This window comes from Desulfallas sp. Bu1-1 (assembly GCF_015594625.1).
GTDB lineage: Bacteria > Bacillota > Desulfotomaculia > Desulfotomaculales > Desulfallaceae > JADNRQ01.
The window spans coordinates 1-57,671 of record NZ_JADNRQ010000016.1 but is presented as its reverse complement, the minus strand read 5'-3'; the positions used below and the strand labels follow the sequence as shown (position 1 = coordinate 57,671).

Here is a 57,671-nt window from a genome sequence, read left to right as displayed (position 1 = left end):
AAATTCGATGAACTGGCTGAATTAATCGCCCGGGAAAGGAAAATTATGCGGTACCTGTACAGGCTGTTATACAGCACGGAAGGAATTATGCGCTGGCGGGCCATCGAGGGCATGGGCGTGGTGGCCCGCAGGCTTGCTCAAGAGGACCCGGATGCGGTCCGGAATATAATTCGCTCCTTGTTTTGGTCGATTAACGATGAGTCCGGAGGAATTGGCTGGAGCGCCCCTGAAAGCATCGGCGAAATTATATATCACCTTCCGGCAATGTTTGGTGAATTTGCTTCAATCATTCTATCATATTCCGATGAACAGATGTTAAGGCGGGGAGTGGTGTGGGCCGCAGGTAGAATCGCCCAGGCCGCGCCCGATCTGGTACGACAATTTATTCCTGAATTTACCGCTTTTTTGGATGACCCGGACCCGGTGGTGCGTGGGTATATACTCAGATTTTTATATTTTGCCGGAAACGGGATCGATTTAGGCTGTCACCGCAATTTGCTGCAAGACTTTAGCCCCGTTCCCGTGTACGAAAATGGAGAATTGAAGGAAACTACCGTCGCCGGTTTGGCGGCATGCCTGGTTAACGTTAATAAAGAGCAAATGGAAATATTCCAGTAATAGCAATATGTTGACCGGGAAGTTGGGGTTGCCGTTGTCTTGGCGGTACAATGGAGCAAAAAAACTTTGATCTCAGGATTAATTTTGAATAATTGTTTATAATTATTGTAGTTCAACGGTAAGTTTGGTTAAAATATGGAAGGAATAAAGAATTTTATTTCGGGAGGTATGCAAGTGAAGGAGTGTCCGGTATGTCATCTTCCCATGGACGAAGTTGCCAAATCAGGGATTTTAATTGACGTTTGCCCCAGGTGTAAAGGGGTTTGGCTAGACCGGGGGGAATTAAGCAAACTGTTGGAAACCGCCAGGGGATACCACGAATATGATGATTATGAAGAAAACCGTTATCACAGTCCGCACCACGATCACTATTTCGACAAACAATATCACAAGTACAAGGGACACCATAAAAAACACGGGTTGGCAAAATTATTAAAAGAAATATTTGATTAAAAACATTAGATTGATATCCAATATGCAAAAGTATAAAGAAGATAATTATAGAACTTAAAGTAGTAACCGGGTTACCGACCATACCCGGTTTTTATTTTATTTGAATTCTTGACAGAATTTAAATTCATTTACGGGCACATTATTTGGTAAATACTTTTAAAATAAAAACTTTAATTCTGCAAAAAATATTAATGTATTAATTATAAAACCTGAAGAAAGGGGAATTGCAAATGAACCAGCACATTCACTGTCTTATTGACTCCTGCCATTATTGGACTCGGGGAAACAAGTGTCAAGCCAACGAGATTATCGTTACGAACGACAAGTTTGGTAATTCCCATCCCGACAGAATAGATGCGAAAATGGCTATGCAACTTTCTCCCACTCCGGCGAGCACATGCATGGAAACCTGCTGCAAAACATTTGTTCCCAAGGGTTCGGATAGAACAATGGCAGATGGTATAAAAAGGATGTCATAATTAGCAACATCAGATTGAACAAAAAAAGTGGTTGGAACAATAAGCTTTCCAACCACTTTAATTTATTGAAAAATCCTTATACGGTAACATTCAGTCTTTTTTTCAATACCCTCTGCACATAACTTTTAGTTTCGGGGTAATCGGGCATTCCACCGGCACGGTCCACAGTACCCGGGCCGCTGTTGTAAGCGGCCAGCGCGAGGTGAACATTACCTTTGTAGCGGTTGAGCATTTGTTTCAGATAGCGAACGCCTCCTTCAATATTCTGAACGGGATTAAAAGGGTCCCTAATCCCCAACGAGGCTGCTGTTGCCGGCATAAGCTGCATTAATCCCATGGCCCCCGCCGGGGAAACGGCGCTGGGATTAAAGCCGGATTCCACCTGGATTACTGATTTAACCAGTGCCGGATCTACGCCGTGCTTGGATGAAATCTCTTCGACCAGTTTTTCCAATTCCCTTTTGTCTAATAATTTATTTGTTTCTGGTAATACTTGGCTGGTTGTAACCGGTTTTTGAAAATCCGTAGACTGCGGCCGGCCAGGCATGACTTTGGCTACTTGATGTGTCGTCAAGATATTATTTTCTTGTTTTGATAAAGAACTTAGAAGTATCTCGGCAAAACCCTGCCCTAAGCCATTATAATAATTCGTTCTTTGGCCGTAAACCAGAGACTGATAATTATCTAGAAATAACCTAACCAATGTGTTAATTATTGTAATCATATTATTTCCCCCAAATTATACTTTAAATATTACCACATTCGCCATAATTAAACAAGTTATTGTAAACCATGGATGAGGTGTAAGACATCAATGCTGAAGTAATTTACCATAAAGTAAAAATCCCTACCTATGCAAGGGGTAGGGATTTTTTCAATATTAGCAGAGATATTTTCTAACCATTCTAAAGCTCTTCAAGTTTACATCCTCATGCTCATGGGCAGTGTGAAAAGGTATATATTAAACACGGCTAAAATTACTAGTAATACGGCATATGGAGCAAGGGAGGCAAAATTTTTATTATTCTTACCAAAGTTATTTTTGCTGATTTTGTAAGCTGTAAATATCGACGCTATGAGCCCTAGCCCTATTAAGGCAAACTGCAATATTTGAATTGTTCCGTCAGATACCAGGGCGGCAGAGCCGCCTTCGTAACCGGGTATGAACATGACAATGCCGGTATACAGCACCGATTTTCCCTCCGCCAGCAGGTGGAAAAGGTTGTGGGCCAGGTGACCGGCCAGATCCAGGGGGATAAGGGCATAGCCGAACTTGGTGAAGTTAAATATTGCTGTTTTCTTGTTATTAACCCCAGCTAACCAACTGGTTAGATACAAGGCCAGCACCGGAACCGCCATGGCAATTAAAAATGTTATGGTAAAGGTTACGCTATAGTTTGAAGTCCCGGTTATCCCCTCGATAAATCTCTGGGCGTCTTTCCATATTTCCAGCATGGTAATGTTTTGCACAAAAACGATACCCATGATGATAATGGCCAGGAAAGATTCCTCTATTTTGGGTTTGCTAATAAACCACAGTTCTTTCGAGGGTATTCGGGCTTTTAAGGTGACAGAATCGTTGGGGCAGGTTTTCACACAGTTACCGCAGAGGTTGCATTTGGCGCTGGAGTCCATTACCCCGGGCATTTCAAACATGGGGCAGCCTGCAATGTCTCCTTTGCCTTTATAACAAAACTTATCCTTGCATTTTTTACATTTCTCACTGTCGGCCCTGAGTTCTAAAACACCCGCCCGGCTGTAGTTGCCCGAAAGCCCTCCCAAAAAGCAAAGGTAACGGCACCAGGTCCGGCGCTCAAAAAAGGCTCCGGAAATTACCACTCCGGTAATAATTATTAACAACAGAACTCCCGAACCCAGTGGGGATTCCACTATGCCAAAAATATGGTCCGCCCAGGTAATTAGTATGAACATGGCGTCTATGATCCAGATGCCGTATTTCTTTAAAAATACCGGCACAGGCCTGTGGTTGCCCACCCATTTCTGTACAATATCACTTAGTGTAGCAAAGGGACAGATGGCGCACCAGAACCTTCCCAGCAGCAAAAATACCAAGGGGATGATGGGCCACCACAGCACCCAGGTCATGGCAGTGCCGAAATTATCGTGGGCCGATGAGGGACCGTAAAAGAGCTGGTAAATGACCACGGCAAAAACGAAAGCAGTGGGCCACTGGAATATGCCGGGAAACAGTCTGCTTTTTATAAATGACTTAACCGGAGTCATTCCTAATAAGTTACGACCATCCATATTACCTACACCCCTTGGCGAAATCTCATCTTCATTATTGCTGCAGCTATTATGATCAGGGCGTTAAGACCTGCAAACCCGCCCACTATGTTATTTTTGACCGGTTCCAAATTGCTCTTTTCCGAACCGCCATTATGTCCTGATGATTCATGCCCGCCTCCCGTAGAGGGCTCATTTCCTGTGCTTGCACCGTGCTTGTCGTGACCCCCACTGCCACTGGATTCTTTGTATTCAGTTTCCGGTGCTGTCATCTGATTATGGCTTTCCGGACTATTTCCGGCCATGTTCATATCGTGATTATCACCGGTCATATTCATATTGGGGCTTGAAGTATTATCAATACTGTCGCCGTGTCCTGAATGATCCGTGGCGGCGTAAACGCCCGCCGGGAGAAGTAGCAGTAAAAGAATAAGTGCCAGTACAAGTATCTTTGGATATCTCATTTCTCTTCACTCCCCAAAAGCGCATATGTTTGTCCAGGAGCCCTGAGGCCCCTGGACAATTGTTATTACTGAATGTTGCCGTTACCGGAGTTCCAGCCCCAGCCCATCATTCCGCCGCCCATCATGCCCGGTCCCGGGCAAATGTAACCGTTTTCCTGGTGGAACTGTCTCATATAGTCAAAGTGCTGCTCCCATGCCTTGCCCTGCTCAGGTGTTATTTGTTTGTTTTCCATTGCCTGTTTTACCCACTGCTTATGAGCGTCGAACATTGAGTCAAAGTAGTTCTGGTTGTTATTTATTGCTGCAAAGGCACCTGGTGCGACCAGAGCTATGAGAAATACCGAGATAATAACCACCATTAGCTTTTTTTTCATTTTTTTCCCTCCTTTCGATTTAGCGTATGGACTTATTCTAACGGGCAAATATCACAAACTCGTCTCAAAAGTGTCACATTTTTGTCACAAATTAACTTGCCACCGGCTATAAGCCGGTAAGTTGAGGGGACAAGATATTTGTTGGCATGCGCCAGGCCGCATTTGCACAGTATCAACAACGGTTGGCATGTGTCAGCCCACAGTTTACACACTATTAACAATGGTTGGCATATGCATGAAATGGTTGGCGTTATATTTGTTACGCCAATTTCGGTGGGTTTTATGCCGTCAAGTTATGTGAGCGGTTACTGTTCGCTGAAAAGGTGTACTCGATTGACCCACCCCCGCGTCACGTACCAAGATTTACGGGCACATACACCTTGAGCAAAAAACGACCTAAAAGAAAAAACAAAAGGCTTTTAGCAAAATCGCTAAAAGCCTTGTAAAATAGACGTTTTTTGGTGTCGAAGGCGGGACTTGGCCTAAAAACCTCACGTCTGAAATAAACGTTAACTTATAGTTTTTTTGATAAAATACTGGAGCTAATCCAGTATTATTATTTGGCTACTGTAGGCCACAGTTTTCATTAATGATGTAAAAATGGGAATCAAACCCAAATACATCCAGTATGTCCATGGTCTCCAGGATCACAAAACTGGCGGCGTCGGTGTAAGATATATCCTGGTCAGGATAGTTTTTAAGAACAGCATGTGTTTTATTTTTTAAATCTTCAGTTGGAAGTATTATTTTTAGAAATCCGGTTTTTTCTGCTTTTTCAATTCTTGGGCGCGGTCATTCAGAGGCCCCGGCACCGTCCGGGTCACCAAACTAGCCCGATAGAATATCGGGGTGCTTTTAAGCAACATTTTCAAACATAATAATTCCGTTATGACGTTAGCTCTGCCAAATTTTTCACAAAATAACTAATTAGCTATCTATGCACCTAACCTAAAAACGTCTAAAATATATACAAGCGAGAAGGTGTATTCCTGTTGAGCAAATTTGAAAAACTATTAAAAAGGTTTTATAGTCACCCTGTGCCGGTGGATATATCTTACCAAGATGCGGCCCGGCTACTTCTTGCGATAGGTTGCACCATGCGAAAGAGATCGGGTAGCCACAGAGTATTTACATATCCGGGATATTCTCAATCAATTGTTCTTATGGAAAATGAGAACTTACGCCAGTACCAAGTGCAAGATATTAAAAATTTGTTCAAATACATAGGCATTAAAATTAAATAGGGGGGTGTATCAAGTGTCTGCGGTAATGAATTCAGTTAAAATAAACACTGATGCATTGGAAGGAGAATTAGACCGTTTTCTTGATATTCCTGCCAATCATTCCGAACTAATTCGTCGAAGTGAAGCATATAGGGATGTAAAATACCCGGTTGTGTTAACCAGGTTGGCCGACGGGGAATGGCTGGCCGAGCATAAGGATTTACCGGGATGTAAAATTCACGGGTCTACTCCCGAAGAAGCCATGATCAGGTTGGAAGAGGTAAAGCTGTCTTGGATTTATGCGGCCCTGGCCGAGGGGAGAAAAATACCTAAACCGACACCGGGCGTTCCGGTTGTGAAGATTATATAACTGAATATCGCTGAAAAAAGCCTCCGGGGTACCGGGGGTTTTGTATTTTCGTGTAAAATTACGTGAGGTGGCATAAAAAATGAAAAAAAGCAACAGAAACATTACAATTAAAAAACGGAAAAGTTTACTTTGACATGAAATATGATGTATATGGCCCTCCATTGGCGAAGGTGGGAAACATTATAAGCGTACTTTTGGTGCGTTATCACCTGGCCAGGCACAATCATTTTTCTTTCGGGGTTACCGATCGCTAATTTGTTATATCTCTGATGTGCGGCATAATTTATTATAATATCGGCTTTATGATTAACAGTATAAAGTTTATTATCAAAGCTTAGATTTTACTCCTATTTTTTGAGCCAGGTTCAAAGTCACCTTTAATCCATCTAACAAAATTTTGTGAATGGGTCAAATATGTTACAACAGTTTGTTTCTGCAAGAATCCTTGTTCGCCCAGACTTTCCACTTCTTTTACATATTCATCAAATAATCTTTCAATTTCTTTGTAGGTTTGGGGGTCTGTTTTCACTTTATCACTCCTTATTATAGAACAATAGTATTTTAGAACTAACCACCCGTGATTTTATATTCACAAACCGTGGATGAAAATGATGACAGGCTTTCCAAGTTAGATTGTATTTTCGTACTTAATTACGTGATTAATATTAAAATTAACGTCCAATAAAGGGATCGTACTTTAAAATCCGGTTGCCATACCATACAAAAAAGCAGCGACACATTTCTGTCAATGGTACGCTGCTGTGCTAAAAATACTACATTTATCAAGATAATTCCTTTTTTTGTGAATATGGGTTTTGGATTATTTGAGTATAAAAAACCTAATCCCACACCCGCTACAGCACCCAGCCTTTTTCGCCCCGGGTCAGCTCAAATACGCCGCCGCCCCTGGCGATTACCTGCCACCGCTCGGGCTCCCAGGGTTTAAACAGACTGGGCCTGACCCGTGCCACAGACTCCACTTTATACCACCACTTGCGCCAGCGAAAGGCAACCGGGCGGCCGCCGGTATCCTCCCGGACCTGCACCGGTTCCCGGTATAGCTTAGACACGGCGCACCACCCGCAGGGTGCGCGGGCAGCTGGGCTCCCAGTCCACCTGCCCGGACCGGCGGAGCCTCTCTAAACGGTTGTATAAGGTGGCGGTGGAGCGCAGGCCGACCTTTTGCATCAATTCCCTGAAAGTGGGAGGATACTCCTTGCGGCTCAGCTCAACAATGGCGCCGATAATTTGATCATCCGTAACCATAACCATGCTTACCACCAAACAAATGTTTTATGCCATCATACCAAACAATTGTTCTAAATAAGTATCTATAACGGTTTTGCTGCAAAGGACATCTATAACGTGATGCAGGCGCTGGCTCTGCTGCAGATGTATCCCCTGATCAGTGTACTGCGGGAACAGGTCAACCGGCTGGAGGAATCCGTATAATCTTTAATATTTATCCCTAAAGGGGAGGTGACAATATGGCTGAAACCACGAAAACCCTGCAGATGACTTTTCTTAACCAGGCCGGCGGGCGGGTGACCATATCGTTGGCCGACCCGCGGGACACCCTTACTGGAGACGAGGTCACTTCGGTGATGGATCTGATCATTGCCAGCAACATTTTTAACACAAGCGGCGACGACCTGGTGTCGAAAGAAGAGGCCCGGATCATCGACAGGACTGTAAGTGTCATCTACGAGCAGCAGTAGTAACGGCCCGGGGATTGGGTGGGGAGGTAGACCCCACCTTATTTTGTTTTTGGCGGAGGTGAGCATTAATGGCGGTAAGTGCCATTAAATATGACAGCGATCTTGAATTGAAGGTACAGACCGGTACCGACCCCGACACGGGTGAACCGGTGATCAAGCTGCGGCGTTACTCGCGAGTTAAGCCCGGCGCCGGGCACGAGGCGGTGTATACCGTGGGCCGGGTCATAGCCGGGCTGCAGGTGTACCAGCTGGTGGAGATTACCCGCCAGGATGACCAACATTTTCACCAGCCTGGGCGGGGACCTGGTGGAGAAGGTGGAGGCCCGCGTGGTGCAGCGGGATTATATCTGGTATAACATAACGTAAGTTGAAAAGGACCTGTTTGTATGTCTGGGCAACTAAAGCCCGGCATGAGAGTAATGATGAAGTACAGCGCGGGTTTTTGCCGCTATTTGATTTTCCGCCCCAGGGGCTGAAGGAATATAAGGCAGAATCAGACAACCAGAATTGCGTTTCAGCTTTCCGGTCAAAGGTACTTGTCAATGTTTCTTTAAAAAGCAGCAAGGGATCGACAGTTACGGGAACTTTAGGAACTTATCAAATAGAATCAAGAATGGTTGGTATAGAACCGCAAAAGACCCGCTACCGGTGCAATGTTTGCCAGCGTATTCATACCCGATATTAAACATAAGGAACGGCAGGGAAGTGCGCCCAATATAAATGCTTGAATATCGGGTCGGTCGCACCTCCCGGCCTCATCCACCAGGCCGCCGGCTCCGCCCGCGGCCCTGCCCCGCGCGATTGTGGTACCGTTCCGCATGCCCGCCCCATGTACAAGCCGGTTTACGCGCATGGTTATAACGCCGCCGACGGAGCGGCATTGCCGCCCCGGGGATAGGGGCCACGGCTGCGGCCCCACGCGCTACCGCGCGCCTTCCGCCAGGCTGCGGAAGGCTAACTTTCATTACAATAATATCCCCAGTTAAACCGTTTGTTCTTTACATTTATTGGCTACAATTTATTGCCAATGAATAAGGTATAAGATAAAATACAAAAAAGAATTTAAAAATAAAAATGTCCATGAAAGTTAAATTGGGCAAAGGTATTTTCCCAAGTCAACAACGCATAAAACGCAGGGTTCGGCCTGAAAGGTGATTGAATATGAATAACGATAATGCAATACTTGCGAAAATCGAAACTAATATGATAAAAATTAAAGGTTTTGGTGTAAAAAAATAGGGCTTTTCGGGTCATTTGCCCGGGGAGAGCAAACCGATACGAGTGACATAGATATTCTGGTGGAATTCTATCAAAACTAAAAAACGTCCGATAACTACATGGATTTAAAATTTTATCTTGAAGATTTACTTGGCCGTAAAGTGGATTTGGTTATAGCTGAAGCAATTAAGACGGATTTAAAGCCCAACATTACAAGGAGTGTACGATATGCCCAGGGAGTGTCCTGATAACGTTGCAGATAGCTTTCGATGTACCGCCTGATCTTTTCATAAGGCTGATAAATCCCAAAATGCCCCTCGCAGAGGATATCAGGCTTAAGAGCCAAAAGCTTTCGCATTGATTGTTCCCAGGCGGTCAGATCCGACCCCCAAGCGGGATTAAACGGACCGTGGATGTCCTGTCCGAAAAGAATCCTTTTCCCTCCGAGTTCAACGTAAGGGGAAATTCCTTCGGGAGTGTGGCCGGGAGTATGGAGAAAGACAAGTTTGAGACCCCCTAGGTCCAAGGTTTCTTCTTCGCCTCGGAGTACAACGTCCACCGTCACCGGCCTGTAATTCACGCCGTAATAACTTGCTGCAGTGAGTACGGTATTTTCCCCCTCCACTGCCGGGAGTTCACGCTCATGGGCCACCACTTTGGCCTGTAATTTTTCTTTTAGGTAAGCCAGTCCTCCTGTATGGTCGATGTGGCCGTGCGTCGTCACCAGATATTTCACGCAAGCGGGGTCAAGGTCAAGCTTCTTCAGGTTGCCGATCATGTCGGGGGCACTGCGGCCCAATCCGGTATCGATTATGGCCAGTTCACCGCCGCCGTCGAGAAGGTAAACGCAGCAGTCTTCCGGGGTGGTGATTTCCGGGCCGCCTATCTGGTAAAGGCTGTCGCAAATTTTAAACGGTTTCACTATTAATCCCTCCCACCGTAAACATGAGGGTTTTCTGTCACTGTTAATGGATTTCCGATGAGCAATTTTTTCCTGGATACTTTTTCTTTTCCAGGGAATCGAAATCTTGCAGTAAACATGAGGAATTAATTTTATAATCTGCCCGTTCTTTTCGCACGGAAATACTCTACAACCAACTTATCCACTTTCTGACTGGCTGCCAAGAGCTTCTCTTTGTTTCCGGGATCGACGGACAACAGTTCCCTCCTGGCCTTCTCCAGTCGTAGAATTACCCTGCCAAGTACCACTAAAATGTTCCTCCTTACGCTATTTTGCACCAAGTTCAATTGAACCACTTTTAGGAAAGTGCGTCAAGAAAAAACCATGTCAAATCGTGTCGGTAAAATTCAATCATCAAGCGGCAGAACTGGTACCTGGTGGCCTACTGCCTTGAGCGCCGGGCCATCCGGGTATTCCGGGTGGACCAGATCACGGATGCCTACCCGTATACAACGGAAAAGTTTACATACCCGGAGGATTTTATCATAAAAGAACACATGGCCACAAACTGTGGTGTGATTAACGACGGGGAAGTGTGCACGGTCAGGCTTAAGTTCGAACCCGGTGTGGCCTTTAGAATCAAAAACCTTACCACACCTCGCAGGTACTGGAAAAAGAACTGGACGACGGGTCCATTATTGTTTCCTTCCAAGTGTGCGGCATTAATGAAATGAAGATCTGGATAGTGCAGTGGGGAGATGCCGTGGAAGTTCTTGAACCGGGCTGGCTCAGGGAAGACATGTGCCAAATGGCCGAAAGCATATTAAGGGTTTACCGCAATGGAAAATAGGGAACAAGGAATGGCACCGTGGTAAAGCAAAATGGATCGCGGTGCTTTTTTAAAAGGGTGGTTTATAAGTGCAATTAGGGAACGTGTTGGCGACGAGTGGCGGTTGTTACCATAACCTCTTACCAAGGGCTTGAGAGCTACGCAATTTTTGTTAAAAGAATTAAAACAAGAGGTTGGTATGATGAAGATTTACCATAAAAACAATCAAACTCAGAGTTATTGGAGAAAGTATAAGCAGCAAAGAATTGTATTTAATAAAATATGTTGTGAAAAACCAACTATCTTAATTCCTACCGAAAATGGCTATGTAAAGCTTTGGTGCTTAATATGCCAAAAACAATTCAACTTTTCAATGAGGGACTTTATTAATTTTAAATGTCAGGTATCTTGCCCCCAATGTCAAGCAAGACTTAAGCCCCAACGGCTCTATATGGAAGATATGGTTGGTATTGTCGCAGCTGCGGAATTGCTGTTCAATTGTCTGATATATTAAAAAGCACCAGCGAACTTAAAAATAAAATGTTACCCACCCATGACGGGAGGAAAACAGAAAAAAGAAACACGGTGATAATATCAAAATGTATCAATTGTAGCAAATTTAATACTGACCTCTGTCCTGGTCCGCAGGTTGCAAAAGACTGCCGTGACCTACCTCAGTATTTTTGTGGAAGTTTTAGCCGTAAACAATATTCTGCTCGTGAACGATACTAAATATTAGAAAAATTTTTTCTTGGTTTAGTTCACTTATTTTATCGCTTTGACAACAAACTAACCAGGAGGAAGCCAGGGTTGAACAATTTTTTCATTAAGGTGGAAGAAATATGACGGTTGAAACGGTATGTTTTATTCCTTGCTGCTCCAGTAAAAACGCCGGTGGGGGCGTGGAAAGCCCTCCTTATACCTGGCCCGACAGTGGGTTGGAGAACACCTGGGCAAAACTTGAGGCAGCGCGCCGGGGAATGGAGCACTGCGTTAAAGGCGATTCAAGTCCTACCCCGGCAATGTATCTTTATACCGGTGGTTTTTATTCCGCCTTTGATACCGGTGCGGCAAAACAGCTGATTTTTGCGGGAAAACTGCGGTTATTTATCATATCAGCCGGCTACGGCGTGCTGGATGCCTTTGAACCAACCCGCAATTACGATGCCGAAATGAAGGGCGGGGTGGCCAGGTACTGGCGCGATGCCGGTTTGGCCGGTATTATCGGGGATATCTGTTTAAACCTTAACCCGAAGCAAGTTTACGGCTTTTTTGCCGGTCAACCTGGCTGGTCCGGCGCCGGGGCTAAATACCGGTATTTTTTCATTGCAGGAGTTAAAGAAGCTCTTCGTATGGGTTACGAACCCGCCCGGGCGGGCTGTTTCTACAGGCAAAGCGGCAGGGGGGTAACCGCTATTCTGGGAGCTCTGGGCAAAACCTTTTCCGACTGTCTTTCCGGTGGACTAGACTGCGATAAAATATTTGCGATAGCAAAAACAAGCGGCTTGAAAAAAGGTGGAATTGTAATCGGATATGAGGACCTAATAATCGGGCCACATAACAGCTAATAATTTGATTACCTGATTAGGAAGCTGGTGTTTATGGTTATAAAGTATTCTTCCGGAATTGAACGGGACCTGGAACGGTTTTATAGGATATTAAATACAATCAGAGAACGTGTCGGCGGCGAGCGGCGGCTGTCAACGTGCAATGGCCGGATGAACTGGCCGAGGCGGGGAGTATATTTTTTCTTCGAACCCGGTGAAAACAGGAGCTCGGGCGCGGGGCTGAGGGTGGTTCGCGTAGGAACCCATGCCGTTTCCAGGGGTTCCGGCACCACTCTCTGGACCCGTTTGCGTACTCACCGCGGTGTCCTCAGTGGAGGCGGCAACCACAGGGGTTCAATCTTCCGGCTTCATGTGGGGACAGCCCTGCTGGCACGGGGAGATTACCCCGATGCGGTCAGGCGAAGCTGGGGCAGGGGCAGCTCTGCACCCAAGGAAGTAAGGCGTGCCGAACACAGCCTGGAGTGTGCGGTAAGCGAGTACATAGGAAAGATGCCTTTTTTGTGGCTCGGGGTCGATGACGAGCCCGGGCCGGAGAGCATGCGCAAGTACATAGAGCGTAATGCGGTGGCGCTGCTGAGCGCAGCTTCCAGGTTACGCATTGACCCGCCATCGGAGGGCTGGCTGGGCCACAGCTGCCGGCACGAAGCAGTCAGAATATTGGGCCTGTGGAACGTGGACCATGTTTTCGATGATTACGACCCGGGTTTTCTCGAATTATTTGAGCAGCTGGCCGGACAAAAATAATTTAGCGCCTATGCCGGGCTAATACGGGGGTGAACAATGTTAAATAAAGGTAAGATTTTAAAATGGTTAGCTGCTTATGACCTGCAAAAGTACCCGGTTACCGTTTACCACGAACTGGTGGTTGAACAACGCCCTTGTGCAGGTAGAATTGAAATACTTGGTGCCTGGAAGACGGGGTGCTTAAAAGCCGGTGGTCAAGGGCGAGGGTATGTTGATCAAAATGGAACCACCTATTCATTCACCGCACGGTGGAATCCCAATAGTCCCGTAGGCTATTCAACCTGGCAAGAGATATCTAAAAATGAAAACGATATTAAAGAAAAAATCCCAAAGAATTACCCTCAAACAAAGCCTGCCATACTGGCCGAACTGGAATCCAGGAAAGGGTTTGGTTTCATATGGGCTTTATTTGTTTTGCATTGCTTTTTCCCCGAAACATATCCTCTTTTTGATCAACATGTATACAGGGCATATAGATATATTGTTTCCAAGGGAAGCGAATGCCCGCTGGCGCCACCGTTGGACTGGGGCATGTACTCAGGGTATCGGGATTTCTTCCTTGCCCAGGTTCAAGCGGCAGCCCTGCCTTACTGGGAGGTGGACCGCGCGTTATGGGCCTGCGGCAAGCATATAAAGCAATTAGTAAAAGCAAGAGGGCGCGGCGGGCAGCATTTGGGGGATTATGCATCGGAAAACACCGTTTTAAAGCTCCCCAAAACTCCGGTGCAGGATCTGCAGCACGAATGGGTGCATTCGATAACATTTGGCGGGAAGGCCAAAAGTTTCTGGTGGAAAATTGATGACGGCTATAATATTCACATTACGAGAGCTTTTAACGGTGCAAACAAAATCGTTAATACCAAGCTTATTAGCCCGGCAGAAACAGAACGATTAAATAATTACATGGCCCAGAACGGGTGGGTGCCTTTAGCCAATAACGTTGAAAAATTAAGGAGCGGGGAAGAGAAACACGGCATTGGGCTGTTTCTCTACGAACATTTGGGTTGGAGCATAACCGATAGCCAGCTGGCCGGCCATTTGGGCGTCATCTTTTCCTTATCCGGTGTCTGGGAGTACAACGGGAAGAAAAAGGGGATCGAGTTCAGGCAATTGAGTAAAGAATGGCGAAATTTGGTTAAAATCGTTGATCTTCATAGCCTGGTAATAAGGTTTAAAGAAAAGACAGGAATAGAGGTCATCATCATACCCGAGGTTTTACATAAAGTCAGCTCTATGGATGCCGCCGATGCAGTCGTGGCCTGCATTACGATGGGACAGGCTGTTAATTTCCAACGGGAAAACTACAGATTGGTATTTTTGTACAGGGATCTATTAGGTGCTTATTTCTGAGTAACAAATCTGAATTTTAGTTGCAAGTCCTGGAAAAGCTAATTTAATAACGGACATCGGAGGAATTCCAATGAGAATATTTGACCTTAAAGATAGGTTTATAAGAAGCTTGGTTGCAGGATTTTTTGCTTCAATAATTTTATTTGCGCTGAACTTGTTTTCCTATTATGTACTCCACTTCTCTAATCGCCGTTATATAAATTATTCAGCTTTAATGATCTTTGGTAGAAAATTCAATAACCTTGGTGAAGCAATTTTAAGCTCCATCAGTCAAATCTTTTTTGCAACAGGTTTAGTTGTTATTTTTAGTTATTTTATCCTGAAGGAAAATGGTAAAAATTTTATTTGGAGAGGAGCTTTTATAGGTTTTGGAAGTTGGTTTGCAATTACATCATTGAGTTACATCATAGGAATTCATAATAAATTGCCTATAAATATAGAGTCAGCCATTTCTTTTATGATCACTTCTATGATTTGGGGTATTCTTGGAGCTTGGTTTTTGCATATATTGGATGATCGATATGGTATCTAGAAAGAAACTTAATTCAGAAGGTAGTAAATAAAGCATTAAATGGCATTGTTATACGAATCCTATGGATGGTTTTTAGCTGTAGACTGCCCTAAAGATGCTGCACAATATGGACAAAATGCATCACAACCTTTGAATCACCACCTCCGCCCGCTCGTCCAGACGATTAAAGGAAGAAAGGGAAAAAAGGGGCTGGACCCAGGAATATATGGCCAATTTGCTCCAAATTAAAATAGGGACATTGTCCGGTTACGAGCGCGGCTACCGAACCCCTGATCTGGAAATGACCAAAAATTTCGCTGGGCAATAAAAAATTTATCATCATCGACAGCGGCCTATCGGATGCAGAAAAGCAATTTGTCTGTGGTCACGAACTGGGCCATTTTTATTGCACCCTTCGACAAATTTCTTATTTATTTTGCAGAAAACACATTTTTTACTCCAAACAGGAATACCAGGCTAACCGTTTTTCCTGCGAGTTGTTGTTGGGCGAACAAGTGGAATAGTACAAACACATAATTACGGAAGCTGCCGCAGCCGGTAAGCTCGAGCAGCTGGTTCAGCTGGTTTGGGAACTTTCTGAAAAGGAGGACGATTTACCATGAGAGCTGTTATCTACGCCCGGTTTTCCAGCGATAACCAGCGCCAGGAAAGCATCACCGCCCAGGTGCGGGCCTGCACGGAATACGCCCAGCGCAACGGCTATACTGTAGTCAAGGTTTATGCCGACGAGGCCAAAAGCGCCACCACCGACGACCGGCCGGGGTTCTTGGAGATGATTGAGGATACAAAAACCGGGCGGGTTAAAGTGAAACGTGGTGCTGGTGCACAAGCTGGACCGGTTTGCCCGCAGCCGTTACGACAGCGCGGTTTATAGAAAAATTCTGGCCGGCAGGGACGTTCGGCTTATCGCCGCTGACCAGCCGCTTGACGACAGCCCGAATCAACGAGCGGGAAGCGTCAGTAGTAAGACTTATTTTCTCCATGTTTCTGGAAGGGTATCGTTACAAAGCAATCCAGGACGCACTCAAAAAGAAAGGTTTTGTGACCAAGCGCGGTCGCCCCTTTGGAAAAAACTCTATTTATGAAATTTTGCGCAATCCGAAATGCGCCGGTTATTTACTGGGCGGAAGGCTAAAAACTTTAAAATCCCGGCGGGAAGAATTGCAATGCCGCCTGGATACGTTAAGATCACCTATGGAAGGGCTGACCGAGGAGATGGTGGTGCAGTATTTATTAACCACAAAGAAAACGCTGGTTAACCGGGAAAACCTTGTGGAATGCAAAAAAATAATGGACTTGTACGTCCATCAGATTAAGGTCTTTAATGATGATTGTATTGACATTTTATTTAAGATTCCGCTTGGTGCGGATAAAGGTGGTGTCGGAGGCGGGACTTGAACCCGCACGGTCTCCCATACGCCCCTCAAACGTACGCGTCTGCCGATTCCGCCACTCCGACTTAACGTTTACGCAAATAACATTATATGATTACTATTATGGTTTGTCAAGGGTGTAAGTTTATCCCTTCCCGCCGTAGATTTCGTCATTGTACAGCCATTTATATATTTCGTAATCCCTCAGCACTTTTTTGATAAAATTCCTGGTTTCCGGGAACGGGATCATTGCTATGTCCTTGATATTTCCGGAAATTTTTTCTTCCTCCAACCATTTACGTACATTCCCCCGCCCGCCGTTGTAGGCGGCGAGCACCATGACCCTGTTTCCCTCAAATTCATTTTCCAGGTTTGCAATGTACCAGGCGCCCAGCCGGATGTTGGTTTCCGGGTCAAACAGCAAATCCGGGTGATAGGGCCTGAGGCTGATTTGTTGGGCGATCCATCTGCCGGTTTCGGGCATTATCTGCATTAATCCCCGAGCCCCCCTGGCAGAAACGGCCTCGGGGTTGAAGTGACTTTCCGTTTTCATGATCGCGGCCAAAAAAATCGGGTCTACCCCAGCCCTGGCGGAATACTTGATGATTGCGTCACGGTAGGGTAGGGGATAAAAAATCTTTATTAAGTCAGTAAAGTTGAATATAACGGCAACGAGCAAAATTAAAAACAAAAACCTGAAAATATTCAACTTGCGCCTTCTGCGGGCTCCCAATCATATCACTCCAGATGGTGTTGGATTGACGACATCGTTCCATACTTGTCGCACCTGTCGCAATGTTTCTTCCAGATCACCGCTATTATCGATGACCCTGTGGGCGCAGGGAATCTTGTCCGCTTGAGGCATCTGGGCCGCTATGCGCCGGCGGGCCTGTTCTTCGGTGGTGGCGTCGCGCTGGATGACCCTGGCGATCTGAGTTTCGGGATTGACTGTTACCAGCCATACTTCATCGACCATTTGATGCATGCCTGTTTCGATGAGTAAAGGGGCTTCAATTATAAGTAAAGGTGAATCACTATTTTTTCTGTAGTCGGCTATGGCTTTCGACACCACGGATCCGATTTCGGGGTGTACAATGGCATTCAGGCGGGCCCGGGCATGGGGGTCGGAAAAAACAATTTGTGCCATTTTGGGCCGGTTCAGCGTTCCATCGGGGTTGAGCACTCCCGGCCCGAATTGGGCGACGATTTCCTGCAGCCCCCGGGTTCCCGGCGCCACCACGTCCCGGGCAATCTGGTCGGTATCGATTACCCTGGCGCCCAGGTTTTTCAAAAACCGGGATACAGTGCTTTTGCCGCTGCCAATGTTGCCCGTAAGGCCCACTACCAGCATAATTATTCCCTCCATTCGGCAACTATTAATACTTCTCTCGTTTATCAATCTGTCCTGCCGGGATTGGATAAAAAATTTCAGTCCGGCCGGGGCCGGACATCTTGCATTTTATGTTGTCGGATATTAGTGAATTTTAAATAATCCCAGGGCGATGAGAATGAATCCGGGTAAGGTGCTTAGTTTTTGACTCAGCCCGGTAGCTCCTATGCCCATGCCCGCAAGCAGCCCGGAATAGCTCAGGATAAAGTGCCCCAGCCCCACCAGCAGGGCGGTAAACACTATATTAAATCCGAGCATGGAAACCGCAAAACCGGCCGCAAACGCGTCCATGGCCAGCGCCAGGCCCAGTAAAACGGCCTCGCGGGACGATATTATACCGGAACGGTCCAGGTCGGCGCGGGATGGTTCCCGAAGAATCTGGATTACCAATCCCAGTGAGCGAAGGTGAATTTGGATCAGGGGGTTGGTTATATCTTCTTCATCGCCGGTTTGTTTGCGTTTTTTTCGCCTGTTTTCCTGTAGTGATTGAATTAATACCCAAATGCCGATGAAAAGTAAAATCATTCCTCCCAGCCTGTGGGCAAAAGTTGGGGAAAAATAACCCGCTACAGCGTGGCCAAGCATCATTGAAACCGTTATTGCCGCCATGGACATCAGGCTGATAATGGCCAGTGATGAGACGGGCAGCTTGATATTGCGTACTCCGTACGATACGCCCACCGCAAAAGAATCAATATTCAGGGCGATAGCGAATAGTGCCAGGGCGAAGAATTCCACCGACTTTCCCTCCTGTAGCTCGAACTTTGATTCTTTAAATACTATGGTCGGGAAAGTCGAAGTGTGCTTAATTACGCTTTCGGGCATGGCTTAGTTTATTACTGTTTTTGGCAGGCCGGGCAGTAATATGAGCTCCGCCCGCCTACTTTGATCCGCTCAATGGTGGAACCGCAACGGCGGCATTTTTCTCCTTCGCGGTTATATACTTGTAGAAGTTCCTGATAACTGCCCGCCCTGCCGTCGCCGTCCACGTAATCGCGCATGGAAGTACCCCGGTTTTCTATTCCTTCCTGCAGCACTTCAACGATGGCATGATAAAGATTGGCGATTTCCCTGGGCGAAAGGGTGCAGGCCAGGCGTTCCGGGTGCAGGCGGGCCCGGTGCAGCGCTTCGTCGACATAGATGTTCCCCAAACCGGCAACGAAGGTTTGGTCCAGGAGCAAGGGCTTGATCCGGGTACGCTTTCGTTTAAGCTCCCGGCGCAGAAAATCCCTGCTGAATTCCCGTTCCAGGGGTTCCGGGCCCAGGTCCTTGAGTCCCTTGACTTTATTCAGGTCCTTGGTGGATGAAAGCTGGATGGTTCCGAACTGGCGCATGTCTGTAAATCGCAGCTCGTTACCGTTACTTAGTCTGAATATTACATGGGTATGCCGGGGCGGCGGTTCCTTGGCGTCCGTGTAGACTAGCCTGCCCGTCATGCGGAGGTGGACTACCAGTAGTTTATCCCCGGATAAAAATATCAGCAGATATTTGCCACGGCGTCGTAAACGTATTATTTTTTTACCGGTAACCTCCGTGATGAATTCATCCGGTGACGGACTCCGGATTACCTTGGGCAGGTTTACATCCACGCCGCTTATAGTCAGCCCGGCAATTTTTTTTTCAAGCGTTTTTTTAATTGTTTCCACTTCGGGTAATTCCGGCATTGATCAATTACACCTTTCTAACGTCATACCAGTTGGGTCCCACCTTGAGGTCCACCACCAGGGGGACCTCAAGGTGCAACGCGTTTTCCATGTATTCCTTGACCAGTATTTTCACTTCAGCCAGTTCTTCCTGGGGCACGTCAAAAATGAGCTCGTCATGTACCTGTAAAATCATTTTCGTATCCAGGTTCCTTCGTTTCAACTCTTTATTTATTCTTACCATGGCCAGTTTAATTATGTCCGCGGCGCTGCCTTGAATGGGAGTGTTGATGGCGGTTCGTTCACCGAATGCCCTGGTTACCCGGTTGGAACTAAACAGGTCCGGCAGGTAACGGCGGCGGTTAAGCAGGGTTGTGGCATATCCTTTTTCCCTGGCTTCGGCAATTTTATCATCAATAAATTTTTTTACCCCGGAGTAACGTTCGAAATAGCTTTTAATGTACCTGGCTGCTTCTGCCCGGCTGACCTTGATATCCCTGGACAGGCCGAAGTCGCTGATGCCGTAGACGATACCGAAGTTTACCGCTTTGGCCCGGTTGCGAAGCTCCGGCGTTACTTTATCCATGGGCACGCCGAACACTTCAGCTGCGGTTCGGGTGTGGATATCCTGTCCTTCCCGGAATGCTTCCACCAGGTTGGGGTCACCGGACATATGGGCCAGGATGCGCAGTTCGATTTGAGAGTAGTCCGCCGCCAGGATCAAGTTGCCTTCCCGGCGGGGGACAAACACTTTTCTAATCTTGCGTCCCTGTTCCAGCCGGATGGGGATGTTCTGCAGGTTGGGATCGGAGCTGGACAGCCGGCCCGTGGCAGTGACATCCTGGTGGAACGTGGTGTGAATTCTGCCGGTTGTGGGGTTGATCAAACCAAATAAACTATCGATGTAAGTGGATTTTAGTTTGGCCAGCTGGCGGTATTCCAGTATTTTTTCCACCACGGGGTGGTAGCGGGCCAGTTCCTCCAGCACCGACGCGTCGGTGGAGTAGCCGGTTTTGGTGCGCTTGATTACCGGCAATCCCAGTTTTTCAAATAGGATGTAGCCCAGCTGTTTCGGTGAGTTGATGTTGAATTCTTCGCCGGCCAGGGTATAAATTTCTTGCATCAGTATTTCAATTTGCTGTTCTATTTCCCCGGACATGTCGCGGAGTATACCGGGGTTTACGGCAACCCCCTCAATTTCCATTTCCGCAAGTATTGATACCAGCGGCAGCTCAACTTCATAGTAAAGCCTGTCCATGTCCAGCTCAACCAGTTTACGGTGTAATATTTCGCCCAGGCGCATGATTGCGTCGGTTCCAGCAATTTGAGCATGTTCACCTTCGGTGGGCAGCACGATGTTTAAGTACTGCAGGGCCAGATCCGGTAATGCGTTTGAAACATAACCCGGGTTGAGCAAGTAAGCCGCGAGTGCGATATCAAAATGGAGGCCTTCCAGCGCCTGGTTGTGACGGTGTAATAGCCAAATGGCCTCCTTACCGCTGTAACAGGTTTTTTTTACCTGCGGGTTGGCGCAAATATCACAGATAACATTGAGCGCCTCAATCTGATCCCGCACCGGCAGCAGGTAAACGGGCTTGCCCGCAATGGTCACCACCGCCTCGTTAATCCCGGCGTCTCTGGAGCCGTAGAGTTGCAGCGCTATATTACCGGATAAAAGAATTTCCCGCTTCAGGTTATTCAGTTCTTCTATGGTTGCCGGGATGTGGTATTCCACCTGGTAAGTTTCCAGTTCGGCCTGCTTTGTGTCAGTTTGTGGATATACTTTGACGTCTTGTTTGTCGTTATTTATTTTTTCAATAATGCCGCGGGTGAGAGTTTTAAATTCGAGCTTGTTGAAGATGGCAAGCAACGCCGGGTAATCCGGCCCTTGCCAGAGAAAAATCTCAAGGTCTACATCCAGGGGGACCTGGCGATCTATGGTGGCAAGTTTTTTGGATACCAGCGCCTGGTCTTTGTATTCTTTAATTTTATTGCGCCAGCGCGAGGGCAGTTTCTCGGCGCCGGCTATTACGTCTTCCAGAGTGCCATGTTCCTGGATTAGTTTAAGCGCGGTTTTTTCGCCAATGCCGGGAATGCCGGGAATGTTGTCGGAGGGGTCGCCCATCAGCCCCTTGACATCAATTATTTGCGGCGGGCTTACGCCGTACCGGTCCCAAACCTTTCCTTCATCAAATTCCTCCATTTCGGAAATACCCTTTTGAGTCAGCAATACTTTTACCCGGGGGGAGACCAGTTGAAGGACATCCCGGTCACCGGTGAGCACAATTACTTCCAGGTCTTTTTTTTCGGCCAGGCCGGCGAGCGTACCGATAATATCGTCGGCTTCGTAGTTTTCCAGTTCTAAAAAATTGATACGCAGGCATTTGAGCACATCTTTGAGGATTGGAAATTGTGATCTCAGTTCGGCCGGGGTCGATTTGCGATTAGCCTTGTATTCCGCGTAACTGGCATGCCTGAATGTAATTTTTCCCTTGTCGAAGGCAACCGCGATGTAATCGGGTTCAATCAATTCCAGTGCTTTAAAAAGCATTTTGGTAAAGCCGTAAACTGCATTGGTCACGATGCCCTGACTGGTTGATAAAGGGGGTAGGGCATGAAACGCGCGGTGGGTCAGGCTGTTGCCGTCGATAATGAGAAATTTTTTGGGGGACATTATTACACCTGCCTTATATTGGTCGTTGATGGTCAGTCGTCTGTGGTCGGTCAATTGTTCTTGAATGACTTAATAATATTATCAAGATTTGCCGTATTAAAAAATACTGTGGTCATATTTTCAACTATGGGTAATGAAATACCTTCTGTTGAATCGTACTCCCCTTAATTAGTTGGCAAATGTCAGCAGGACTTTATCATATGCCCATCGAAATATATTATTAAAATTTAATGGGGGTAGTTCATATGTCCAGGCGACTGGTGTTCCTGGCTTTAACTTTTTTAGCCTTGTTTTTGTGGGCGCAGCCGGTGGGAGCCGCTCAAGACACAAAAGATAATGATGCTCAACTAATTATGGAAATCAAGGAGCTGATTCAGCAACACCATCTATCCAATCCCGATCCCGCAGTTTTAACAGGCGGTGCCATTCAGGGCATGCTGGATAGTCTTGACGATCCATATACCGAGTATTTTACCCCGGAAGACATCCAGAATTTTACCGATTCGCTGAATGGTGACCTGGTTGGTGTTGGTATTGAATTGAGCGCCGGTGATCAATACCCGTTTGTTGTAAGGGTAATACCCGGCACACCTGCGGATAGGGGCGGAATCAAGGCAGGAGACCTGATTGTGTCCGTGAACGGAAAAAGCACCGCGGGCCGGTCGTTAAGCGAAGTGGTGGACGAAATTCGCGGTGTTCGCGACACCACGGTGGTCTTAACTATACGGCGGGGGGAAAAGGATTTTGATTTGGCATTACGCCGGGCGGATATTCACGTGCCTTCGGTGGAATATGAGATGCTGGCGGGTGGGACCGGTTATATCAGCATTAATTCTTTCGGGTCCCAAACCGCCGAAGAATTTGAGTCCGCCATCAAACAATTAATGTCATCCCGGGCAAAGAGCCTGATTATCGATTTGCGTGATAACGGGGGCGGCTACCTGCAGGAAGCAGTGGAAATACTTGACGATTTTTTGGCTGAGGGATCCATTGTCGTCAGTATCGTGGACGGGCGGGGTAACAAGGAGGAGATCAGGACCGGGCAAAAACCTTTTGTCAGCGGGTTGCCCGTGGTGATTTTGGTCAACGGGTGGACGGCCAGCGCTTCGGAAATAATGGCGGCGGCGCTGCGGGATTACGGAATGGCCACTCTGGTAGGCAGTCCAACCTTTGGAAAAGGCGTGGTTCAAAGCATTATCCCGTTAAGTTCGGGTGGTGCGCTTAAACTGACAATTTCCAAGTACCTGACACCGGCGGGGCATGACATAAACAACATTGGATTGGAGCCCGATTATTCAGTTTTAACCGGCAATCTGCAAAAAGAAGTGGCCTGGCAAATATTGCATCCCGAAGACGACCCGGATTTGGTGGTTGATACCAAAACAGGCAAAGTGCTGGTTAATGGTAGAAGTATTGATTTAAAAATAAACACTATTAAAAGGGGAAACCGGGTTTATCTTCCACTGCGCCCCGTTTTGGAGTCCATGTTATATCAGGTTTTTTGGCAGGATGGTAAAATTAATATTTTTTCAGGCCAACAGGAAAAATTAACAATAAACACTGGAAACAGCGGCCCCGGGGGCGATACCGGTATTATTCTGGAAAAAGGGATCAGCTACGCGCCTGTGGATTTATTGCAACGATTGAATATTGATATTAATATAAATGGAAATAGTTATATCCTGAGTAGAAATCTTTAAGAACTATGTTCTTACTCTAATTGCTGTCGGTTCCCGATAAAGGAGGTGCTTGTGGTGCCGGATAAGCAGTGCCCGTGTGGGAGCGGAAAGAAAATCAGCGCATGCTGCGGACAAAAAGGTAAAGTAATAGATTTAAATCAGTATCGTTGGCGGCGTGCCGGGCGGCATCTCCGCAGAAAACTGGCCGAATTTGCCGATCATGAAATGTTTGTAGAAGAGGCCGAAATTGCCAGGGAATATTTTTTTAGCGTAATGGACCAGGACCTTGTGGATGATGAAGACGATTTATTATTGGAGCGTTTTTTTGAGTGGTTTATTTTTGATTACCGCATTCGTGAACAAACATTGATCGAATATTTTAGCCTTGCCGGAAGGCTGACTTCGGAGGAAAAGGAACTGCTGGAGAAATGGAAGGTGGCCAGAAGTTCTTTTTACCAGGTGCTGCAAGTGGATAGCCAGTCAAGGATTGTTCTTGAGGATTTGGTGCGCGGTGACCAGGTGGAGGTAAACGACGGCAATGCCGTCCAAGAACTTGAACAAGGCCATATCTTACTGATGCGTATATTATCTGTGGGCGAAGATAATGAATTCTCCACCGGCGGTCTGGTGCTGCCCCCGGAAAGCAAGAATTATATCATCAGCAGGGTAAAACTGGATGCAGAGTTGTATTGGAAAGAGCACGGTAACCGGGGGAACTGGGATAATTACTTGCGTGATAAAGCTCATGTGCTTAACGCGCTGGTGGTTGAAGTGGGATCCATCTGGGGTGTTTCGCTGAGCAATGACGGGGCGGACGGCCAGTTTATCACTCCCGGTGAAGGGCATTTTGCCGGGATGGCTCAGCAGGTTACCAATATATTTTTAGACTATTTTTATGACCGCTGGATTAATGAACCCATGGACGTTTTGCAGGGCAAAACGCCGATGGAAGCGTCCCGGACCAAGCAGGGCAGGGAAAAACTGCAGACATTATTACAAGAACTGGGCAAAATTGAAAAAGCCAGAGCCCAAAAGGGAGAGCCTTTTTACGATCTTTCCAGGCTCAGGAAGAAACTAAGGTTGCCTGAAAGCCCTCTTCAGCAGAAGACCGAGGGGATTAACAACAATAAATGGGCATGCGCCGACTATGACGGGGTGGCCGCTCTGATCAAGGATGGCCTTGAAAAGATGGGCTATCGTTCCCAGATTAAAAAGGCAGTGGAACTATGGGAAAAATACAGCAGCATGGCCCGCCCGACGTTCAGGAAACCGGGAGCATGGGCGGCGGCGGTTATCTATGCCGTGGCCAGACTGTTGGGGGACGAAAACATCAGGCAGAACGAATTGGCCGATATGTACAATGTTTCTGCTTCCACAATTTCCTCCAATTACAGGAGCATATGCCGTACTCTGCAGTTAAACGGTTAAGGGCGGTTGAATAAAATCAAGTATTATAATGATTTAAAACCCGGAGGTGCCCATTGTTAGAAGAAATTAATGTTATTTTGGAGTTTTTGGTGCGTGAGGTTACCGCGTTTATTTCCGCCCTGGGTTACTGGGGCATTGCCCTGGGCATGGCCATTGAAAGTGCCAATGTACCATTGCCCAGCGAGGTTATTTTACCGTTTGGCGGGTATCTCGTTCATACCGGCCAGCTCAATTTTTTTGGGGCCGCCATGGCTGGGACGCTCGGCGGTCTGGCCGGGTCCATAGTTTCTTACTATATTGGTTACCGGGGCGGCAGGCCGTTTTTACAAAAATACGGGCGGTATATTGGATTTTCCCACAAGCATTTCAGGCAGGCCGAGGAATGGTTCGAGCGTTACGGTGAAGCCACCGTATTTTTTACCAGGCTCATGCCCGTGGTACGAACCTTTATTTCCCTGCCGGCCGGCATTTCGGGCATGAATTTCTTTAAATTTGTGTTTTACTCATTTCTTGGCTCACTGCCGTGGTGTTTTTTTCTTACCTACCTGGGGGTTAAGCTGGGTGAGAACTGGACGGCTTTGAAACCGTGGTTTCACCGTTTTGATATTTTAATTGTGGCGGCAATTATTGTTGTTCTACTGTGGTGGTATTTAACCAAAAAACGTGGCACCAGGTAATTTTTAACAAATTGGTTGGCTGGATAAAAAAATGCGAAGGAAAACCTGCTATTTTCCTTCGTATTTTTTTTTGCCGTTTACCCCATAATAAATTTAATCGATTACCCCGGGGCCGTAATTAAGCAATTCGGAAACTGTGACCAAGCGATAACCTTTTTTGCGCAGGCCATCAATAACGGCGGGCAGCGCAGCCGGTGTACGGTCGCAGGTATCGCTGGCGTGCATGAGTATTATGGCGCCCGGGTGGGCTTTTTCCAAAACGCGGTTAATGATTTGGTCCACCGAACGTTCCTTTTTCCAATCCAGGGAATCGTCGCTCCACTGGATTACCTTGTAGCCAAGTTCTTCGGCGGTTTGCAAGACCATCTCATTCCAATCACCGTTCGGCGTTCTGATCAGTTTTGGGCTGACGCCGGTGACTTCCTGGATAACATTATGGGCGGTCATAATATCGTTTTTTACCCATTCTTTGCTGCGTTCACTGTAATTGACGTGTTCATTGCCGTGGCTGGCGATTTCGTGGCCTTCGGCTGTAAGTCTTTTGGGGAATTCGGGATATTTTTCAACCCAGGGACCGCTTAGGAAGAAAGTTGATTTAACATTTTTTTCCTTTAAAATATCCATTACCGGACCAGGCACCTTGGTACCCCAGCTGATATCGAAAGTCAGCGCGACTACGGGCTTATCCGTTTGCACCTTGTAGATGGCGTGCGGCTTTGCTTCGGCATCGGTGGGCGTGGTATTTTGCTGCAGCATGATCATGAACAGAACCGCCGTTAAGATAAAAAAAGCCCCAAGAAAACAATTCCTTTTTATTTTCCGCAGGTTTAACAAGTAAATACGCATATTTTCACCTCTTTTATCAGGCTATTTTAAAGATATTTCTAAAATTAGCAGGGTATGTTTATAAAGTTTTAATTTTTTCCAGGAAAAATATTCCGAAGGTTGGGGGTAAATTTGCTTAAAAAGAATTTAATTATACTGCTTGTTTTGTTTTTAGCCTGTTATATTGGGGAGACTGCAAAATCCGAAGCGAGTAACTTTGACGTCAACGCCCGGGCTGCAATTTTAATGGATGCCGAAACCGGCCAGGTTTATTACGCTAAAAATGCCGGCCAGCAAAGGTCCCCCGCCAGTTTAACCAAGCTGATGACTGCTATCCTGGCGGTGGAGAATGGTAAACTCGATGATGTGGTAGAGGTAAGTGGCCGGGCGGCGTCTATTTCGGTGGGTTCGACCATCGGGTTAAACAAGGGTGACCGGATTACCCTGGAGAATTTGCTTAAAGCGGCTTTAATTACGTCGGCCAATGATTCAACGGTGGCCATTGCCGAGCACGTGGGAGGCAACCACGACGCCTTTATATATCAAATGAATCGGAAGGCATTACTGTTGGGCGCCAAGGATACAAGATTTGCCAATACCAACGGGTATTATGATCCCCAGCACTATACCACCGCTTACGATTTGGGGTTAATTACCCGGTATGCCTTGCAGAAACCCCTGATCAACGAGCTGGTTTCCACCAGGGAAGATGTAATCAAATGGGTCGAGCCCGAACGGGAAAAAGAGGTCAGGAATACCAACCGGTTGCTCTTTTCCGATGAAGTGGCGGGTATTGACGGCGTTAAAACCGGCAGCACACCCAGGGCCGGAAATTGCCTGATTGCCTCCGCTACCAGGGGGGATATGCGGTTGATAGCGGTGGTGCTGCATGCGGGCAACAGGTACCGGGAAGCCGCCAAGCTTATCGAGTATGGCTTCGAGGAAGTTCGACCGGTGGTTATTTTCCCGGCCGGCAGGCATCTTGGTAAGGTTAAGGTAAGGAACGGCACGGAAGCTGTGGTACCGGTAACCGTTTTAGATCCGGTGCGGGTCAAAATTGCCAAAGGCCAGTTAAAAAATATCAGGCTACAAGTTAAATTGAACGACACGATCAGCGCCCCTGTAAGGGAGGGGCAGATGCTCGGGCACGCTTTATTCACTATTAATGGCTACAGGTTGATTAAAGTACCACTGGTGGCTGCCAGGGAGGTGCCTCCCGCCAGGCTGTTCCCAAGAATTTTGTACTGGCTGTCAGGCTAAATCAATTTATGTTATTAATCCTACTTGACTTTTGCCCGCTTTTACGGCATAATTAATGTTGCAGCGACTTCGGGCGGGTAGTTCAGTGGGAGAACGTCTGCTTGACACGCAGAAGGTCGGAAGTTCAATTCTTCTCCCGCCCACCAGGAAAGACAAGGCCTTTGGGGGTATTAATCCTCAAAGGCTCTTTTTATGAACAGCAAAATCATTCTTTGATTTTTAATAACGTCGATGTTAAAATAAAGCAGGTTGAGTAGCAAACTTTTCAGTTCCCGGGAGGTGCGATATGCTTGACCATCAATTATTAATATTTGTTACGGTTGCGGAAAAAAAAACTTTTCCCGGGCGGCGGAAGCTTTAAATATTTCCCAGCCCGCCATCAGCCAGAACATTCACGCGCTGGAGGAATATTATGGAGCCAAACTGTTTGAACGTTCCAGTAAAAAGGTGGAATTAACCCAGGCCGGTGCTACGTTATACGCATACGCCAGGGAAATTCTGGACCTCCATCGCATTGCCAAGCGGGCCGTTTCGGATCTGGTGGAACTGGTAACAGGCAAGCTGACCATCGGGGCCAGTTTTACCGTGGGTGAGTATGTGTTGCCGCGAATTTTGGCCGCCTTCACCAGAAAATATCCTGACGTGAAGTTCTCGGTAATCATTGGCAATACCGAGTTTGTGCATGAACATGCCCGGGATAGCAGCATAGATGTCGGGCTGGTGGAAGGTCTTGTTGATGATCCTCAACTGGAAGTGACTAAATTTCTGGACGATGAACTCATTTTAATCGTCTCCAAAAACCACCCCCTGGCCGGCGCTTCGGTTAGCCCGGAGGAATTGGAAGCCAAGCTTAAAGATGTGCCGTTTATTATCAGGGAAGAGGGTTCCGGGACCAGGTTGGCGGTGGAAAAAGCTTTAGAAAAGCTCAATTTTAAACCCAGTAATATGATTGTGCTGGGCAGCACCCAGGCCATCAAGGAATCGGTGGAAGCCAATCTCGGTGTGACCATGCTTTCAAAATGGACACTGCGTAAAGAAATAAAGCTTGGTTCCATAAAACCGATCAGGTGTTGCAACCCCTTTAAAAGAGGCTTTTATTTGATTCAGCACAAAGATAAATTTCAGTCCCGGGCCTGCGCCGAATTTATCAGATTTATTCTGGAGCAGACCTTGCGGCTATTTTGAGTTAGGGCGTGTTATACAACGCCCTTTTACTGTTGGCACCGAAAAACCCCGGAATCATAAAGTGTAAAAAAACGTGTTTCAAAAAAAAGGGGCCAATTGGCTAATTGGCCGAAATGACTGTGTTTATGCGATTTTGAAATCACACTAGCAAATTCTCACGCCATAAACATTTTGGGTCCATATCTTTCTTGCGCATTCAGGGCAGGTATTATTGCCGGGGCGTTTGAGGCCGTCTTTGAGTTGTTTATTGATATATGCCAGGTGTCTTTCAGTGGCGAAAGCGTTTCCACATACCTCGCAGTAAACAAGCTCCAGGCGGCTCATCAAACCGCCGCACATGCGCATTTCCCTGAAACCATGATTGTCTTCCATGGTAATGGCGCCGGTGGGGCAGTTTACGGCACAGGTGCCGCAGCCGATGCAGCGTTCCCCCGTCCGGGTGAAATCGGTTTCAGTGTCCCGGTTGCCGCTTAAGTAGCCAAGTTTGACGGCATCCGCCCCCACCTGGTGGCGGCAAACATCCACGCAGTTGCCGCAGGCGATGCAGAGGTCGCAGCGCAGACACCTTTTCGCTTCCGATACCGCCTGTTCTTCACTGATGCCCGACATGACTTCCTCAAAAGTACTCTTTTTGTCAGCCCGGTAAAGCTGGTGCAAATCAACCCGGCCCTGGTCGGACTTTTCCCTGGGGCTGGTGGGGATAGGGGGTATGCTTTTCCTTTTTACGGGATATTTTATGCCGGCGGCGGGTTTTTGCCCGCGCAGGAAGGCATGGATGGCCGCCGCGGCCTGTTTGCCGGCTGCCATCGCTTTAATTGCGGAGGCCGGGCCGGTTACGGCGTCGCCCCCGGCAAACACTCCCGGCAGGGAAGTTTCCATTGTTTCCGGGTTGACCACGATCCGGTTTTGCTGCACATCTACCTTGCCGTCCGCGGCGCCGTTTTCCAGGAAAGAGAGGTCCGGCTGCTGACCGGTGGCAAATATCACCATATCGGCTTCCATTTTAAATTCGGATCCCTGAACGGGTACAGGCTTGCGGCGGCCACCGGTATCCGGCCGGCTCAGTTCGTTCCTGATGCATTCAATATATTTCACAATGCCGTTTTCGCCGCCGACGCCAACCGGAGCGACCAGAAAATCAAATTGTATCCCTTCTTTTTCCGCATCCATTATTTCTTCGGGTAATGCCGGCATCTCTCCGCGTGTTCGCCGGTAAACAATTCTGACCTCCCGGGCGCCCAGGCGCAGGGATACCCGGGCTGCATCGATGGCCACGTTGCCCCCGCCTACCACGACCACTTTCTTTCCGCTTAGCGTGTCGCGTTTTGCCCCCGGTTCATCCATAAGCCCGGCGTTAACAGTTCTAAGAAAGGTAACTCCGTCCAGCACATTTTCCAACCCCTCCGGATTGGGGACCGGAATTGAACCTTTCCAGGCGCCGGTACCGATGAACACGGCGGCGTAGCCCCGGTTGAACAAATTGGCAATGCCGTTTTCGCCGGTGATGGGGCTGTTGAGTCTGATTTCGACGCCCATGGCTTGGATGCCGGCTATTTCATCCCGGAGCACTTCCCGTGGCAGCCTGTAGGGGGGGATCCCGTAAGCCAGCATGCCCCCGGCTTCGGGCATGGCTTCGAAGATGGTCACCCGGTAACCCCTCCGGGCCAAAAAGTATGAAGCGGAAAGCCCGGCCGGCCCGGCACCGATCACGGCCACTTTTTCATTATATTTCTTTTGGGGCGGCTCCGGAGAAGGGCGGTTTGCTTCACGGGATTTGTCATAAGCCAGTCTTTTTAATGCGCAAATTGATACCGGCTTATCCACCAGTGCCCTTCGGCAGGCCTTTTGGCAGGGGTGTTCGCAGATCCGTCCCAGGCTCCCGGGCAAAGGTACATCTTCCTTGATCAGATCGAGTGCCTTTTGGTATTTACCCATGCCAACCAGGGCGATGTAATTGGGAATGTCGATGCCGGCCGGGCAGGCTGATTGGCAAGGAGCCGGAACGAGCTTGGGGCATTCCGCGGAAGGACAGATATTGTTTTCAATATGCACTAAAAAATTGCTTTCATTACCCCGCAGGTGCCCGGTGACACTTTCGGCTGCTACTTTACCTTTATGGCACTGGCAAAAATTAATAATCTGGTTGGTCAGGTCGTAAATTTTGTTTAAGTGATCAATTGAAGCAGCCCCGTCCCGGATTGCCTCCAGGCAGGTCAAGATATGGTTGAAGTTACGGCGGCAAATACCACAGTATTCCCGGTCGCTTAAAAAATTTTGAATTAAAGTTTGTAACTCTTTTACTTTGCAACCACTTGCGGTCATATCAACCATCTTCCTTTATTAAGGATTTTTGCCGGCGGCCACATTCCTGGCATACCTTACGCGCTTGTCATCCGGCACGTTTTCCGCCAGGTCGAAATTCAAGCAATTGGTGGGACAAGCGGTGACGCAAGCCGGTTTCAGCCCCGCGTCGATGCGATCCAGGCAAAAGTCGCATTTTACGGCCTTGCCCCGTGACGCGTCCCACTGGGGCGCGCTCCACGGGCAGGCCATGATGCAGCTCTTGCAGCCGGCGCAGCGACTTTGGTCAATGTACACCACGCCATCGCCGGGGCGTTTTTTGATCGCCTGGTTGGGGCATGCCGGGACGCACCAGGGGTCTTCGCAGTGGAAGCAAGATAAAAAGATATAATTTGCTTTGGGTTTGCCGTTCAACTTAACCGGGCCCACCTCGATAATTTGATTGGGCTTGGGCCCCACGCCGAGGCCTTTGTTGATTTTACACTGAACCTGGCAGCTGCGGCAGGAAATGCATTTATGATCATCCTGGTAAAGGGCGTAAATACTCAAGGTGAATCACACTCCCCTAAACATTGATTTGCGGATGGAAATAACGGGTTACGCCGGTTGTACCGTGACATGAACGTGCTGGAGGGCCGGGCTGCCGCCGACCATGTCGCTGATATTTTCCTGCAACATGGTATCGCTGGCGCCCTTGTTATAGCATCTGGTTTGCGCGGGCACTTTTCGCCCGAAACCATGGACCATGAAAACCGCCTCGGGGTGAATCAGGTCTGTAACATACGCGCGGATGGTTTCCTGCCCGCGGGACGAGGTAACCCGGACCATTTGCCCGTTTTGGATCCCAAGTTTTGCTGCTTCACCAGTATTGATCCATAGCAAGTTCTCCCGCATCAATTCGTTAAGCAAAGGGTTGTTCTGGGTGGATACATGGGTATGAGCGACGTTTCTGCCAATCAGCAGCCTGAATGTACCTTCCGCGGGTGGCTGAACCGGTTCATACTCCGGGAATGATGGAAAACCGTTTTTCTCCAGCAGGCTGGAAACAAATTCAATTTTGCTCGAAGGGGTTTTCAGTTTCAGACCGTCCCGGCGGTCCCAGTAAATGGGTTTATTGCTCAGGGCAACGTAACCCTTTTCCTCAAAATCCTTGATCCTGATTCCGGTTCCCTCCAACTGGTAGGCCCACAGGTCTTCCAGTGTGTTATAAGGGAAATATTGACCGGTATTCAATCGTTCGGCTAACTGCTTGATTATCTCCCAGCCCGGTTTGGTATTGTATCGCGGTGTAACCGCCGGTTTTCTCATAAACAGGCTTGGTTTGAGCCCGTCAACCTCCTGGATGGAGTCCCCTCTTTCCAGGTAAATTGATTCCGGTAGAATAACATCGGAATACCATGCCGTCTCGCTGAAATGGATGTCAATGGTTACAATAAAATCAAGCTTGTCAAACGCCCGCTTGTTGGTTTTATAATCGGGAATGGAAACAAGCGGATCGTGGCGCCATACAATCAAGCCTTTAACGGGATAGGGGTCTTCCTTCAAGATGGCTTGCGGCAACAATTGCACCACACCGTGGTTCGGGTCCGGGGTCGGCAGTTTGCCGGTTCCTGCCCTGTCGCATCTTTGTTCCGTTATTTCCGGCAGCTTTTGTCCGGTGAGCTTGTTCAAGGGCTTAAGGCCCAAATCTTTGGCCCCTTTTTTAAAGAAGATTCCTCCGGGAGCTTCAATACTGCCCATCAGGGCGTTCAGCATGATGATGGATCTTCTCAAGTATATCTCGTTGGTATAGTGGGCCGAGCGGTAACCGTAATGGAAAATCACCGCAGGTTTCGCCGCGCCGGCCTCACGGGCCAGGTCGATGATTTCCCGGGCCGGAATTCCGGTCTCCCGTTCCGCCCATTCCGGGGTGAACGGCTGGACAAATTTTTTCAATTCCTCAAAGCCGGTAACCCACCGGTCCACAAATTCACGGTCATAAAGCCCTTCTTTAATGATTACATGCATCAGGGTGTAATTGAGGGCCAGGTCGGTACCGGGCCTGATCATTAGATACTTGTGGGCTTTTGTGGCGGTTACGGTGACTCTGGGGTCGATGTAGGTAAGTTTAGTGCCGTTTTCCAGCGCTTTAATCAATTGTTTGACGGCTTTAAGCTCAATTGATTCCAGGTAATTACGCCCGTACAGAATAATGTGCCTGGCCTTTGGAATATCTACGCCGACTTCATTGTCGGTATAGCCGGTTAATGATCGAAATGCTGTGTTTAAAGACCCTTTGCAGCAAGAATCGTGGGTGAAATAATTGGGCGAGCCCAGAGCTTTCATGAATGTTTTGCTGATATGTGAATTGAGGTGACTTCTTTCCGTTAGCGCGATGCTGCGGGCCCCGTACCGGTCCATGGTTTCCCGGAGTTTATCCGCCACGTAGTCCAGCGCCTCCTCCCACGAGGCTTCGCGCCATTCCCCGGAACCCCGGGGGCCCGTTCTGATCAGGGGGGTTTTAAGCCTTTCAACGTCGTTTAACAGGCTGACCCCGGCCGCCCCTTTGGGGCAGATACTGCCTTCTATCCCATCAACATGCGGGTTTCCTTCGATTAACTTGATGTCGTCGTTTTCCACCATGACCTTGATGGGGCACCTTACGGTACACATAAAGCAAATGCTGTAAATGGGTTGCATGCACCAGCCTCCCTCATAATTATAAAATTAAAAAACGTTTAATTAATTGGGAATTGAAGTATCGTTTGGACCGGTACTATTACAAATAGTTATCTTTTGCATAGATAACCGTTATAACTTAAAAATAACAAATAAGCGACAATCTAAATGTCACGGTTTAGACACCGGAGATGTCTTTTACTGGACAAAACCAGGTGTTTTCATGTTCTCTCATAATCGCCAGCCTTATGGTTTGCGTTTATAATTTACCGGGCATGGTTGCCCGGTTTTTTGATCATACTGGTAGCACGACGGGTGGAGTATATCGCTTTGGTGGTGTACATATAATGTTAACGTGAAGGAGAGTGAGCTCGTAATGCCCCGGCAGTGTATCAGCATTGGGACCGTTCAACAAAGGGAATTGCTTAAATATGAATTGAGCCAGGAGCTTCAGGCTTTACGGGATAAAGGATTAAACGTGAGGCTCAGGGAAAATTCGGCAAACGGGTTCACTTTTTTGGATTGCTGTGTTTCCGGAGTCGGGTTTGCCGAGCCGGTGGTAAACCGGCAGGTGGCTGGTGTCATTACGGATTTGATCGTTAATAAATGGGAAAATATATTGCTTAAAGATATCATTAGGGAAAATTATTATTACTTTGATGATGACGAAAAGGGTGCCATTTATGATTATGCCCGAAAAAAATTAAACTTGAATCAAAAAAACAAGGAAAATTATAGATTGCTGATTTTGCAGAAGCTTACTGAATACCTTAATTCCAACAATCATATCGTAATTGACGGTTTTATCCGGTTTCGCTTAAAAGACTATGTTAACCTGCTTTATGACGTGGCGGACCAGGCCGTCGATGATTTTTTAATGGACCGGGAATACAAGGAGTTTATCGAATTGCTCAGGTATTTCGTTGAAATCCAAGAGCCGCGCGCCAACCTGGTCAACGTGGTACTGCGGGCGGACGGCGCCTTCCAGCTGTACGACGAAGAATGCCGGGCCATTGACAGCGACTACCTGCGTGATTTCATGATTGACCTGACGGATAACGAGATTAATTACGAAGATCTCTTGATTAGCGCGCTGATCACCATAGCTCCCAGGGAAATCAAATTTCACTCGGGAAACGGCCGGATGCCGGCCACCACCGTGGACACGATCAGCAGCGTTTTCGCGGGGCGGGTTTCCACGTGTGACGGGTGTGTGTTGTGCAAAGATGGCAAGTAGGGTGGTGCGGGTGGTGCGGGGTGGTGCCGGTAATGTTGACAACGGCAGTGCATTTAAATATAATAAAGCCTGAATTAAATATTATAACGATGATGATGAGGAAGAGTAAACTTCAACCGGTACTCAGAGAGAAGGCGCCGGCGGCTGAAAGTGCCTTTGTACGCGAGGAGTTGAAAACCACCTTTAAATCGCCGCATTGAACGGCAGTAAATGCGGCCGGTCGGCACCGTTATCGGCCCCCAAAGAAGCCTTTTTCGGGCTTAAACAGGGTGGAACCGTGGGATTTGCAATCTCGCCCCTGGCCGTTTGCCGGGGGTTTTTAATTTGTATGTGGGAAAGGGGTAATCCAGTGATGATCAATATTACGCTGAAAGACGGGTCGGTGCGCCGTTATGAGCCCGGCACTTCCCTGTTGGAAATAGCTTTTGACATCAGCCCCAGGCTGGCCAAGGATGCGCTGGTGGCCCGGGTGAACGGGAAGCTGGTGGATTTGAATCACAGGCTGGACGAGGATGCGAAAGTTGAATTCCTGACCTTTGACAGCGAAGAAGGGAGGGATGTTTTCCGGCACAGCACCGCGCACGTCATGGCCCAGGCCGTCCAAAGGCTTTTCCCCGGCACCAAACTGGCCATCGGCCCGGCCATCGCCAACGGTTTTTATTACGACTTCGACTCACCACAAAGATTCAACCCGGAACAACTGGAAGCAATTGAGGTCGAAATGAATAAAATAATTAAGGAAGACCTGCCTTTCGCCCGTGTGGAATTGTCCCGCGAAGAAGCTTTGAACAAGTTCCGGGAAAGGGGAGAGCATTACAAAGTTGAATTGATCAACGACCTGCCGGAGGATGCGGTCATTTCCTGTTACCAGCAGGGCGAGTTTGAGGATTTGTGCGCCGGGCCCCACGTGCCTTCAACGGGCCGGCTTAAAGCGGTTAAGCTACTTAATGTGGCCGGGGCGTACTGGCGCGGCGACGAGCGCAATAAAATGCTGCAGCGCATCTACGGCACGGCTTTTCCCAAGAAATCGCTGCTTGACGAGCACCTGCACCGGCTGGAAGAGGCCCGGCGCAGGGATCATCGCAAACTGGGCGCGGAACTGGACCTGTTTAGCATCCAGGAAGAAGGTCCGGGATTCCCATTTTTCCATCCCAAGGGAATGATCATCCGCAACGAGCTGGAAAAATTCTGGCGGGAAGAGCACAAGCGCCGCGGCTATGATGAAATCCGCACCCCGGTTATCTTGAGCCGTGCGCTGTGGGAACAGAGCGGTCACTGGGATCATTACAGGGAGAATATGTATTTCACCAAAATCGACGATGCGGATTTTGCCATCAAGCCCATGAATTGCCCGGGCAGTATCCTGATTTACAAGAGCCGCCTGCACAGCTACAGGGATCTTCCAATCCGCATGGCGGAACTGGGCCTGGTGCACCGGCACGAGTTGTCGGGGGTGTTGCACGGGTTGATGCGGGTACGTTGCTTTACCCAGGACGACGCCCACATTTTTATGCTTCCCGAACAGGTTAAAGATGAAATCGTCGGGGTGATCGACCTGGTAAACGATTTTTACCGGGTGTTTGGTTTTGATTATCACGTGGAACTTTCAACCAGGCCGGAAAAGGCCATGGGTTCGGAAGAAATCTGGGAAATGGCCACGAACGCCCTGCGGGAGGCTATGGAAGAACGTGGTTTGCCGTATAAAGTTAACGAAGGGGACGGCGCGTTTTACGGTCCCAAAATCGATTTTCACCTCGAGGACTGCATTGGAAGAACATGGCAATGTGGCACTATTCAACTTGATTTCTTGATGCCGGAAAAATTTGATCTGACTTACGTTGGTGAAGACGGTCAGAAATATCGCCCCGTGATGATTCACCGGGTGGTTTTCGGTAGTATTGAAAGGTTTATTGGTATATTAACCGAGCACTTTGCCGGCGCGTTTCCCACCTGGCTTGCTCCGGTGCAGGTCAAGGTGCTGCCCATTACCGATCGCCAGTTGGATTACGCCCGCGAGGTGACGGGTATACTGGCGGAGCGGGATATCCGGGTCGAGTTGGACGCCCGTAATGAAAAAGTAAATTATAAAATAAGGGAAGCCCAGGGGCAAAAAATCCCCTACATGCTGGTATTGGGCGACCGTGAGGCGGCGGCGGGCACCGTTGCGGTGCGCCACCGCCGCAAAGGGGACCTCGGCGCGGTGGAACTGGAACGTTTCATCGAAAACCTGCAGCGCGAAATCAGCAGTAAGGAATGCTGAGTTGCTGATTTGCGTAAACAGTTGACGCAGCAGGATTCTAGTGGTATACTAGTTGAGAATTGCATATGTCAAGTTAAGTAGAAGCCACTCGCTTCTCACCCCGCGACGCCGGTCGGCTGTCCAAGGGTTTCACGAACAACTCGATAAATTTATAGGCATAACAGAGCCTTTTGATAAATTTATGAGTATTGATTTCCAGCGGGTGGAATGCCCGCTTTTTTATTTTACAGGGAGGTGAAGAACTATTTCCAGAGAAAATCGGATAAATGAAGATATCCGAGCCAGGGAAGTCAGGGTCATTGACGCTGACGGTAACCAACTGGGAGTGCTTCCTTTACGCGACGCCTTGAGGATTGCGGACGAAAGACAGTTGGATTTGGTGGAAGTGGCGCCGCAGGCCAAGCCCCCGGTTTGCCGGATCATGGATTACGGCAGGTATAGATACGAGCAGAGCAAGAGAGAAAAAGAGGCCAAAAAGAAACAGCGCATTATCACCGTTAAGGAAGTCAAGCTCAGACCCAACATCGAGGACCATGATTTTGAGGTCAAAGCCAGAAACGCCATCCGGTTTTTAAAGGATGGCGATAAGGTAAAGGCAACGATCATGTTCCGGGGCCGGCAGATTGTGCACCCGGATTTGGGGAAACAGTTGCTTGTCAGGTTGGCTGAAAAGGTTGCCGATCTGGCCAATGTGGAAAGGCCGCCCAAGCTTGAAGGCAAAAACATGATCATGATTTTGGCACCCAAGCAACAACAGGATTAATCCAGCTACACAAAAGTATTTACGGGAAGGAGTGAAGTGTTTTGCCGAAAATCAAAACACATCGCGGTGCCGCCAAACGTTTTAAAAAGACTGGAACAGGTAAATTCAAGGCTTCGCATGCATTTCACAGTCACATTTTGGGGAAAAAGACGGCGAAGCGCAAGCGCAAGCTGCGCAAGGCTTTAATTGTTCACCCGACCGACGCGGGCAAACTGCAGCGTCTTCTCCCTTAACCAGTAATTGTTTTAGTTCCGTAAAAAGGAGGAATTGCCATGCCACGGGCGAAGAGCAGTGTGGTTTCACGTAAAAGACACAAGAAGATTTTAAAACTGGCTAAAGGATACCGGGGCGCCAAGAGCAAATTGTACCGCGTGGCCAACCAGCAGGTCATGAAATCCCTGATGTACGCTTACCGGGACCGCAAAGCCAGAAAGCGCGATTTTAGAAAGCTTTGGATTGCCCGGATCAACGCTGCCGCGCGCAACAACGGCATATCTTACAGTCGTTTCATGGACGGCCTGAAGAAGGCCGGCGTGGAAATCAACCGCAAAATGTTGGCTGATCTGGCGGTTAACGACAGCAAGGCTTTCGGCAAGCTGGTGGATATGGCCAAAAGCAAGGTAAATTCTTAATAATTTTATAGGTTTTGACGGAAAAATAAGCATGGCATTTATACCACCATGCTTATTTTCATTGTTACTTAAAAATTCGGATGGGATAAGGATATGCTTGTAAATAAAAACAACTCGCGTATCAAATACGTGCGTCGCCTGGCGAAACGCAAATTCCGGGAAAGTGAAGGCAAATTCATTGTTGAGGGCGTCCGCTTTGTTGAAGAAGCGGTCCAAGCCCGGTGGCCGCTGGAACTGGTTTTGCACACCCTCGGGCTGGCCGGGCACACTAGGGGTAAAACGCTGCTGGAGATGCTGGCGGAACAAGGTGTGCCCCTGCTGGCCGTGGATGACGGCTTGCTGGCCGAGCTTGCGGATACCGAATCGCCCCAGGGGGTGCTGGCGGTAGCTGGTATTCCACGGCATTTAAAATTTGATCCGGAAGCCTGGCGCAGAGATGGAAAGGACTTGCTGGTGCTCGTTGACGGCGTCAGGGATCCGGGCAACTTGGGCACCATCATCCGCTGTGCGGACGCCGCCGGGGCGCACGGTGTGTTTATCTTTAAAGGCACCGTTGATCCATATAACGCTAAAACGCTGCGTTCCACTATGGGGTCGGTTTTTCATATTCCGGTTATTAGTGTGGCGGATGTGGATAAGTTCTTGTTCGAGTTGCAAACTGGCGGGTGGAAATTGGTGGCGGGGGATTTGGCGGCCCGGCGTGAGCTTTATAACTGTGATCTTACCGGGCAGGTTGCGCTGGTTATTGGCGGGGAAGCCTGCGGGATTTCCGACGTGGTTCGCCGGGCGGCCGGTGAAAGGGTGCGGATTCCCATGCCCGGAAGGGCCGAGTCACTAAATGCCGGGGTGGCGGCCGGCATCATGCTGTATGAAGCGGTCCGGCAACGGCTATGTGCTGGCAAGGAAATTGCTAAGCCTTAACCTCATTTTTTAGTTAACTTCCTTGTTTTCAAAACATCCTTATGATATAATCAATGGCGAGTGGAAGGCCTCAAAGAATGGGGAAAGGTTGTGGTTAAATGTTTTTAACCGCCGATTTTTTTTGGAGATTATTTGAAGCTACCGGTTCCATTCGAGCTTATATACTATACAGAAGGTTGGCCGTACACTAGTTATCAATCAATATTTTAACGGTAATGAAGGGGATTAGTACGCGGTTACCATTGTCTTCCAGGGAGAAAGGATCGCCGACTGAGAGTCCTTTTAAGAACAACCCGCCGAATTCACCCCGGAACTGCAGCTGAACGTTGAACCAAGTAGGTGTAGCCGGATCCCTCCGTTACCGGGAACCGGGGTGCTGTTGAACGCACCCCGGAACGAGTGGTTGAGCCTTGTTGGCAACAATTTGGGTGGTACCGCGGATAAACAATCCGTCCCTTGGGACGGTTTTTTATTTTGCCTGGTTGCTATGGGAATAATAGGAACATTGCCAAAAGCCATAAGGGGGATGAATATGGAACAGAAATTGAAAGCAATATTATCCGAAGCTGAACAGGCCCTGTCCCGTACTGACAACCTGGATCAACTCAATGAAATCAGGGTTCGATTTCTCGGGAAAAAGGGATTGTTAACTTCCGTTTTGCGCGGCATGGGAAGCCTTGCTCCCGAAGAGAGACCCCGGGTGGGCCAGCTTGCCAACGATGTAAGGGCCAGAATAGAGAGTGTCCTGGAAGAACGAATGGCCACGATCAAGGAACAGGTGAAAAAAGAAAAGCTGGCGGCGGAGAGAATTGATGTTACGCTGCCCGGCACTCCTTTCCCCGCCGGACGCAGGCACCCTCTTTCCATTGTCGAGGAGGAAATAGAGGATATTTTTCTGGGTATGGGATACAGCATTGAGGAAGGTCCGGAAATCGAACTCGATTTTTATAACTTTGAAGCCCTGAATTTACCCAAGGACCACCCGGCCCGCGACATGCAGGACTCGTTTTTCATTGGGCCGGAGGTGCTCTTGCGGACCCATACATCACCGGTGCAGGTGAGAACCATGGAAAGAACCGCTCCCGTTTTACCTGTGCGGATCATTGCTCCGGGCAAGGTATACCGCCGGGACGATGACGCTACCCACTCGCCCATGTTTCACCAGGTGGAAGGTCTGGCCATTGACAGGCGGGTTACTTTCGGTGATCTGAAGGGTACGCTGCAGGTATTTGCGGAAAAGATGTTCGGCCCACAAACCAGAACCAGATTCCGCCCCAGCTATTTCCCCTTTACCGAACCCAGCGCCGAGGTTGATATTTCCTGCGGCATGTGTGGCGGCAAGGGCTGCCGGGTTTGCTCCGACACCGGCTGGCTGGAGATTTTGGGTTGTGGCATGGTCCACCCGAGGGTGCTGGAAGTTTCGGGCTATAATCCCGAAGAGGTTACCGGTTTCGCCTTCGGCATGGGGGTGGAGCGCATCGCCATGCTCAAGTACAACATAGATGACATGCGCCTGCTGTTCGATAACGACCTGCGTTTCTTGGCCCAGTTTTAAGCACCTAAACTATATCGGGAATTTATAACAATGGTATTCGAGGAGGTAATTGAACTTGCGTGTTTCTTATAAATGGCTGCGGGAATACGTTGACCTCGATGGCATTACTCCCGGTGAACTGGCCGAGCGCCTGACCCTGGCGGGACTGGCGGTTGAAGCCGTGGAGGAGCCGGGAAAGGATATCACCAAAGTCTATACCGGTAAAATAATAAAAATTGAGCCCCATCCGAACGCCGACAAACTGGTGATCTGCCACGTCACCACCGGTGGTGATGAGCTACTGCAAATCGTTACGGGCGCGCCCAATGTCAGGGAGGGCCAGGTGGTGCCCGTGGCTGTGGTTGGTGCCAGGCTTGCCGGCGGGGTGACAATTAAAAAAGCGAAACTGCGCGGTGTGGAATCACGGGGGATGCTTTGTTCCGGAGAAGAACTGGGGCTTGACCCTGCAACTTTGCCCAAAGATCAGGAATATGGAATTATGATTCTACCCGCCGATACCCCCCTGGGCGTTGATGTCAAACCGCTGATCGGCCTTGACGATGTCATACTCGAACTTGAACTAACCCCCAACCGGGGCGATTGCATGAGCATGATCGGCGTGGCCCGGGAAGTGGCCGCTATTTTCAACAGGCCTTTGAAAATGCCGCGGGTCGAGCTGGACGAAACGCCACCGGCGCCGGAAGACAGGGTCCGGGTGGATATTGAAGAATCCGGCCTCTGCCGCCGTTACGTTGCGCGCCTCCTAAAAAACGTCAAGATCGGACCGTCCCCGGTCTGGATGCAGCAGCGACTCCGGGCGGCGGGCGTACGCCCCATCAACAACGTGGTGGACGTAACCAACTATGTAATGATGGAACTCGGCCAGCCGCTGCACGCCTTTGATTATCATAAATTAAAGGACGGCCACATCATCGTGCGCCGGGCGACCGAGGGCGAGTTGATGTATACTCTGGACAAGGACGAGAGAAAGCTTTCCGCCGACATGCTGGTGATCGCCGACCAAAACGGCCCCGTGGCGGTGGCCGGGGTGATGGGCGGGCTGGACTCGGAAGTGACGGATCAAACGAGGGTTGTTCTTTTGGAATCGGCATATTTCAACCCTGTCAGCATCCGGCGCACTTCTCGCAATCTGGGCCTGCGTTCGGAATCTTCCTCCAGGTTTGAAAAAGGGATCGACATAACCGGCTGCAAGCGAGCTGCCGACCGGGCCGCCGGGCTTTTAGCGGAGATGGGGGCAGCGGAAGTTGTGGCGGTGGTGGTGGATAATTACCCTGAACCGGCGGTGGAAAAAACCATCTTGCTGCGCCCGGACAGGGTGAATCATTTACTGGATTTGCCTTTGACCCCGCCGGAAATCAAGGATCTGCTCACCCGCCTGCAGTTCAGGGTCAAGGAGGATGAGCAGGGACTACTGGTTACCGTGCCCGGCCACCGGCCAGATGTGGGTATTGAGGTGGACCTGATCGAGGAAGTGGCCAGGTTGTATGGGTTCAACCATGTGCCGAATACTTTGCCCACCGGCGTGATCACCCAGGGAGCCAGAACATATGAGCAGATGCTGGCCCTGAAAGTGAAAAATTTTCTGTCGCTGGGGGGCTTTAGCGAAGTGGTCACCTATAGTTTTGTCAGCCCCCGGGTTTTTGACCGGCTGGGCATCCCCGTCGATAGCCGGTACCGCAATGTGGTGGCGTTGCAAAATCCCTTGAGCGAGGAGCAATCGGTAATGCGCACGCTGTTGTATCCCGGGTTGCTGGATGTCCTGCAACGCAACAGTAACCGCCAGGTTAGGGACGGGGCGATTTTTGAACTGGGCCGGTTGTTCTACCCCCGGGAAGGTGAGCTTTTACCCGAGGAAGTACCGGCGCTGGCCGCCGCAGTTACCGGTTTCACGCCGGGCGGCTGGAACGCCCGCCCCGTTTTGATGGACTTTTATTTCCTGAAGGGGGTTTTAAACGCTTTATTGAAATACGTGGGTGTCCGGGATATTTCATATGTTCCCGCAACCGACATTCCCGGTTTTCACCCGGGGCGGACGGCGGCGGTGCTTTCCGGCGAGCAGCACCTGGGAATTATCGGGGAACTGCATCCCGACGTGCAGGAGGCTTATGACTTGAGCCAGCTTGTGACATTGTTTGAATTGAATTTTGATGTGCTGGTGGACGTTTCGGGCAAGCCCCGCCAGTATGCCCCCTTGCCCAAGTTCCCCGGAGTGGAAAGGGATTTGGCGGTGGTGGTACAACGGAATATCCCGGCCGGTGACATCATCAAGCAGATTTACCGGGCCGGTGACTCAGCCATTCTGCGGGACGTTCAAGTATTTGATGTTTACAGCGGCAAGCAGGTGGAAGAAGGAAAGCGGAGTATTGCTTTTACTTTGAAATTCCAGGCCGAAGACAGGACACTTACCGATGAAGAGGTAAATCAACAAATCAGCGCCATCATGCGTGCCCTGGAGCGGGAGTTCGGCGCCACCCTGCGGCAATAGCTGAGCCGGTCAGGCAAATGAGCAAGGTAAATGAATAAAAACCTGTTCGGATGGTCCACTTGAGAATAATGCCCCGGGCTTTATTTTCAAGTGGATTTTTTCATTGTAAACTGCGTTTCCACTTGCCAAAAGATAGAATATGGGGATCCCTGTGACAAAAAAATGAAAAATACTCCTTCTTTTGCAGGAAAATAGTAATTAATGTTGAATATATTATTTAAAGTACTGCTAATAATCACCGGGGAGGACCGGGCATGTCCGACGAGCAAAACCGGGTGGATGTTGAAATATACGGGGAGCGTTACACACTGGTAGGGGATGCTTCCCCTGAAAACATGGTTAAAATGTCCAAGGAAGTGGACGAAAAAATGAGACTGGTATTACAGCGCAATACAAGGCTTTCACTATACAAGGCCGCGATTCTGGTTGCCCTGAATGTCATGGAGGAACTTTACAACTTACGGGAAGAATATGAGAACCTGGTCAAGATGCTGGAACCTGAACGAAAAAAGAAAAAATAATAAGCCGGATACTCATGGAGCGGGCTTCATGAGTTTTTTTATATTTTCCAGGGCAAATTATTTTAAGTAACGAAGCGGGGCGTTGCCTGTGAGAAATATGGAAATAGCCTGGGTTTTTTATGAAATCGCCGATTTGTTGGAATTCAAAGGAGAAGACTTTTTCAAGATCCGGGCTTACCGGCGGGCGGCCAGGGCGATTGCCGGGCTGGAACAACCCGTAACGGAGATGTATGCGAGTGGGGAATTAAAAAAAGTACCCGGTCTGGGTAAAAATATTACCGGCAAAATAGGTGAATTGATTACCACTGGAGAATGCAAGCTGCATCAAGAGCTCAAGGAAGAGATACCTCCGTCCCTGCTGGAACTGATGACGCTGCCCGGCCTGGGACCAAAGAGGGTGAGGTTGCTTTACGAGCGGCTGGGCGTGTCTTCACTTGCGGAGTTGGAGGAAGCGGCCCGGGCCAGAAAGGTTCGGCAGTTGCCCGGGATGGGCTCGAAGACCGAGCAGGAGATTCTCCGCGGTATTGTTAGATTGAAAAATAAAGTCAACCGGCTGCCGCTGGGAGCGGCCCGGGAGTTGGCCCTGGAATTAAGCGCTTATTTGGATCAAATGGCTGGGGTGCATAGGGTTACCGTGACCGGCGAGCTCAGGCGCTGGTCGCCTCTCGTCGGCAGCGTGGACCTTTTGGTGGTTGCGGAAAACGCGGAGGAAATCATTGAAGCCTTCCTGATTCACCCGGTGCTGGGCGATATACTCCGGCGGGAAAAGGACCGGGTGCAGGTGCTGAGCCGCTGGGGGGTGCACGTGGAACTTATTGTTGTGCCGGAGGAGCAATACTGGTTCGCTTTGCTTTGGAGCACCGGAAGCCCGGCCCATTATCGTCGCTTGCAACTTTTGGCTTGGAAGCGCGGCTGGCGGCTTAGCCGGCACGGAATGCTTTCCCGCGCCTGCGGCAAACCTGCCAGGGTAAACAGTGAACATGGGATTTACGGCTTGCTGGGTTTAAATTACATAGTTCCCGAGTTGAGGGAGAACAACGGGGAAGTCGGCGCCGCGGCTGAAAACAAATTACCCCGGTTGCTGGAACTGGCCGACATCCGGGGAGACCTGCACGTGCACACCAATTGGAGCGACGGGACGGGAAGCATTGAGGAAATGGTGCGGCGGGCACGGGAAAAGGGTTATTCCTACCTGGCCATTACGGATCATTCCGTTTCCTTGAAAATCGCCCGGGGTCTCACCGTGGAAAGGTTGCTGCAACAGCATGAAGAAATTCGCCGGCTTAATGATGAGATGGAAGACTTTCATTTGTTTACCGGTGTCGAGGTGGATATTCTAGCAGACGGCAGGCTTGATTACCCTGACGAAGTGTTGGCCCGGGTCGACGTGGTGATCGCTTCGGTGCACAGCGGTTTTAAGCAGGACCGCGATGCCATTACCCGGCGCATCCTGTCGGCCATCGAAAATGAACACGTCGATATCATCGGCCACCCCACGGGCCGCCTGTTGGGCCACCGTGAACCTTATGCCGTGGATGTGGAAGAAATCATCGAGGCCGCCGCGCGCCACAACAAGGTGCTCGAAATCAACGCATCCCCCGACCGGCTGGATTTGGACGAGTTCTATGTCCAGTTGGCTTGCGAAAGCGGCGTTCGGCTGGCTATCAACACGGACGCGCACGACCCGCATCGCCTGGATGAAATGATATACGGCGTTTCGGTGGCCCGCCGCGCCTGGCTGGAGCCGCGGCACATTTTAAACGCGCTGCCGCTGCCGGAATTATTGCAGGTGTTGGGCAAATGAAGCAACCGGACTTCAATTGCGCGCCTCTGCCCCGGGAGTTTTACGGACGCGATACCGTTACCGTGGCCCGGGATTTATTGGGTTGTATTTTGGTGCATCGCAGCCCGGAGGGTACAGTGGCAGGTAAAATAGTAGAAACCGAGGCCTATTTGCAGGGTGATCCGGCCTGCCACGCCGCCCGTCGCATGACGCCGCGTAACAGCGCCATGTTCGGCCCGCCCGGTCATGCATATGTATACTTTACATACGGCATGCATTATTGCTTTAATGTGGTTTCCGCCGCCGAAGGGGTGGGTGAGGCGGTGCTGGTCCGAGCGCTGGAACCCGTGTTTAATATTGAATTGATGCAGCGGCGGCGGGGCAAGGATAATATTCGGGATCTTTGTTCCGGTCCTGCCAAGCTCACCCGGGCCATGGGCATCGGGCCTGAACACAATAAGGTCGATCTTACTAAAGGCAATCTCTATATTTGCTATGGTGAGGCCGGTTCGCCAATTATAACCTCTACAAGGATCGGGATCAGGGAAGGAACAGATCTTCCCCTGCGGTTTTATTTGCAACATAGCAGGTATGTATCTAGGAAATGACAAATATATTTTTGGTGACTATAATTTTGGAGATTATATTTAAAAGGATGTGGTTTGTTGATGAAGATCAGTGAAATATATGAATACGTAATTGCCAGGGGAATAGAAAAAGACCCGCGCGGCGCTGAAACGGTGGCCGCGCAACTGGCCCGGGAAAAGAAGCGTTACGCGGAAATGAAGGAAGAGGATAAGAAGGATTACGACACCGACCGCCTGGCCAACCCTTACAGCGATACACGGGTGCTTTATGGAGACCCTTCCCGGGAAGTCAAGCGGATGCTGGTGGGCATCGATATAGAGGTCGGCGAGGTATTGCTGGCCGACCGGCTGGGTGAAAAAGGGAGGCCCGTAGATTTGATCATGTCGCATCACCCGGAAGGCAAGGCGCTGGCGGGACTGCACGACGTGATGCATCTCCAGGAGGATGTGCTGGCGCGCTTTGGCGTGCCCATCAATGTGGCCGAGGGCATCATGGTCTCCCGTATCGGCGAAGTCAAGCGGGGGTTATTGCCCTTAAACCACAACCGTGCGGTGGATGCTGCCAGGATTTTGGGCATAGCGATCATGAGTGCCCACACCGTGGCTGACAACCAGGTCACCAGCTACTTGCAGGAATTGATGGATAAGGAAAAACCCGATACCTTGGGTGACGTGGTCAAACTGCTGAAGCAGATTCCGGAATACGCCGAGGCCGTTAAATATAACGCGGGGCCCAACATTGTAGTCGGCAGCAAGGAAAGACGGGCCGGCAAGATCCTGGTTGATATGACCGGGGGGACCAGCGGTTCCGAGGATGCTTACGCCAAGCTGGCCCAGGCCGGCGTGGGCACGCTTCTGGTGATGCATATGGGAGAAAAACACCGCAAGGAAGCGGAAAAGAATCATGTCAACGTAATTATTGCCGGGCATATGGCCAGTGATTCGCTGGGCATGAACCTGCTGCTGGACGGCCTTGAGGACAAGGGCGTGGAAATTGTGCCCTGCGCGGGTTTAATCAGGCATAAAAGAAGCTGGAAACGGGGTACCTGAATGAATAAGCCGGAATTGCTGGCGCCGGCGGGCAGCCGGGAAGCCCTGGTGGCGGCCGTGCAAAACGGGGCGGATGCCGTTTACCTGGGCGGCCGGCGGTTTAACGCCCGCCGGAGCGCGGATAATTTTAGCGACGAAGAATTAACGGAAGCAATTGAATATGCTCACGTGCGGGACGTCAAGGTTTACGTCACGGTCAACATATTGCTGGCCGACGGCGAATTGCCGGAGGCCGTTAGATTTTTGCGCACCATTTATAATGCCGGCGCCGACGCCGCAATCGTACAGGACCTGGGGTTAATTAAGCTGGCCCGGCAGGTGATACCCGAGTTGGAGTTGCATGCCAGCACTCAAATGACCGCGCACAACGTGCCCGGTGTTTTGTTTTTAAGGGATTTGGGGGTTAAACGCGTTGTGCTCGCGCGGGAGCTTGACCTGGATTCAGTGCGGGAAATCAAGGAGCGCACGGGGATGCAGGTGGAAACGTTCATCCACGGGGCGTTGTGTGTCTGCTATTCCGGCCAGTGCCTGATGTCAAGCATGATTGGCGGCCGCAGCGGCAACCGGGGACGTTGTGCCCAGCCCTGCCGTTTGGAATACCAGCTTTTGGACGACCGCGGGCAAACCGTTGTTGACCCCGGCAGGGTGGGTGAGTACCTGCTTAGCCCCCGGGATCTCAACCTCAGCCTGCATATCCCGGAATTAATCAAAGCCGGCATTGATTCCTTCAAGATTGAGGGAAGGATGCGCCGCCCGGAATACGTGGCCACGGTCACCAGAATTTACCGGAGCTTAATTGACAGGGCCTTGACTGGTGAGGACTACGTGGTTACCGAAGAGGAGTCTGCTGAATTAGCCCAAATATTTAACAGGGATTTTACCACTGGTTATTTTTTTGGCGTTCCCGGCGCTAATTTGATGAGCTATAAACGGCCGAACAACAGGGGTACCAGGCTGGGACGCGTGCGCCGGTATGACCGGAAAACCGGGCTGGCCGAGATTGAACTGGAAGCTCCGTTACGCGCGGGTGACGGCATTGAGGTGTGGGTGACCCGGGGCGGCCGGGTGGGGACCGAAGTATCCGAACTTTTTGTAAATAACCGGAAAGTGGTTTTTGCCCCCGCTGGAACCGTGGCAGCATTGCGGTTGGACGGCCATATCCACCCCGGGGACCGTGTTTTTAAAACCAATGATGTACAGTTGATGGAAAAAGCCGTTCAAACCTATTCATCCAGCAGGGAAACGAAGCGAATACCGCTGAATTTTAAAGTCAGGGCGCGGGTTGGCGAGCCTTTGCTGCTTGAAGCGTCCGACCCCGAGGGGGTAATTGCGAGGGTCCATACCGGGGCTGTGGGTGAGGAGGCCAGGAAAAAACCTTTAACGGGGGACTTTCTGGCCGGCCAATTGGACCGCCTGGGCAACACCCCTTTTGCTTTAAGCAGTCTTGAGTGCGACATTGAGGGGGATGTGATGATCCCCGTCAGCGAAATTAATGACGCGCGCCGGAGGGTAGTGGAACAGGTGGCTGCGGCAAGAGCCGGGCTACGCAAGCCGGCGCCGTTGCCCGCCGAAAGCATGGAACGCAAACTGGCAAGGGCGCTGGATGAAGGAATGGAGCGCCCGCCTGGAAAATTTCCGCGGCTGGCTGCTGCGGTCAACGGAGCGGAGGCGGCCCTGGCGGCCGCCAAAAACGGCGCGGAAGTAATTTATTTCGGGGGTGACGCTTACCGGCGCAGAGGCAGGATTACCGTGGATGAGATACGCAGGGCCCGGGATTACTGCGCCGAAGCGGGCGTGGAGTTTTACCTGGCCACTCCGCGCATTTTGCACGAGCGTGAGCTTGAAAAATACCTGGTGTTTTTAAACCGGGCTTTGGAAGCCGGTCCGGACGGCATCCTGGTATCGGGATATGGTTTATTAACAGCGGTGCGTAAATTGACCGATCTGCCTCTGGTCACTGATTTCGGATTTAACGTTTTTAACCGGCAGAGCGCGCTTTTGTTAAAAGAACGGGGGGCGTACAGGGTAACCCTTTCGCCTGAGTTGACCGGGAAACAGATCAGCAGTTTGGCCGGCTTTGTAAACGTTGAAACGGAGGTTATCGTGCAAGGTTTTTTGCCGCTTATGGTTTCCCGCTATTGTGCGGTGGGTAGCCTGATGGGTGGCAAGGGGAGGGATAGCCGTTGCCCGGCGCCCTGCCGCAATGCATCATTTGCGTTACGCGACCGGAAAGGGGTAATCTTTCCCGTTGAAACGGATGCCAATTGCCTCATGCATATTTTTAATTCCCGGGAACTGTGCTTGCTGGAAACGCTGCCTTATTTGACGGAAGCGGGTCCGGGGGTGCTGAGGATTGAAGCGCGCCGGGAAGACGAAAGGTATGTACAAAAAGCGATGAAGGCCTACCGGCGGGCATTGGACGGGCTGTACCGGAATTTTGGGAGATTGCCGGAGTTGACCGCGATCATGCGGGAACTTACGGAATGCGGACCTGGATATACACGGGGTCACTATTACAGGGGAGTCCTGGATTAACAGGGGTAAAATATGGATGAACGCAATTTGAGAAGACTGGAATTTGATAAGGTTAAACAAAAATTAGCGGGTTATGCGGGGTCGAAGCCCGGCCGGGAAATGATCGCGGATCTTTTACCTTTGCAAAACTCGGAAGAAATAATTAATGCACTGGCTGAAACGACTGAAGGCAGGGAGTTGCTACGCTTGGAACCCGTGGCTAGCCTGGACGGGTGGAACGATATCCGGGAAGAGGCGCGGCGTTGTCAACGGGGAGGGGTGCTGGACGCCGAAGAACTCTGGCATGTGCTACAGACTCTCGTTGCCTCCAGGCAGGTGAAAAACTTTTTTAACGAGCGGAGGGACAAATACTGCCGCCTTGGTGAAATCGCCCTGGGCTTGGGCGATTTCAGAGAACTGGAAAAACAAATCTCCGGCGCCATTTTACCCGGCGGTGAAGTGTCCGACCGGGCTACGGAACGGTTATTCAACATCAGGCGGCGGCTGGCTGCGGCCCAGCAACGCGTCAAGGAGCGGTTGGACGCCATCATCCGGTCGACCAGCTATCAAAAATATCTTCAGGACCCCATTGTCACAATCAGAGAGGGCCGTTACGTAGTTCCCGTTAAGCAGGAATACAGGGCGCAGGTGCCGGGTATTGTCCATGACCAGTCGGCCAGCGGGGCCACCCTGTTCATCGAGCCCATGCCTGTGGTCGAGGCGAACAATGAAGTGCGCGCCCTAATGGCCGCCGAAAAACAAGAGGTGGCAAGAATTTTACAGGAACTCTCGGCGGCGGTGGGAAGGTGGGCGGAAGAACTGCTGTATACGATAGAAACCTTGGGCAGGCTCGATTTTGTCATGTCCAAGGCCCGTTACAGCCAGGACCTTGACGCCATGGCGCCACGCATCGTCCCGGAGGCCAGGCTTGATATCAAACGGGGAAGACACCCGCTTTTACCCGGCAAAGCGGTTCCCATCAGCATTCATGTGGGCGATGCTTTTGATACACTGATTATCACCGGGCCCAACACCGGCGGCAAAACGGTGACGCTGAAAACAATCGGGTTGATGGTGGTTATGGCTCATTCCGGTTTGCATGTGCCGGCCGATGAAGGCACGGTTATCGGTATGTTCAGCGACGTATATGTTGATATAGGCGACGAGCAGAGTATTGAACAATCACTCAGCACCTTTTCCTCGCACATGTCCAATATTGTGGGCATCCTGGAACGGGCGGGCAATAAAAGCCTGGTGTTGCTGGACGAACTGGGGGCGGGGACTGATCCCACCGAAGGTTCGGCCCTGGCCCAAGCGATTTTGGACCAGTTGCGCCGCCAGGGCGCCAAAACGGTAGCCACCACGCACTACGGAGAACTGAAAAACTATGCCTACTCCAATACTGGAGTAGAGAATGCCAGCGTGGATTTTGACCCTGAAACGCTTCGCCCAACATACAGGTTGATTATCGGCAGGCCCGGGCGCAGCAATGCGTTTGAAATTGCGCAACGCTTGGGTCTTAGTGAGGCCGTGGTGCAAAGGGCAAGGGGGTATCTCACCGAAGAGCAGGTGCAGGTGGCCGATTTAATGCGAGATCTGGAAAAAGCCCGCCTACAGGCCGAGAAAGAAAGGACGGAAGCGGAAGAACTGCGCCGCGAAGCCGAGGAATACAGGGCGCAATATTTGGCCCAGCTGGATAATATCCAGGCCCGCAAGGATGAGATTATTTCGCGGGCCGTGGCGGAATCCAGGGACATGATAAAAAAAGCCAGGCGTGATGCCGATAACCTGGTGGAGGAATTACGGGCGCAGTTAAAGGAGGAATCGGTTAGGATTCGGGAAACCTCCATTAGCAGGATCAGGCGGCAACTGAAGGAGTTACAGGCGGGCATAGAGGAAAAAATGCATCAAGATGTTCCTGTGCGGGATACAGATGCTATCACCGAGGTTAAACCCGGCGATGAGGTTTTTATACCCAGGTACGGGCAGCGGGGAGTTGTGCTGGCGGTCTCCGACCAGGATGATAGCGTTCATGTTCAGGTCGGCATGATCAAACTGACCATCGGCAAGCAGGAATTAAGCCGAGCGGAAGATAAGCGGCCGAAAAGGCAGGGTGACGGGCTTGGCCGGCTGGTCCAGCAAAAGGCCAGAGATGTTTCCAGCCGCTTGGACCTGCGCGGGATGAGGGTTGATGATGCCCTGGGCACGGTGGAAAAATACCTGGACGACGCCTGTTTGGCCGGTTTGCCGGTCGTATACCTGGTGCATGGCAAGGGCACCGGGGCGTTGCGCTCGGCGGTGCAGCAAATGTTGAAACAGCACCGGAGGGTCAAGGAGTTCCGCCTGGGCGAGCAAGGTGAGGGCGGCAGCGGGGTTACCGTGGTTCACCTGACATGATTAAAAGTTTAATTTACTCAATTATTTATTAATGAGCAGTCTGGGTTCTTGTGTTTATTCATTTATTACTTGGGCCAATAGCCCGGCAAATAAGAGAGGCAGGTGGATCACCTGCCTCTTTGATGTTAAAGGTTTAAAGACGTTTAAGGGTTTTTAATTGGTGTGAAATCGCCGGTGTTAAAATTGGATTCCACCGGTAAATCCGGGTTGCCCGGCCGGGGCGAATCCGCGTTTTCTTCTCCGGGTTCGGGTTCAAATAGTGTCTCCGGCCCGTGCACGTCACAGATTTCGGTAGGCACCCGCAGGTTATAATCCGCCACATTACCCGGCACGGTATAAGGCAGTTTCAACATGACCCGGGTGATCCGGTCCGGGCAATACTGGTTCGGTAACTTGCCTGTGGTGGCGCAAACTTCCGTTAAAACGTGCACGTTGTCCGTTTCCGTCGGCACCGTGCCGGCGGCGAAAATGTCCGTCACCATGTGCTCCGGCGGTGTGTTTGGGCCGGGCAACAATCCTGATTTACTATCGACTGTAGCGGTTACAATCCCGGGCGGTTGTACAAAACCGTGCGGTTTTATGCCCTGGTGCGCTTGTTGCATAACTTCGCGCCAAATCTTGGCGGGGTAAATACCGCCATAACTGTGCGGCATTTTAGTTGGGGTGTCGTAACCGATCCAGACCACCCCCACCAGTTCCGGTGTGTATCCCGCAAACCAGATATCCTTGAGATCATCGGTGGTACCGGTTTTTCCCGCCACCGGCCAGTTGGCGATGGCCGCGCGGGTACCGGTGCCTGATGTTACCACGGACCGAAGCATGTCCGTAATCAAGTAAGCGGTTGTTTCCTTCATCACCCTGCGGGGGGCCTGTTCGGCTTCAAACAGTACGTTGCCTTCCCGGTCCTCAACGCGTCTTATAGCCACCGGTTTGTTATAAACCCCATGATTGGCAAAGGCGGAGTATGCCGCGGCCAACTGCAGCGGTGTCACTTCCTGGCTGCCCAGCGCCATAGCCGGCCCGGTAAGCTTGAAATTCATATCCATTTTGGCCGCAAATTTTAGCGCATCGGTCATGTGCAGGTAATCTGTAAACAGCTTGACCGCCGGAATGTTTACCGACCGGGCGATCGCCGTCCGCATGGTGATTAAGCCGCGATATGTGCCATCATAGTTATGGGGTGTATAATTTTGGAACTTGGGGTATTTTACCGGTGCGTCATCAATGACCGTGGCCGGTCCCATGCCCAGCAATTCAACGGCAGGTCCGTACACGAGAACCGGTTTAATGGCCGACCCCGGTTGGCGGGGTGACATAGTTGCCCTGTTCAGCGCCCTCATATGGGTATGTTCCCTGCCTCCGACCAGCGCTCTGATTTCACCGTTGGAAGGATCAATGATGACCATGGCGCCCTGAGGCTGCAACACCCCTTCGTTATTTTTTCGGGAAGCCGGGAAGTTGTCCGGGTTGGCCATTGCCTTTTCCGCGTAACTCTGTATATCCGGGTCCAGTGTGGTATATACTTTCAAACCGCCTTTGAAAACCGCTTCCTCGCCGAACTTTTCCACCAGTTGCTCGGTAATGTAATCCATAAAATAGGGATAGGGATATTGCTGTGTAGCACTGGGGCTTTCGTGAATCAAATTTATTTTTTCGGACAATCCCTGTTGGTAAGTTTGTTCATCTATAAAGTTATACTCGCGCATGTCAGACAATACCTGATTGCGCCTGGATAACGCCAGTTCGGGGTTTTGGTACGGCGAGTAATTATTGGGTGACTTGGTCAGCCCGGCCAGCAAGGCGGCTTCACCCACAGTCAGGTCGCCGGCGTTCTTGCCAAAGTATGTTTGAGCGGCGGCCTGAATGCCGTAGGCTCCTTCACCCAGATAGATTCTATTGAGATACATTTCCAGGATCTCATCTTTGGAATATCTTCTTTCTAATTGAAAGGACAAGATTACTTCTTGAACTTTTCTTTTTAGTTTCCTCTCCGGGCTCAAAAACGACAACTTGACAAGTTGCTGGGTAATGGTACTGCCGCCTTGAATATTTCGGTCCATACCAATGAGGTGTAACGCGTCATTGAATGCGGCTCTCACGATAGCTTGAATTCTGATACCGTGATGTTCATAAAAATAATGATCTTCCGCCGCCAAAAAAGCGTCTTTTACATGGTCCGGAATATCATTTATCGAAACTTGCACCCGGTTTTCCAGGCCGATTTGGTTAACCGGATTGTCATTCCGGTCAAAAATTTGCGTTGACGTAGCCGGTACCAGATTGGCCTCATTAAAAGCCGGCAAATCTTTGATGCTTACTGCCAACAACCCCAGTGCCGCACCAGCGGAAAGTAAAAACATCAGGATGATGATAAAAACAACAAACCTGAACGGGTTAAGTTTTCTTTTTTTACGCTTGCTCGTCCGAGACAAAATGTTGCCCCCTTTCAGGGAATTAAGACCTTATATGACAACGCAATTATATCATAATGAAGGCACAAAATTTAACTCATAAATTGCCACCTTGTAACTAAACTTTGATCTTTGATATAATTTATTGATATTGAGGCAATGGAAAGGAGTATAAGAATGCTTAGTGTCGAAAAGCAGCTGGAAATTATCAAAAGGGGCGTTGTTGAGATAGTACCGGAGGATGAGCTTATTGCCAAGCTCGAAAGATCTGTAAAAACGGGTGAACCTTTACATATAAAACTGGGATTGGACCCTACCGCGCCGGATATTCATCTCGGCCATACCGTCGTATTGCAAAAAATCAGGCAGTTTCAAGACCTGGGCCATCGTACCACAATTATTCTTGGTGACTTTACCGCCCGCATCGGTGACCCGACGGGCAAATCGGAAACGAGGAAACAACTCACCGAGGAACAGGTAATGGAAAACGCCAAAACATATGAAAGACAAATTTTTAAAGTGTTGGACCCCGGTAAGACTACACTTACTTTTAACAGTAAGTGGCTGGCTCCTTTAACTTTTACTCAGGTGATCGAGTTGGCCGCCAAGTACACCGTGGCAAGAATGCTGGAGCGGGATGATTTTGCCAAACGCTTTAAAGAGGGACTACCTATAAGTGTGCATGAATTTTTCTATCCTTTAATGCAGGGATATGATTCGGTGGCATTGCGCGCGGATATTGAATTGGGCGGCACCGATCAAAAATTTAACCTGCTGATGGGCAGAACGCTGCAGCGCGAGTACGGCCAGGAGCCGCAGGTGGCTATAATGATGCCGATTATTGAGGGGACGGATGGGGTTCAAAAAATGAGCAAAAGTCTCGGCAACTACATCGGAATCGATGAGTCGCCCGGGGAAATGTATGGCAAAACAATGAGCATCCCCGACGATTTGATGCTGCGTTACTTTGAACTGTTGACCGCTGTGCCGTTGGATGAAATAAAGGAAATAGCCGAAGGCCTGCAAAGTGACACGCTGCACCCCCGTGATGTAAAAATGCGCCTGGCCCGTGAAATTGTAACAATATACCACGGCAAAGACGCAGCGTTGCAAGCCGAAGAAGAATTTAAGCGCGTTTTCCAGCAGCATGATTTGCCCGAGGATATTCCAACCTTTGAGGTGCCGGAAGATTTTTGGGAAGACGGGCTGGTTTGGTTACCGCGTATCCTGCAACAATCGGGAATGTGCGCCAGTACCAGCGAGGCCAGGCGATTGATCCAACAAGGCGCCGTACGGGTGGATGGTGAAAGGGTTAATGACCCTAATCTTAAGATCAAGCCCGCTCCGGGTATGGTTATTAAAGCAGGAAAAAGAAAATTTATCCGTATTGGTTAAGATATCAAATGTTATTTTGGGACGAAAGTTTAATCGGACATTGGATTGCCCCATATAAATGTATAGAAAACCAAATAGCCCATGGGGTGATCCAATGTTCAAAAGAAAACGGCCGTACCGGAAAATTACAGCAGTTTGTTTAGTGCTGTTGTTAATCGTTGGGGTTTTTATCTTCCTGGATCGAAGAGTGCGCCCAACTCTTTTTTCTATAGTCGAGGTGGAAGTGACTCAAATGGCTGTGGGGGCTATTAACAAGACCGTCCAGGAGGAAGTATCCCGTAATGACATTAATTATCAGGACTTTATAACCGTCCACCGGGACTATAACGGGCGGGTGGCATTAATGCAGGCCAACACGGTGCGAATCAACCAGATGGCCGCTGAGATAACACTGGATGTGCAAAATGAATTGCGGGCCCTGGAAGGAAAAAGGGTATCGATTCCACTGGGGCAAATCTTGGGCAGTTATATTTTGGCCAATATGGGACCTCGCATTAATATCGAGATTCATCCCATGGGTACGGTGAATGTGGATGTGGTAGACAGGTTTGAACAGGCCGGCATAAACCAAACCAGACATAAAATATACTTCAACTTTGATACAATGGTACGTGTAGTAATCCCCATATATAGTGGTGAAGTTAAAATCGCGACAAAAGTACCGGTGGCTGAAAGCATTATTGTGGGAGATGTACCCGAGGCGGTTATCAATTTGCCCGGTGGCATTCTGGGCACCGACAGGTGAAAATGATTTGAATCCTTTTTGCATAAAAGTGTCTAAAAAATTACAATATATGAAAAAATAAAATTCAAAAATAGTGTTGACAAGTTAAGTTCCTGTATGATAGTATATAAAAGTCGTCGCGAAACGGCGAAGCGAGACCGGAAAATAGATCTTGACAGTGCCGTTCCGGCATGATACAATTACAAATGCCGCTGAACAAGCGGTGGAAAAAACAACCTGATCCTTGAAAACTAA

At 49.5% G+C, this 57,671-nt stretch carries 57 protein-coding genes, 2 tRNA genes, 2 pseudogenes and 2 other annotated features (1 of these 63 running past the window's edge); of the genes and pseudogenes, 40 read left to right on the top strand and 21 right to left on the bottom strand.

What is annotated here, in order from left to right; translation table 11 throughout:
* The 3 genes from IT084_RS13320 to IT084_RS13310 all read left to right on the top strand — a co-directional run.
* Positions 1–618 carry the 3' portion of a DVU0298 family protein gene (locus tag IT084_RS13320; RefSeq protein ID WP_195713386.1) on the top strand. Its footprint begins 48 nt before the window's first position, so 618 of the gene's 666 nt are visible here — the last part of the coding sequence; its start codon lies beyond the left edge, outside the window; it ends in the stop codon at positions 616–618.
* A gap of 174 nt (positions 619–792) precedes the next feature.
* Complete coding sequence (locus IT084_RS13315) at positions 793–1,071, top strand: zf-TFIIB domain-containing protein (RefSeq protein WP_313885479.1); 279 nt, start codon at positions 793–795, stop codon at positions 1,069–1,071.
* Between the two features lie 230 nt (positions 1,072–1,301).
* Entirely contained in the window at positions 1,302–1,550 is a 249-nt protein-coding gene (locus IT084_RS13310) for a DUF1540 domain-containing protein (protein ID WP_195713384.1), read from the top strand.
* Between the two features lie 76 nt (positions 1,551–1,626).
* On the opposite strand, the gene IT084_RS13305 is transcribed toward IT084_RS13310, so the two are convergent.
* From IT084_RS13305 to IT084_RS13290, 4 genes are all read right to left on the bottom strand, one after another.
* Positions 1,627–2,274: a lytic transglycosylase domain-containing protein gene (locus tag IT084_RS13305; protein ID WP_195713383.1), complete on the bottom strand. Its 648-nt coding sequence runs from the start codon at positions 2,272–2,274 to the stop codon at positions 1,627–1,629.
* Positions 2,275–2,471: 197 nt separating this feature from the next.
* Entirely contained in the window at positions 2,472–3,818 is a 1,347-nt protein-coding gene (locus tag IT084_RS13300; protein WP_195713382.1) for a 4Fe-4S binding protein, read from the bottom strand.
* A 5-nt stretch (positions 3,819–3,823) separates the two neighbouring features.
* Positions 3,824–4,261 carry a hypothetical protein gene (locus IT084_RS13295; RefSeq protein ID WP_195713381.1) on the bottom strand — a complete coding sequence of 146 codons (438 nt, stop codon included), beginning with the start codon at positions 4,259–4,261 and terminating at the stop codon, positions 3,824–3,826.
* A 65-nt stretch (positions 4,262–4,326) separates the two neighbouring features.
* A complete protein-coding gene (locus IT084_RS13290; RefSeq protein WP_195713380.1) occupies positions 4,327–4,635 on the bottom strand; it encodes a hypothetical protein in 309 nt (102 codons plus the stop codon).
* Positions 4,636–5,892: 1,257 nt separating this feature from the next.
* Between IT084_RS13290 and IT084_RS18265 the strand changes: the two genes are divergently transcribed.
* Positions 5,893–6,228: a type II toxin-antitoxin system HicB family antitoxin gene (locus IT084_RS18265; RefSeq protein ID WP_195713378.1), complete on the top strand. Its 336-nt coding sequence runs from the start codon at positions 5,893–5,895 to the stop codon at positions 6,226–6,228.
* A gap of 334 nt (positions 6,229–6,562) precedes the next feature.
* Here IT084_RS18265 and IT084_RS13275 read toward each other — a convergent pair whose 3' ends face one another.
* The 3 genes from IT084_RS13275 to IT084_RS13265 all read right to left on the bottom strand — a co-directional run bounded on the left by IT084_RS13275 (position 6,563) and on the right by IT084_RS13265 (position 7,500).
* On the bottom strand, positions 6,563–6,757 hold the full coding sequence (locus tag IT084_RS13275) for a hypothetical protein (protein ID WP_195713377.1): 195 nt from the start codon (positions 6,755–6,757) through the stop codon (positions 6,563–6,565).
* Positions 6,758–7,082: 325 nt separating this feature from the next.
* On the bottom strand, positions 7,083–7,298 hold the full coding sequence (locus tag IT084_RS13270; RefSeq protein ID WP_195713376.1) for a hypothetical protein: 216 nt from the start codon (positions 7,296–7,298) through the stop codon (positions 7,083–7,085).
* Positions 7,291–7,500 carry a transcriptional regulator gene (locus IT084_RS13265; protein WP_195713375.1) on the bottom strand — a complete coding sequence of 70 codons (210 nt, stop codon included), beginning with the start codon at positions 7,498–7,500 and terminating at the stop codon, positions 7,291–7,293. The genes IT084_RS13270 and IT084_RS13265 overlap by 8 nt, the downstream gene beginning before the upstream one ends.
* Positions 7,501–7,715: 215 nt before the next feature.
* Here IT084_RS13265 and IT084_RS13260 point away from each other — a divergent pair, with 215 nt between their 5' ends.
* On the top strand, positions 7,716–7,946 hold the full coding sequence (locus IT084_RS13260) for a DUF2922 domain-containing protein (RefSeq protein WP_195713374.1): 231 nt from the start codon (positions 7,716–7,718) through the stop codon (positions 7,944–7,946).
* Between the two features lie 68 nt (positions 7,947–8,014).
* Positions 8,015–8,302: a DUF1659 domain-containing protein gene (locus IT084_RS13255; RefSeq protein WP_195713373.1), complete on the top strand. Its 288-nt coding sequence runs from the start codon at positions 8,015–8,017 to the stop codon at positions 8,300–8,302.
* Between the two features lie 251 nt (positions 8,303–8,553).
* On the opposite strand, the gene IT084_RS13250 is transcribed toward IT084_RS13255, so the two are convergent.
* Positions 8,554–8,799, bottom strand: a complete 246-nt coding sequence (locus tag IT084_RS13250) for a hypothetical protein (RefSeq protein WP_195713372.1) — start codon at positions 8,797–8,799, stop codon at positions 8,554–8,556.
* 382 nt (positions 8,800–9,181) lie between these two features.
* Between IT084_RS13250 and IT084_RS18855 the strand changes: the two genes are divergently transcribed.
* Complete coding sequence (locus IT084_RS18855; RefSeq protein WP_313885481.1) at positions 9,182–9,265, top strand: nucleotidyltransferase domain-containing protein; 84 nt, start codon at positions 9,182–9,184, stop codon at positions 9,263–9,265.
* Positions 9,266–9,297: 32 nt separating this feature from the next.
* Here the strand turns inward: IT084_RS18855 and IT084_RS13240 are convergent, their stop codons facing one another.
* Positions 9,298–10,086, bottom strand: coding sequence for an MBL fold metallo-hydrolase (locus IT084_RS13240; RefSeq protein WP_195713371.1), 789 nt, complete (start codon positions 10,084–10,086; stop codon positions 9,298–9,300).
* A 131-nt stretch (positions 10,087–10,217) separates the two neighbouring features.
* Positions 10,218–10,373 carry an aspartyl-phosphate phosphatase Spo0E family protein gene (locus IT084_RS13235; RefSeq protein ID WP_313885478.1) on the bottom strand — a complete coding sequence of 52 codons (156 nt, stop codon included), beginning with the start codon at positions 10,371–10,373 and terminating at the stop codon, positions 10,218–10,220.
* Between the two features lie 129 nt (positions 10,374–10,502).
* Here IT084_RS13235 and IT084_RS13230 point away from each other — a divergent pair.
* The 9 genes and pseudogenes from IT084_RS13230 to IT084_RS18250 all read left to right on the top strand — a co-directional run bounded on the left by IT084_RS13230 (position 10,503) and on the right by IT084_RS18250 (position 16,486).
* Positions 10,503–10,915: pseudogene (locus tag IT084_RS13230) on the top strand (helix-turn-helix transcriptional regulator).
* A gap of 821 nt (positions 10,916–11,736) precedes the next feature.
* Positions 11,737–12,462, top strand: coding sequence for a hypothetical protein (locus IT084_RS13225; RefSeq protein ID WP_195713370.1), 726 nt, complete (start codon positions 11,737–11,739; stop codon positions 12,460–12,462).
* 33 nt (positions 12,463–12,495) lie between these two features.
* Positions 12,496–13,206: a hypothetical protein gene (locus IT084_RS13220; protein ID WP_195713369.1), complete on the top strand. Its 711-nt coding sequence runs from the start codon at positions 12,496–12,498 to the stop codon at positions 13,204–13,206.
* 117 nt (positions 13,207–13,323) lie between these two features.
* Positions 13,324–14,556, top strand: a complete 1,233-nt coding sequence (locus tag IT084_RS13215; RefSeq protein ID WP_195713368.1) for a hypothetical protein — start codon at positions 13,324–13,326, stop codon at positions 14,554–14,556.
* A 70-nt stretch (positions 14,557–14,626) separates the two neighbouring features.
* The gene (locus IT084_RS13210; protein WP_195713367.1) at positions 14,627–15,088 is read left to right on the top strand and encodes a hypothetical protein; all 462 of its coding nucleotides are present in this window, start codon (positions 14,627–14,629) and stop codon (positions 15,086–15,088) included.
* Positions 15,089–15,221: 133 nt separating this feature from the next.
* On the top strand, positions 15,222–15,395 hold the full coding sequence (locus IT084_RS19030; RefSeq protein ID WP_195713399.1) for a helix-turn-helix transcriptional regulator: 174 nt from the start codon (positions 15,222–15,224) through the stop codon (positions 15,393–15,395).
* Positions 15,379–15,591 carry an ImmA/IrrE family metallo-endopeptidase gene (locus IT084_RS19025; protein ID WP_195713398.1) on the top strand — a complete coding sequence of 71 codons (213 nt, stop codon included), beginning with the start codon at positions 15,379–15,381 and terminating at the stop codon, positions 15,589–15,591. Before IT084_RS19030 ends, IT084_RS19025 begins: the two co-directional genes overlap by 17 nt.
* A gap of 95 nt (positions 15,592–15,686) precedes the next feature.
* Entirely contained in the window at positions 15,687–15,962 is a 276-nt protein-coding gene (locus IT084_RS18255) for a recombinase family protein (protein WP_243276964.1), read from the top strand.
* A gap of 50 nt (positions 15,963–16,012) precedes the next feature.
* Positions 16,013–16,486, top strand: a complete 474-nt coding sequence (locus IT084_RS18250; RefSeq protein ID WP_243276963.1) for a recombinase family protein — start codon at positions 16,013–16,015, stop codon at positions 16,484–16,486.
* Here IT084_RS18250 and IT084_RS13190 read toward each other — a convergent pair.
* From IT084_RS13190 to polA, 6 genes are all read right to left on the bottom strand, one after another.
* A tRNA-Leu gene (locus tag IT084_RS13190) sits at positions 16,465–16,547 on the bottom strand. The two genes, IT084_RS18250 and IT084_RS13190, sit on opposite strands and share 22 nt — an antisense overlap.
* A 59-nt stretch (positions 16,548–16,606) precedes the next feature.
* The gene (locus IT084_RS13185; protein ID WP_195713366.1) at positions 16,607–17,194 is read right to left on the bottom strand and encodes a lytic transglycosylase domain-containing protein; all 588 of its coding nucleotides are present in this window, start codon (positions 17,192–17,194) and stop codon (positions 16,607–16,609) included.
* On the bottom strand, positions 17,195–17,812 hold the full coding sequence (coaE, locus tag IT084_RS13180) for a dephospho-CoA kinase (RefSeq protein WP_195713365.1): 618 nt from the start codon (positions 17,810–17,812) through the stop codon (positions 17,195–17,197).
* A gap of 123 nt (positions 17,813–17,935) precedes the next feature.
* Positions 17,936–18,589, bottom strand: a complete 654-nt coding sequence (ytaF, locus tag IT084_RS13175) for a sporulation membrane protein YtaF (protein ID WP_395879860.1) — start codon at positions 18,587–18,589, stop codon at positions 17,936–17,938.
* A gap of 98 nt (positions 18,590–18,687) precedes the next feature.
* Complete coding sequence (mutM, locus tag IT084_RS13170; RefSeq protein ID WP_195713363.1) at positions 18,688–19,515, bottom strand: bifunctional DNA-formamidopyrimidine glycosylase/DNA-(apurinic or apyrimidinic site) lyase; 828 nt, start codon at positions 19,513–19,515, stop codon at positions 18,688–18,690.
* Positions 19,516–19,522: 7 nt separating this feature from the next.
* Positions 19,523–22,168, bottom strand: coding sequence for a DNA polymerase I (gene polA, locus IT084_RS13165; RefSeq protein WP_195713362.1), 2,646 nt, complete (start codon positions 22,166–22,168; stop codon positions 19,523–19,525).
* Positions 22,169–22,413: 245 nt separating this feature from the next.
* Between polA and IT084_RS13160 the strand changes: the two genes are divergently transcribed.
* From IT084_RS13160 to IT084_RS13150, 3 genes are read left to right on the top strand one after another with little or no spacing between them, the layout of a single operon-like run.
* Complete coding sequence (locus tag IT084_RS13160; protein ID WP_195713361.1) at positions 22,414–23,868, top strand: S41 family peptidase; 1,455 nt, start codon at positions 22,414–22,416, stop codon at positions 23,866–23,868.
* A gap of 54 nt (positions 23,869–23,922) precedes the next feature.
* The gene (locus IT084_RS13155; protein ID WP_195713360.1) at positions 23,923–25,275 is read left to right on the top strand and encodes a YecA family protein; all 1,353 of its coding nucleotides are present in this window, start codon (positions 23,923–23,925) and stop codon (positions 25,273–25,275) included.
* 53 nt (positions 25,276–25,328) lie between these two features.
* A complete protein-coding gene (locus IT084_RS13150) occupies positions 25,329–25,952 on the top strand; it encodes a DedA family protein (RefSeq protein ID WP_207744585.1) in 624 nt (207 codons plus the stop codon).
* Positions 25,953–26,045: 93 nt separating this feature from the next.
* On the opposite strand, the gene pdaB is transcribed toward IT084_RS13150, so the two are convergent.
* Positions 26,046–26,798: a polysaccharide deacetylase family sporulation protein PdaB gene (pdaB, locus tag IT084_RS13145; RefSeq protein WP_195713359.1), complete on the bottom strand. Its 753-nt coding sequence runs from the start codon at positions 26,796–26,798 to the stop codon at positions 26,046–26,048.
* Positions 26,799–26,909: 111 nt separating this feature from the next.
* Between pdaB and IT084_RS13140 the strand changes: the two genes are divergently transcribed.
* The 4 genes and pseudogenes from IT084_RS13140 (at position 26,910) to IT084_RS13130 (ending at position 29,222) form a co-directional block, all read left to right on the top strand.
* Positions 26,910–28,037, top strand: a complete 1,128-nt coding sequence (locus IT084_RS13140) for a D-alanyl-D-alanine carboxypeptidase family protein (protein ID WP_195713358.1) — start codon at positions 26,910–26,912, stop codon at positions 28,035–28,037.
* Between the two features lie 71 nt (positions 28,038–28,108).
* Positions 28,109–28,183, top strand: a tRNA-Val gene (locus tag IT084_RS13135).
* Positions 28,184–28,337: 154 nt separating this feature from the next.
* A pseudogene (locus IT084_RS19020) lies at positions 28,338–28,445 on the top strand (LysR family transcriptional regulator); the annotation flags it as partial.
* Positions 28,446–28,484: 39 nt separating this feature from the next.
* Positions 28,485–29,222 (top strand): LysR substrate-binding domain-containing protein, encoded by a 738-nt coding sequence (locus IT084_RS13130; protein WP_313885477.1) that lies wholly within the window; start codon positions 28,485–28,487, stop codon positions 29,220–29,222.
* 144 nt (positions 29,223–29,366) lie between these two features.
* Here IT084_RS13130 and IT084_RS13125 read toward each other — a convergent pair whose 3' ends face one another.
* Genes IT084_RS13125 through IT084_RS13115 form a run of 3 tightly spaced genes read right to left on the bottom strand, consistent with a single transcriptional unit; the run spans position 29,367 to position 34,202 of the window.
* Complete coding sequence (locus tag IT084_RS13125) at positions 29,367–31,544, bottom strand: FAD-dependent oxidoreductase (protein ID WP_195713357.1); 2,178 nt, start codon at positions 31,542–31,544, stop codon at positions 29,367–29,369.
* Between the two features lie 18 nt (positions 31,545–31,562).
* Positions 31,563–32,072, bottom strand: a complete 510-nt coding sequence (locus tag IT084_RS13120) for a 4Fe-4S dicluster domain-containing protein (protein ID WP_195713356.1) — start codon at positions 32,070–32,072, stop codon at positions 31,563–31,565.
* Positions 32,073–32,120: 48 nt separating this feature from the next.
* On the bottom strand, positions 32,121–34,202 hold the full coding sequence (locus IT084_RS13115) for a molybdopterin-dependent oxidoreductase (protein WP_195713355.1): 2,082 nt from the start codon (positions 34,200–34,202) through the stop codon (positions 32,121–32,123).
* 355 nt (positions 34,203–34,557) lie between these two features.
* Here IT084_RS13115 and ytxC point away from each other — a divergent pair, with 355 nt between their 5' ends.
* The 15 genes from ytxC to IT084_RS13040 all read left to right on the top strand — a co-directional run bounded on the left by ytxC (position 34,558) and on the right by IT084_RS13040 (position 52,886).
* On the top strand, positions 34,558–35,418 hold the full coding sequence (gene ytxC / locus IT084_RS13110) for a putative sporulation protein YtxC (RefSeq protein WP_195713354.1): 861 nt from the start codon (positions 34,558–34,560) through the stop codon (positions 35,416–35,418).
* An 83-nt stretch (positions 35,419–35,501) separates the two neighbouring features.
* Positions 35,502–35,721: a binding site (T-box leader), on the top strand.
* Between the two features lie 49 nt (positions 35,722–35,770).
* Positions 35,771–37,678, top strand: coding sequence for a threonine--tRNA ligase (thrS, locus tag IT084_RS13105; protein WP_195713396.1), 1,908 nt, complete (start codon positions 35,771–35,773; stop codon positions 37,676–37,678).
* A gap of 244 nt (positions 37,679–37,922) precedes the next feature.
* Positions 37,923–38,441, top strand: a complete 519-nt coding sequence (infC, locus tag IT084_RS13100) for a translation initiation factor IF-3 (protein ID WP_195713395.1) — start codon at positions 37,923–37,925, stop codon at positions 38,439–38,441.
* 41 nt (positions 38,442–38,482) lie between these two features.
* The gene (rpmI, locus tag IT084_RS13095) at positions 38,483–38,674 is read left to right on the top strand and encodes a 50S ribosomal protein L35 (RefSeq protein WP_195713353.1); all 192 of its coding nucleotides are present in this window, start codon (positions 38,483–38,485) and stop codon (positions 38,672–38,674) included.
* Between the two features lie 39 nt (positions 38,675–38,713).
* Positions 38,714–39,073 (top strand): 50S ribosomal protein L20, encoded by a 360-nt coding sequence (rplT, locus tag IT084_RS13090; RefSeq protein WP_195713352.1) that lies wholly within the window; start codon positions 38,714–38,716, stop codon positions 39,071–39,073.
* Positions 39,074–39,166: 93 nt separating this feature from the next.
* On the top strand, positions 39,167–39,994 hold the full coding sequence (locus tag IT084_RS13085; RefSeq protein ID WP_195713351.1) for an RNA methyltransferase: 828 nt from the start codon (positions 39,167–39,169) through the stop codon (positions 39,992–39,994).
* Positions 39,995–40,092: 98 nt separating this feature from the next.
* On the top strand, positions 40,093–40,185 hold the full coding sequence (locus IT084_RS13080) for a YqzL family protein (protein ID WP_195713350.1): 93 nt from the start codon (positions 40,093–40,095) through the stop codon (positions 40,183–40,185).
* A 15-nt stretch (positions 40,186–40,200) separates the two neighbouring features.
* Positions 40,201–40,454 (top strand) — a binding site (T-box leader).
* Positions 40,455–40,526: 72 nt separating this feature from the next.
* Positions 40,527–41,549 carry a phenylalanine--tRNA ligase subunit alpha gene (gene pheS, locus IT084_RS13075; RefSeq protein ID WP_195713349.1) on the top strand — a complete coding sequence of 341 codons (1,023 nt, stop codon included), beginning with the start codon at positions 40,527–40,529 and terminating at the stop codon, positions 41,547–41,549.
* A 55-nt stretch (positions 41,550–41,604) separates the two neighbouring features.
* A complete protein-coding gene (pheT, locus tag IT084_RS13070; RefSeq protein WP_195713348.1) occupies positions 41,605–44,034 on the top strand; it encodes a phenylalanine--tRNA ligase subunit beta in 2,430 nt (809 codons plus the stop codon).
* Between the two features lie 254 nt (positions 44,035–44,288).
* Entirely contained in the window at positions 44,289–44,555 is a 267-nt protein-coding gene (locus IT084_RS13065) for a cell division protein ZapA (RefSeq protein ID WP_195713347.1), read from the top strand.
* A gap of 97 nt (positions 44,556–44,652) precedes the next feature.
* Positions 44,653–46,359: a DNA polymerase/3'-5' exonuclease PolX gene (gene polX, locus IT084_RS13060; RefSeq protein ID WP_207744586.1), complete on the top strand. Its 1,707-nt coding sequence runs from the start codon at positions 44,653–44,655 to the stop codon at positions 46,357–46,359.
* Complete coding sequence (locus IT084_RS13055; protein ID WP_195713345.1) at positions 46,356–46,946, top strand: DNA-3-methyladenine glycosylase; 591 nt, start codon at positions 46,356–46,358, stop codon at positions 46,944–46,946. Before polX ends, IT084_RS13055 begins: the two co-directional genes overlap by 4 nt.
* Positions 46,947–47,006: 60 nt before the next feature.
* Positions 47,007–47,975, top strand: a complete 969-nt coding sequence (locus IT084_RS13050) for an NGG1p interacting factor NIF3 (protein WP_195713394.1) — start codon at positions 47,007–47,009, stop codon at positions 47,973–47,975.
* Complete coding sequence (locus IT084_RS13045; protein ID WP_195713344.1) at positions 47,976–50,510, top strand: DUF3656 domain-containing protein; 2,535 nt, start codon at positions 47,976–47,978, stop codon at positions 50,508–50,510.
* A 12-nt stretch (positions 50,511–50,522) separates the two neighbouring features.
* On the top strand, positions 50,523–52,886 hold the full coding sequence (locus IT084_RS13040) for an endonuclease MutS2 (RefSeq protein WP_195713343.1): 2,364 nt from the start codon (positions 50,523–50,525) through the stop codon (positions 52,884–52,886).
* 143 nt (positions 52,887–53,029) lie between these two features.
* Here the strand turns inward: IT084_RS13040 and IT084_RS13035 are convergent, their stop codons facing one another.
* Positions 53,030–55,318 (bottom strand): transglycosylase domain-containing protein, encoded by a 2,289-nt coding sequence (locus tag IT084_RS13035; RefSeq protein WP_195713342.1) that lies wholly within the window; start codon positions 55,316–55,318, stop codon positions 53,030–53,032.
* Positions 55,319–55,474: 156 nt separating this feature from the next.
* Between IT084_RS13035 and tyrS the strand changes: the two genes are divergently transcribed.
* Positions 55,475–56,692 (top strand): tyrosine--tRNA ligase, encoded by a 1,218-nt coding sequence (gene tyrS / locus IT084_RS13030; protein WP_195713341.1) that lies wholly within the window; start codon positions 55,475–55,477, stop codon positions 56,690–56,692.
* A 94-nt stretch (positions 56,693–56,786) separates the two neighbouring features.
* Positions 56,787–57,437: a sporulation protein YunB gene (gene yunB, locus IT084_RS13025; RefSeq protein WP_195713340.1), complete on the top strand. Its 651-nt coding sequence runs from the start codon at positions 56,787–56,789 to the stop codon at positions 57,435–57,437.
* Positions 57,438–57,671: the final 234 nt, after the last annotated feature.

Bases quoted from the DNA above. Each gene is read 5' to 3' on its own strand.
- IT084_RS13310 (WP_195713384.1), top strand. From the start codon at position 1,302: ATGAACCAGCACATTCACTGTCTTATTGACTCCTGCCATTATTGGACT.
- IT084_RS13305 (WP_195713383.1), bottom strand. From the start codon at position 2,274: ATGATTACAATAATTAACACATTGGTTAGGTTATTTCTAGATAATTAT.
- IT084_RS13300 (WP_195713382.1), bottom strand. From the start codon at position 3,818: ATGGATGGTCGTAACTTATTAGGAATGACTCCGGTTAAGTCATTTATA.
- IT084_RS13295 (WP_195713381.1), bottom strand. From the start codon at position 4,261: ATGAGATATCCAAAGATACTTGTACTGGCACTTATTCTTTTACTGCTA.
- IT084_RS13290 (WP_195713380.1), bottom strand. From the start codon at position 4,635: ATGAAAAAAAAGCTAATGGTGGTTATTATCTCGGTATTTCTCATAGCT.
- IT084_RS13265 (WP_195713375.1), bottom strand. From the start codon at position 7,500: ATGGTTATGGTTACGGATGATCAAATTATCGGCGCCATTGTTGAGCTG.
- IT084_RS13260 (WP_195713374.1), top strand. From the start codon at position 7,716: ATGGCTGAAACCACGAAAACCCTGCAGATGACTTTTCTTAACCAGGCC.
- IT084_RS13255 (WP_195713373.1), top strand. From the start codon at position 8,015: ATGGCGGTAAGTGCCATTAAATATGACAGCGATCTTGAATTGAAGGTA.
- IT084_RS13250 (WP_195713372.1), bottom strand. From the start codon at position 8,799: ATGCGCGTAAACCGGCTTGTACATGGGGCGGGCATGCGGAACGGTACC.
- IT084_RS13225 (WP_195713370.1), top strand. From the start codon at position 11,737: ATGACGGTTGAAACGGTATGTTTTATTCCTTGCTGCTCCAGTAAAAAC.
- IT084_RS13220 (WP_195713369.1), top strand. From the start codon at position 12,496: ATGGTTATAAAGTATTCTTCCGGAATTGAACGGGACCTGGAACGGTTT.
- IT084_RS13210 (WP_195713367.1), top strand. From the start codon at position 14,627: ATGAGAATATTTGACCTTAAAGATAGGTTTATAAGAAGCTTGGTTGCA.
- IT084_RS18255 (WP_243276964.1), top strand. From the start codon at position 15,687: ATGAGAGCTGTTATCTACGCCCGGTTTTCCAGCGATAACCAGCGCCAG.
- coaE (WP_195713365.1), bottom strand. From the start codon at position 17,812: ATGCTGGTAGTGGGCCTTACGGGCAACATTGGCAGCGGCAAAAGCACT.
- mutM (WP_195713363.1), bottom strand. From the start codon at position 19,515: ATGCCGGAATTACCCGAAGTGGAAACAATTAAAAAAACGCTTGAAAAA.
- polA (WP_195713362.1), bottom strand. From the start codon at position 22,168: ATGTCCCCCAAAAAATTTCTCATTATCGACGGCAACAGCCTGACCCAC.
- IT084_RS13160 (WP_195713361.1), top strand. From the start codon at position 22,414: ATGTCCAGGCGACTGGTGTTCCTGGCTTTAACTTTTTTAGCCTTGTTT.
- pdaB (WP_195713359.1), bottom strand. From the start codon at position 26,798: ATGCGTATTTACTTGTTAAACCTGCGGAAAATAAAAAGGAATTGTTTT.
- IT084_RS13125 (WP_195713357.1), bottom strand. From the start codon at position 31,544: ATGACCGCAAGTGGTTGCAAAGTAAAAGAGTTACAAACTTTAATTCAA.
- IT084_RS13115 (WP_195713355.1), bottom strand. From the start codon at position 34,202: ATGCAACCCATTTACAGCATTTGCTTTATGTGTACCGTAAGGTGCCCC.
- ytxC (WP_195713354.1), top strand. From the start codon at position 34,558: ATGCCCCGGCAGTGTATCAGCATTGGGACCGTTCAACAAAGGGAATTG.
- thrS (WP_195713396.1), top strand. From the start codon at position 35,771: ATGATCAATATTACGCTGAAAGACGGGTCGGTGCGCCGTTATGAGCCC.
- rplT (WP_195713352.1), top strand. From the start codon at position 38,714: ATGCCACGGGCGAAGAGCAGTGTGGTTTCACGTAAAAGACACAAGAAG.
- IT084_RS13085 (WP_195713351.1), top strand. From the start codon at position 39,167: ATGCTTGTAAATAAAAACAACTCGCGTATCAAATACGTGCGTCGCCTG.
- IT084_RS13080 (WP_195713350.1), top strand. From the start codon at position 40,093: ATGTTTTTAACCGCCGATTTTTTTTGGAGATTATTTGAAGCTACCGGT.
- pheS (WP_195713349.1), top strand. From the start codon at position 40,527: ATGGAACAGAAATTGAAAGCAATATTATCCGAAGCTGAACAGGCCCTG.
- IT084_RS13065 (WP_195713347.1), top strand. From the start codon at position 44,289: ATGTCCGACGAGCAAAACCGGGTGGATGTTGAAATATACGGGGAGCGT.
- polX (WP_207744586.1), top strand. From the start codon at position 44,653: ATGGAAATAGCCTGGGTTTTTTATGAAATCGCCGATTTGTTGGAATTC.
- IT084_RS13055 (WP_195713345.1), top strand. From the start codon at position 46,356: ATGAAGCAACCGGACTTCAATTGCGCGCCTCTGCCCCGGGAGTTTTAC.
- IT084_RS13050 (WP_195713394.1), top strand. From the start codon at position 47,007: ATGAAGATCAGTGAAATATATGAATACGTAATTGCCAGGGGAATAGAA.
- IT084_RS13045 (WP_195713344.1), top strand. From the start codon at position 47,976: ATGAATAAGCCGGAATTGCTGGCGCCGGCGGGCAGCCGGGAAGCCCTG.
- IT084_RS13040 (WP_195713343.1), top strand. From the start codon at position 50,523: ATGGATGAACGCAATTTGAGAAGACTGGAATTTGATAAGGTTAAACAA.
- tyrS (WP_195713341.1), top strand. From the start codon at position 55,475: ATGCTTAGTGTCGAAAAGCAGCTGGAAATTATCAAAAGGGGCGTTGTT.
- yunB (WP_195713340.1), top strand. From the start codon at position 56,787: ATGTTCAAAAGAAAACGGCCGTACCGGAAAATTACAGCAGTTTGTTTA.